We start from the raw sequence: 57,448 nt of genomic DNA, 5'->3' as shown, positions 1-57,448 counted from the left end.
CCCTTGGTCGGGAAATTGCTGTAGGGCGCCAAGCTGCCGTGGCTGTTGCCGACCAGCTTGGGCGTCGCGCCGGCGACGAAGTAGTTGGGCGCGTGCGGCTGGTGCAGGGCGATGGCGCTATCGTACAGCGTGGCGTCGACGAACTGGCCCTTGCCGGAGCGGTTGCGCTCGTAGAGCGCCATCATGATGCCGATGCAGGCGTTCATGCCGGTCGACAGATCGACCACCGGCACGCCGACACGCACCGGTCCGCTGTCGGGCGCGCCGTTGACCGACACCAGGCCGGCCGAGGCCTGAACCATGGCGTCGTAGCCGGGAAAGCCGCCGAGCGGTCCGTCGGAGCCGAAGCCCGACACGCGGGCATGGACCAGCCGCGGGAATTTCTTGGAAAGCGTGTCGGCATAGCCGATGCCCCATTTCTCCATCGTGCCGGTCTTGAAATTGTCGATCAGCACGTCGGCCTGCTCGAGCAGCTTCAGGAGCACGTCACGGCCTTCCGGCTGGGAGAGGTCGAGGGCGACAGTGCGCTTGTTGCGGTTGATGCCGGAGAAGTAGGCCGAGATGCCGTCGTCGTCGAAGGGAGGACCCCACAGCCGCGTCTCGTCGCCCTGCGGCGGCTCGATCTTGATCACCTCGGCGCCGTGGTCGGCGAGCATCTGGCCGCAATAGGGGCCGCCCAGCACACGCGACAAATCGACGACCTTCAGGCCTTCCAGGGCACCTGACATGAAATTCCTCTCCCGAACCACACGACAGGCTGCGGTTATAGACCAGGACCAGCGGCCTCGATACGGTCGGCCATGATCGAACGCGAGCTCGATATCGCCACGCGCGACGGTGCGATGAATTGCTGGTCGGCGCGGCCCGACAAAGGCGGCCGCCTGCCGGTGGTGCTGATGCTGATGGACGCGCCCGGCGTGCGCGAGGGCCTGCGCGAGATCGGCCGGCGCATCGCCCGGGCGGGCTACCTCGTGCTGCTGCCCAATTTCTATTACCGCACCGTGCGGGAATTCGTGCTCGGCCCGACGCGTGATCACCCTGATGCCGAAGCCAACCTGAAGAAGATGTTCGGTATGGTCGGCTCGATCTCCAACGACAAGGTCGCCGCCGACGTCGGCGCGGTGCTCGATGCGCTGCCGGCGCTGGCCGAAGCGCGGCCGGACAAGGTCGGCCTGGTCGGCTATTGCATGAGCGGCGCCTTCGTCACGGTGGCGGCGGCCAGGCATCCCGACCGCATCGCCTGCTTCGCGTCCTACTACGGCACGCGCCTGATCACGGCCGCGTCGGACTCGCCGCACCTCGGTCTGGGTGACATCACCGCCGAGGGGTACTACGCCTTCGCCGAGCACGACACCTACGTGCCGCTCGACCAGGTCGCCGCCTTCGAGAGGATGCTGGCCGCCGCGCCGTTTCCGTCACGTGCCGAGATCGAGCCCGGCACGCATCACGGCTACGCCTTCACCGACCGTGGCACCTACCATCGGGCGGCGGGCGAGAAGCACTTCGAGCGCATGCTGGCGCTGTATCGGCGCCATCTAGGGTGAGGGCGGATGGCGTTGGCTTCCCCTGTGCGAGGTCTCTCGCTAGGCTCGAACGGAAACCTCCTGTCGTCCTGAGCGTAGCGAAGGACCTCATCGCCGCCTGCTACCAGTGCACTTTGGAACTTCTGGCGATGAGATCCTTCGCTACGCTCAGGATGACATCAATGTTGTCGTCCCGAGAGAGGCGTTTGCGAAGCAAACGCCGTAAGCGAGGGACCTTTCTCTTCCTCACGACAAGGTCGAACACCATGCTGAGCGGCATTCACGGGCACCAGGACATCGAGCGCGTCGTCTACGGCAAGCCGGCGGGGCCGGCGTTGCGCGCCGAGGCCGAGCGGCTGGGCGCGTCGCGTGTCTTCATCACGACCTCGAAGTCGGTAGCGCAGAGCGCGTTGCTGGCCGACATCGTGCGCGCGCTCGGCGATCGCTATGCCGGCGTCTATGCCGGGATCACCGCGCATTCGCCGCGCGCCTGTGTGGTCGAGGGGACGGCGCTGGCCCGCGCGGCCAAGGCCGATCTGATGGTGGCGGTAGGCGGCGGCTCGGCGATCGACGCCACCAAGACGATACTGATCGCGTTGTGGCAGGGCGTGACCCGCATCGAAGACCTGGATCCCTATCGCGCCGGCCGGCCCAAGGAGGGCGCTGCGCCGCCATCCGAGGCGATCAAGCCGCCGGCCGATGCGATCCGCATGCTCGCCGTGCCGACCACCTTGTCGGCCGCGGAGTTCAACCCCTTCGCTGGCATCAGCGACACCCGCTACGGCATCAAGGAAAGCTTCGGCCATCGCCTGGTCGTGCCGCGCGTCATCGTGCTCGATCCGGCCGCGACCCTCGCCACACCGATGGACCTCATGCTGTCGACCGGGATCAAGGCGGTCGATCACGCCGTCGAGCGGCTGTGCGCGCAGCAGGCGCATCCCTTCGTGCTGGGCACGTCGACAGAGGCGTTGCGGCTCCTGACGCGCGCGCTCCCCGCGCACAGGCAGGCGCCGGACGACATGGCGACGCGGCTCGACCTGCAGTTCGGGATGTGGCTGTCGATCGGCGCTGGCACGTCGGGCGTCGGCACCGGCGCGAGCCACGGCATAGGCCATGTGCTGGGCGCGGCCTGCCACGTGCCGCACGGCCATACTTCGTGCGTGATGCTGCCGTCGGTGTTGCGTTGGAACCTGCCGGCGAATGCGGAGCGCCAGAAGCGGGTCAGCGAGGCATTCGGCAAGCCCGATGTGGCGGCGGCAGAACTCGTGGCCGCGCTGGTGAAGTCGCTTGGCCTGCCGGGCCGGCTCGCCGAGGTGGGTGTCGGCCGCGACCGCTTCCAGGAGATCGCCGAGAAGTCGATGCATGATCGCGCCGTGCTCAACAATCCGCGGCCGATCACGAGCCCGGCCGAGGTCAGGGAGATACTCGAGCTGGCGGCGTGATTGGATTTGATTTGGTCTGCAAACGATATAGTCTGGAGTGAGAACGAGTTGCAACTCGCTCTCATTAACAAGGACAACGAGGTCTGAAGGTCTTCGAGCCTCGGACCCTAGGGGAAGAAACGCGGAGGAGGGGACTTCATGATCGGACTCGGATTGCGTCTGCTCGCAGCCGTGGCGGCCGCGGCATCCGTGCTCGCTGGCACCGCCTCGGCACAGGACAAGGTCAAGATCGGCTACGCCATCTCCAAGACCGGTCCCAATGCCGGCGGTGCCAGCATCACCCAGATCCCGAACTACGAGATGTGGGTGAAGGACGTGATGGCCAAGGGCGGCCTGATGGTCGGTGGCAAGCGCGTGCCGATCGAGGTCATCGAATACGACGACCGCTCCAACTCCGAGGAGGCGGTGCGCGCGGTCGAGCGGCTGGTGACCCAGGACAAGGTCGACCTGCTGTTCCCGCCGTGGGGCACCGGCCTCAATCTGGCGGTCGGTCCAGTGTTCAACAAGTACGGCTATCCGCAACTCGCCTTCAGCGCCGTCACCGACCGCGCGCCCGATCTGGCCAAGCGCTGGCCCAACAGCTTCTGGCTGCTCGGCACCAGCAAGCAGTATGTCGACGCCCTGACCGGGCTGCTGAAGAAGCTGCGCGACGAAGGCAAGATCGGCCCGAACATCGCGATGATCAGCATCGCCGACGGCTTCGGCATCGATCTCTCGCAGGCTGCGCGCAAGGGCTTCACAGACGCCGGCTTCAAGCTCGCCTACGACAAGAGCTATCCGATCGGCACGCAGGACCTGTCGCCGCTGATCGGCGAAGCAGCGCGCTCCGGCGCCGACACCTTCGTCGCCTTCTCCTATCCGCCCGACACGCTGGCGCTGACCGAGCAGGCCAAGGTCGCCTCCTATGCGCCGAAGGTGATGTTCCTGGGGGTCGGCGTTGGCTTCCCGCTCTACCCGCAGCGCTTCGGCGCCAACGTCGAAGGAATCATGTCGCTCGGCGGCTGGTCGAAGGACAACGCCTCGACCCAGGCCTACGCCAAGAAGCACGAGGAGATGTTCAAGCGTGGTCCCGACCGCTGGGGCAGCCAGATCGGTTACGCCTCTTTGCAGATGCTCGAGCAGGCGATCGAGCGCGTCGGCAAGATCGACCGCGCCGCCATCGTCAAGGAGCTGCAGACCGGCACGTTCGACACCGTGCTGGGCAAGGTGAAGCTGGTCGACAACATGATGCAGGACAATTTCTGGCTGATCGGCCAGTGGCAGGACGGCTTCTTCGCCGGCGTGGCCCCGCAACGTGCCGGCGTGTCGCCGGTGGTCGTGCCGAAGCCCGCCTGGAAGCCTTGAGGGTGGGGCCACTCCCTTCATTCTCCTCCCCAGTGTCTGCGCTGGGGAGGTGTCGTCGTGTTACGGCGACGGAGGAGCCATGCGCCGGGCGCGCGCCACTCCGCGGCGCTCTTCTTCTTCTTCTTCTCGATCACACAGCCCATGAGCACATATGACGGGGCACCTCCCCAGCGAAGCTGGGGAGGAAGCCCGATGATCTAGGGCGCCATGCTCTTCGAGGTGACGCTGTCCGGCGTGACGCTGGGCGGCATGTATGCGCTGGTCGCGATGGGATTGACGCTGCAGTACGGCGTCGCCCGCATCATGAACCTGAGCTACGGCGAGCTGCTGATTGCCGCGGCCTTCGCTGCACTCTCCTTCTACACCGGCGTGGCGATCAGTCCCTTGATCGGGCTGATCGTGGTGCCGCCGCTCGCCTTCGCGCTGAGCTTCGCGATCTATCTCATCCTGCTGCAGCCGCTGGTGCGCCGCGCCCGGACGCGCGACGCGCTCGAGGTCGACAGCATTCTGGCGACCTTCGGTCTGCTGTTCGTCATCCAGGGCGTCATGCTCGCGATCTTCGGCGGCGCCTACTACAGCTACTCCTTCCTCGCCGTGCCGTTGCAGATCGCTGGCGCGACGGTGGCGGCCAATCGCCTGCTGGCGTTGGTCCTCGCCGTGGTCATCGGCGTCGGCCTCTATCTCGGCCTGACGCGCACGCGGATCGGCACGGCCGTGCGCGCCGTCGCGGTCGATCCGGTGGCGGCCGAGCTGGTCGCCATCGACGTGCGCACCGCCTCGGCGCTCGCGTTCGCGCTGGGCGGCGCGCTGGTCGCGGCGTCGGGCGTGCTGGTGTCGATGTTTCTCACCTTCAACGCCAATCTCGGCGTCGTGTTCACCCTGAAGGCGCTGGTCGTGGTGATCATGGGCGGGGTCGGCAACCTGCTGGGCGCGCTGGTCGCCGGCCTGCTGCTGGGCCTGGTCGAGAACTATGTCGCCGTGTTCGTCGATCCCGGCCTGACGCTCGCCGCCACCTACGCGATCTTCCTGATCGTGTTGCTGGTGCGGCCGCAGGGCATTCTCGGAAGAGCCAGTCGATGAGGCCAGCCAGTGAAGGCCTGCCGATGATGAGCAACCGATGACGGGACGCGACACGCTGATCGGTATCGTCTGCCTGGCCGGCGTCGTGCTGCTCGCCGGACTGCCGTTGGTCGTCGCCGATTACGGCCTGTCGCTCGCCGTCAACATCGTGAGCTACACGGTGCTGGCGACGGCGTGGAGCCTGTTCTCCGGGCCGACGCGCTACGTCTCGCTGGCTACCGTGGCGTTCTTCGGCATCGGCGCCTACACGACGGCGGTCTTCGTCGAGACGCTGGCGTGGCCTCTGGTGCTGCTGATCGCGATGGCCGTGGGCAGCGTCGTGGCGGCGATCGTCGGGCTCGCCACCCTGCGCTTGTCAGGCGTCTATTTCGTGATCTTCAGCTTCGGCCTGGCCGAGCTGGTCCGCCAGCTGGTGACCTGGTTCGAGGTCAACAAGACGCGCACACTCGGCCGCTACGTCTTTGCCGACATCACGGCGTCGCAGATCTACTGGCAGCTCCTGGCGCTCGCCGTGCTGGTCTTCGCGATCGGCTTCCTGATCGGCCGCTCACGGCTCGGGCTTGCCCTGCGTGCGATCGGCGACGACGAGACGGTGGCGCGCCATTCGGGCATCGACGTCACACGCGCCAAGGTCGCGCTGTTCGTGCTCAGCACGGTGTTCATGACCCTCACCGGCGCAATCATGGCGCCGCGCTGGACCTACATCGATCCCGCCATCGCCTTCAATCCCGTGGTGTCCTTCACCGTCCTGATCATGGCCCTGCTGGGCGGCGTGCACCGGCTCTATGGCCCGGTGCTGGGCGTGGTGCCGCTGGCCCTGCTGCTCGAGTACCTGCTGGCCCACTTCCCCAATCACTTCAGCATCATGGTCGGCGTCGTCTTCATGGTGATCGTCTACGTCATCCCGCGTGGCGTCGTCGGCCTGGTCGAGGATGCGGTGCGCCGGCAGGTTGCCACGAAGGCGTCGCCATGAGCGCGCTGCTCGAGGTCGACGGGTTGACGCGCCGGTTCGGCGGGCTGGTCGCCGTCGACTCGCTCGGCTTTGTGGTCGGTGAGCACGAGATCGTCGGGCTGCTCGGCCCCAACGGCTCGGGCAAGACCACGGTGCTCAATCTGCTGTCCGGCGTGCTGCGCCCGGACGCCGGCCGCATCAGCCTGCGCGGCCATCCGATTGGCGGCCAGCCAGCGTACCGCATCGCCCGTCTCGGCGTGGCGCGGACCTTCCAGCTGGTGCGGCCGCTCGCCTCGCTCACCTGCCACGACAATGTCCGGACGGGCCTGGCCTTCGGACGCCGCCGCGCCTGGGGCGTCGCTGCCGACGCCGAGGCGGATCGCCTGCTCGACCGAGTCGGGCTGGGCGGCGTACGCGAAGCGCTGCCCGGCGAGCTCACCTACATCGACCAGAAGCGCCTCGAGCTCGCCCGCGCGCTCGCGCTCCGCCCCGACCTGCTGCTGCTCGACGAATGGCTGGCCGGCCTCAACCCGACCGAGCTCGAGGCCGGTATCGCGCTCATCCGGTCGCTGAATGGGCAGGGCCTCACCATCCTGCTGGTAGAGCACGTGATGGATGCGATCCGCTCGCTCTGCCATCGCTGCGTGGTGATGAATGCGGGCCGGCTGATCGCCTCGGGGCTGCCGGCGGAGGTGCTGGCCGACCGTGAGGTCGTCCGCGCCTATCTGGGGGATGACGGCGATGCTTGAGGTCGCCGGTCTCTCGGTCCTGTACGGCAAGCACCGGGCGCTCGACCAGGCCGCGCTCACCGTTGGCGCCGGCGAGATCGTGGTCATCCTGGGCGCCAATGGCGCCGGCAAGTCGTCATTGCTGCGCGCGGTGGCGGGCCTGTTGCCGGCGGCTCCCGGGGCGCAGGTGACGCTCGCTGGACGTCGCCTGGTCGGGTTGCCTGCCCACGCCGTCGTCGAAGCCGGCCTGGCGCTGGTGCCGGAAGGCCGCGCGATCTTCGGCGATCTCACGGTGCGCGAGAACCTGCTGCTCGGCGCCTTCGCGCCGCGCGCGCGTGCCGGCGAAGAGCGCAATCGCGCCCGCGTGCTGGCGCTGTTCCCGCGGCTTGCCGAGCGCCTGGGACAGACCGCGCGCACCATGAGCGGCGGCGAGCAGCAGATGGTCGCGATCGGCCGGGCGCTGATGTCGGCACCCGACCTGCTGCTGCTCGACGAGCCGTCGCTCGGTCTCTCGCCGCTCCTGTGCAGCGAGCTGTTCCGCGCCCTCGAGCGGATTCGCGGCGACGGCATCTCGGTGCTGCTGGTCGAGCAGAACGCGCGCAGGAGCCTGGCGGTCGCCGACCGCGGCTACCTGATCGAGAACGGACGCATCGTCGGCAGCGGGCGCGCCGCCGACCTGGCCGGCGATCCGGCGGTGCAGCGCGCCTACCTTGGCGGGAGATGATCCATGGGCATGCTGGACGGCAGGATCTGCATCGTGACCGGCGCCGCCGGCAGCCTCGGTCGCGCCAGCGCCGCGCGCTTCGTTGCCGAGGGCGCCAAGGTCATGCTGGTCGATCGCGACCGGGCGCGGCTCGATGCGGTGCTCAAGTCGATGCCGGAGGGGCGGGCGACCGCCATGCTTGCCGACGTGACCGACGCCCGTGCGACCCAGGCCTATGTCGACGCCACGGTGGCGCGCTGGGGGCCGATCGACGTGCTGTTCAGCAATGCCGGGATCAGCGGCGTCATCAAGCCGGTGGCGGACTATCCCGAGGAGGTGTTCGACGCGGTGGTCGCGGTCAACCTCAAGGGCTCCTTCCTGGCCTGCAAGTACGGCCTCCCCAAGATGCGCGACGGCGGCAGCATCGTCATGACGTCGAGCGTGGTCGGCGTCACCAGCGACCCCGGCATCTCGGCCTATGCGGCGTCCAAGCACGGCCTGATCGGCCTGATGCGCACCGTCGCAAAGGAAGCAGCGCCGCGCGGCGTGCGGGTCAACGTCGTGGCGCCGGGACCGATCGACAACGAGTTCCAGCGCGACGTCGAACGCGGGCTCAGCGAAGCGCTCGGCACCGATGCCGGCAAGTTCCTCGACTCGGTGATTCCGCTCGGCCGTCACGCCAAGGCGGAGGAGGTCGCCGAGACAGTGCTGTTCCTCGCCTCGGACAAGAGCTGCTTCACCACCGGGAGCGTGCTGATGGCCGACGGCGGCATGCACGTTTGACCAGCGTAGCGCGGAGCTTAGGCGAGACTCATGGCCGGGAGCGCGCCACTCCGTGGCGCTCATGGGATGCGTGATCGACAAGAAGAGCGCCATGGAGTGGCGCGCTCGCGGCGCACCTTCACAGGAGGACAGGATGGAGTTCTGGCGCGATCTCAAGCCGAACCGTTGATCGCCTTTCGACCCCATGAAGTCTTCTCATGAGGCAAGGCTGGCGATCGACCTTATCTTTGCCGTCGACCGACCCCGGAGGAAACCCATGCCGTCCGTCCAGCACGCTTCGTCCGCCGTCCACCAGCCGCCGCTCGCTGCCTGGGTCGAAGCCAGCGTTCCCTACCTGGCCGATCTCAGCGTCAAGCCGGTGACCTACAATCCGCCGATCGGCACCGGCGTGGCGCGGCGCCTCGGCAATTATCGCGACTTCAAGGTGCGCATCCACAATGCCCGGCCGATCGCCAAGGACCTGTCGCTGGATCGCCAGGCCTTCGTGCTGACGCAACATGAGACGGCAGTGCGCGACTTCTACGACCGCGACGAGATCCGCCGCGTCTACGACCCCGAGGTCGAGGCCCTGGTCAAGCGCGAGACCGGCGCGTCGAAGGTCGTGGTGTTCGATCACACGATCCGCGCCGCCGATCGCGGCGTCGAGCGCGGTCATCGCGCGCCGGTGCGCAGCGTGCACAACGACTACACCGAGAAGTCCGGCCCGCAGCGTGTCCGTGATCTGCTGCCGCCCGACGAGGCCGAGGCGCGCCTGAAGAAGCGCTTCGCCGAATACAACGTGTGGCGCAACGTCTCGCACGATCCGGTCGAGATGTCCCCGCTGGGCTTCGTCGATTCAGAGAGCATCGCACCACGCGACCTGGCGGTGTGCGACCTGGTCTACGAGGATCGGGTGGGCGAGATCTATATCGGCGTCTACAACGCCGATCATCGCTGGTGCTATTTCCCGCGCATGACCCGCGAGGAGGTCGTGCTCATCAAGTGCTACGACTCGCTGAAGGACGGCCGCGCCCGCTTCTCGCTGCACTCGGCGTTCGACGATCCGTCCTCGCCGCCGAACCCCAAGCCGCGCGAAAGCATCGAGACGCGGACGCTGGCGTTTTTCGATTGAGAAACTGCCGGCCTGCGGCCGGCTCCAACGAAAGGTCCCTCGCTGCGCTCGGGATGACACCATTGCTGGTGCAACGCGCACACTGTCATCGCGAGCGCAGCGAGGGACCTTTCATCATGTCGGGGAACCTACGCCCTGGAGATCGCCTCGAGGTGTTCCACCAGCTCCTCGGGATTGCTGTAGAACGGCGAATGGCCGCATTCCATGGTGATGACCTTGCAGGGCGTCAACTTCACCATCTGGCGCTGCAGGTCGATCTTGAGCGAGTTGTCGAACGTGCACTCGATGTACCACCGTGGCACCGAGCCGAAGCGCTCTTCCGTGAGGGTCACCGGCGTGGTCGAGATGGCGAGAGGCTGGGGGCGTAACCGCTCCATGGCGCGGTAGCGATCCTCGGGCGAGACGTCGGCGTAGAACAGGCCCGGCATCTTGTCGCGCGCGAAGGTGTAGGTGAGCCCGTCTGGGCTGACCTGGCGGGACAGGCGCCACATCGCCGTGGGATCGAGACTGCTCATGTCGCGTCCGGTCTTGCCCGACTGGGGCAGGATCGCGCACAGATAGACCAGCGCCTTGAGCTTTCGTCGCCGCGCTTCGGCGAGCGCGCTGATGGTGATGCCGCCCAGCGAATGGCCGACCAGCACGACCGGCTCGTCCATCTTGTCGAGCAGTCGCGACAGCTTCTCGACATTGTCGGCGAGTGTGACGTTGGCGGGGGGCGTGTCGTCCTTGCCCATTCCCGGCAGATCAGGGGCGCAGACCCGATGGCCGTCGGCTTCCAGAAGCGGCTTGACCTTCTCCCAGCACCAGCCGCCGTGGCTGGCGCCGTGGACCAGCATGAACGTCGCCACCGGCTCAGCTCCGCCCGACCAGCGTGCGCGCGCCGGGCGCGGGCACGAAGAAGTCGGGCATCAGGGGCGTGCCGGGCGAGACGGCGTACCTGTCGAGGTCGGTGACGCCCTCCGCCGCCAGGACCTCGTCGTCGATGAAGAAGTTTCCCGTGCAGGTGCTCGCTGCCCGGTTGAAGATGGCATGGGCGGCGTCGGCCATGATGTCCGGCTTGCGGCAGCGCTTCATGCCTTCGTCGCCACCGAGAATGTTCTGGATCGCTGCCGTGGCGATGCCGGTGCGCGGCCACAGGCAGTTGAAGGCGATGCCCTTGCCCTTGAACTCGGCCGCCATCGCCCACGCATAGATTGACATGCCGTACTTGGCGAGCGTGTAGGCCGAGTGATTGGCGAACCATTTGACGTCGAAATCGAGCGGCGGGGAGAGGTTGAGCACGTGTGGGTTCGCGGCCTTCTCGAGATGCGGGATGCACTTCTGGGAAACAAGAAACGTGCCGCGGGCGTTGATCTGGTGCATGAGGTCGTAGCGCTTCATCGGCGTCGCCAGCGTACCCGTCAGGCTGATCGCGCTGGCGTTGTTCACCACGATGTCGATGCCGCCGAATCGCGCAACCGTCTCGGCGACGGATTTCTCGACGCTCTGCTCGTTGCGGATATCGCACGCCAGCGGCAACGCCTTGCCGCCCGCCTTCTCGATCTCCTCGGCAGCCGTGAAGATCGTGCCGGGCAGCCGCGGATCGGGCTTCACCGTCTTGGCGGCAACCGCGACGTTGGCGCCGTCGCGCGCCGCGCGCAGAGCGATCGCGAGACCGATGCCTCGGCTGGCGCCGGTGACGAACAGGGTCTTGTTACGCAGGCTCATGGCGCCCCCAAGAACAACTCGGGCTCTATAGCCGGCCCGGCAAGGGGCGGCTAGTCTCCGCATACCGCAGGGAGAGACCATGAATCCGTGCTTCGAAACGGCCACACGCCTGTCACGCGCCATCCGGGCCGGGCGGCTCAGCTCGGTCGAGGCGACCCAGGCGCATCTGGAGCGTATCGCAAACCTCAACGGATCCCTGAACGCTCTGGTGGTGGTCGATGGCGATCGTGCCCTGAAAGCCGCGCAGGCTGCCGATCGTGCGCGCGCCAATGGCAAGGGGGGCAAGCTCGGCGCCCTGCATGGCGTGCCGATCACCATCAAGGAAGCCTTCGACGTCGCCGGCCTCGCCACCACCTCGAGCCACCCGCCGCTCAAGGACAACATCGCCCGCGAGGATGCGAGCCTGGTTGCCCGATTGCGCGCCGCCGGTGCCGTCATTCTGGGCAAGACCAATGTGCCCGAGCTGTGCGCCGACTTTCAGACCGAGAGCCCATTGTTTGGCACGACGAAGAATCCGTGGGACCCTCGCCGTACCGCCGGAGGCTCGACCGGCGGCGGCGGCGTTGCCGTCGCGGCACGCCTGACGCCGCTCGAGCTCGGCAGCGACATCGGCGGATCGGTGCGCAACCCGGCGCACTACAACGGCATCTTCTCCCTGAAGCCGACCGAGTCGCTGGTGCCGGCGCACGGTCACGTGCCCGATCTGCCCGGCAAGCCGCGGACCACGCGCGCCATGGGTGTGTTCGGGCCGCTCGCCCGTTCGGTCGACGATCTCGAGCTGGCCTTGCGCATCATCGCCGGCCCCGACGGCCGCGAGGCGGAGGCGCCGCCGATGCCGCTCGGCAAAGCGAGCACGCGGACCCCGAAGGACTTGCGCATTGCCGTGCTGGAGAGCAATCCCCTGGTGAAGGTGTCGGCCGACACCGCCGCCGTCCTGCAGGCGACCGTGAAGCTGCTGACGAAGGCCGGCGCCAAGGCCAAGCGCGCCGAGCCCAAGGGATTGGATTGGCAGCAGGCCTGGGACGATTGGTGCGACCTGTTCTTCTATCAGGCGCGGGCGCTGTCGCCGTTGTCGGAGCGCGAGGCGGATTTCGGCAGGCAAGGCTCGTCGAACCCGTCGGCGCGCTCGGCGGCGCGCACGGCGGGGCTCGACCTTGCCGCGTACTTCACCGTCCTCGACCGCCGCGACCGCCTGCTGCGCCAGTGCGAGACGTTCCTCGAGGAGTTCGACGCCTGGCTGATGCCGGTGATGCCCGACGCCGCCTTCATCCGCCAGAGCCAGAAGGAGCCGCTCGAGATCGATGGCGTCGGCCATCCCTACTTTTTCGCCGGCACGTCCTACAACTTCCTCGCCAACCTCACCGGGCAGCCGTCGGTCGTGCTGCCCTGCGGCTTCTCGCGCGCGGGCTTGCCGATCGGGCTGCAGCTCACCGGCCGCAAGTGGCGCGACATCGATCTGCTGAGCGTAGCCCGGGCGGTCGAGAAGCTGTTGCCGCCGTGTCCGATGCCGCCCGCTTACGCCTGACCTGGATCGTCACTCGACCTTGACGTTCGCCTTCTCGATGATCGGCCGCCACTTGTCGAACTCGCCGCGCTGGTAGGCGTCGAAGGCGGCAGGCTGCATCTGCTCCGGCGTCGGGATGTCCTGGCCGAGATCCTCGAGCTTGCGCCGGATCTCCGGATCCTTGAGCGCCGCCACGGCAGCGGCATTGAGCTTCGCGATGATCTCCGGCGGCGTTCCCTTGGGGGCCCACAGGCCATGCCAGATCGCGACCTCGATGCCGGGATAGCCTGCCTCGGCCGTGGTCGGCACGTCCGGCGCGGCCGCCGGGCGTTCCTTGGCGGTCACCGCATAGACCTTGAGCTTGCCCGCGCGCACGTGCGGCAGCGAGTTCGAGGACTGGTCGATCATGATCTGGATCTGGTTGGCGATCAGGTCCTGCACCGCCGGGCCGGTGCCGCGATAGGGCACCAGCTGGTAGTTCGTGCCGGTGGCGGCGTGAAAGGCCATGACGCCGATATGCGAGCCCGAGCCCATGCCGGCGGTTCCGCCCGAGATCTTGTCGGCATTGGCCTTGAGGTAGGCGACCAGCTCCTTGAGATCCTTGGCCGGCACCTGGTTGGACGTCACCACCAGCAGCGGGTTCGAGGGCAGGCGGGCGATCGGCACCAGATCGTCCAGCAGATCGTAGTTCAGCTTCTTGTAGATCAGCCCGTTCACCACATTGGTGCCGAGATGGCCGATGCCGATCGTGTAGCCGTCGGGCGCCGAGCGCGCCAGCTTGCCCATCGCGATCGTGCCGGCCGCGCCCGTGACGTTGTCGATGATGAATTGCTGGCCGAGCTCCTTGCCCATGCGCTCGCCGACGATGCGCGCCATCAGGTCGGTCGGCCCGCCCGCCGCGAACGGGACGATCAGGGTGATCGGCTTGCTGGGATAGGCCTGTGCGAAGGCCGGACTGGCCAGGGCTATCGCTAGCAAAGACAAAACTGACCTGCGCAGCATGACGCCTCCCGATACCGCGTTCTTCAACCACTGTTCTGTTCAAGCCGATACGACCCGACGTCGCTCATCGCAATTCGACATGCAACCGCTTGCCGACGGCAGACGCTGCGCGGCGCAGAGTCAATAGGGTTACCGACGGATTGCGCGGATCGAGTAAGCGGTCGATCTGGCGACGGCTCGTCCCCATACGAGACGCCATCACGCTTTTCGTGATCTTGCGTTGCCGCATCGCCAGCGCGATCTGGTCGGCGATTATCTCCTTCAAGGCTCCTGCCTCGGCTTCCTCGAGAAGGCCTTCCTCATCCAGGAAATCGTCGAATGTTTCGGCGGACACATGGCGGGATGCCACCGACTTCTTCTTGCCTTTCATCCTCCACCTTTTGAATGTCCTTGCCGATGCGTCGACGATCGCCGATGGCGAGAGACATGATCCAATCGCGAACTGGTCTGACGCCCGCAGCCGTGGCGTAGAAGCGCGCCTGAACCTTCTTCGGCCGAACAGGCATCGGCAGCTATGTGCCAAATTTGGCACATAGCGTCAAGCAGTCACCGCCAGCGCAGCACCGAGCGCTCGACCATGCCGAGGCCCCACGAGATCAGCAGGCCCAGGATCGACAGCATGACGACGCCGGCCAGCAGCTGGTCGGTCTGCATCAGGTTGCCGGCCGTGAGGACGAAGGCGCCGATGCCGTGCTGGGCGCCGATCATCTCGGCGGCGACCACCAGGAGCAGGGCGACCGAGGCTGAGATGCGGAAGCCGGCGAGGATGCCGGGCATGGCGCCGGGCAGCAGGATCTTGGCGACGATGTCGGTCGCCGGCAGGCCGAAGCTCTGGCCCATGCGGATCAGGTTGCGCGGCACCGAATCGCACGCGCTGTAGGCCGAGATCACGGTCGGGAAGAAGACGCCGAGCGCGATGGTGGCGACCTTCGACGGCTCGCCGATGCCGAACCACAGGATGAGCAGCGGCAGCAGGGCGATCTTCGGGATGGGGAAGAGGGCCGACACGATCGGCAGCCCGCCGGCCCGCGCCGCCGAGAAGATGCCCATGGCGAGCCCGACGGCGAGGCCGGCGCCGGTGCCGATGATCCAGCCCGGCACGATGCGCTTCAGCGACGCCATCACGTGTTCCATCAACGTGCCGTCGAGCCACAGCGCGACCAGGGCGCGCATGACGGTGAGCGGACTGGGCATGAACAGCGACGGCAGGACCCCGGCGCTCGATGCCGCCTGCCAGGCGGCGATGACGACGACGAACACGACCCACGGCAGCACGCGGCGCGGCGTGGGGTTGAAGCCGCCGCCGCGGAACGGGACGGGGCGACGCGCGGAGGGGGACTGTCGGGGCGGGTCCATCTAGTTCGGCTGCTCGAAGTACGTGCGGCCTGCCGCGCGCCCTGCAACCAGGTCGACAAGGGCGAGGCCATCGCCCGCGTAGATGTTCGACTTGTCCGGCGACAGGATCAGCATGGCCCTGTCGTGGTGGAAGAAGGCAGCCTGAATCCGGTCCGACCGGCTTGTCCGCAGCGGCCCGGCCAAGACCTTGCCGTTCCAATCGAGGTGACGGACCGACAGTTCGTCATCCTCGACGACGATGAAGCTTTCGCCGTCGGGCGCCACGACGATCAGGCCGACCCCGCCGAACTCCGCCGCCTTGACCGGTGGACCCGCGAAAGTGCCATCAGGGGAAAGACGCACGATCGTTCCGTCGGCCAATCCGGCCGCGAACCCGCCCCGGGGTAAGGGCGCCACGGCCCATGATTGTGCGGACAGGGCGACACGCCGCACGCTCCGGTCGGCCGTCCGGATGAGCCAGATCGCGGCTCTCTCGTCAACGAGTGCCATCGCATCGCCCTCCGGCGCCATGGCAAAACCGGCGGGACGGGCGGGCCGCTGCCCGTCGACCTCGAGGGCATAAGTCGTGAGGTCGCCGCCGTCGCGCGACCAGGTCAGCACGCTGGGGCCGCGTCCCACGGCAGCAATGAGCTTTCCGGTCGCGGCCATCGCCACGAACTGTCTTTGTGATTGGTCGAAGGGGATCGTGGCGCGCCAGGTGCGCGCTTCCGGCCGGATCAGCGTGTAAAGCTCGGTCCTTCCAAGCGCCGATACGACGTCGCCGTCGGCGGATATGGCGATGCTGCCCCCGGGGCCTCCGGTGCCGGACTGGATGCGGAGCACGAAGGCGCCCTCTTTCGTGAACAGGTCGATCCAACCGCCGCGCACGGCCAGTGCAATCGCTTCGTTGTCGGCGCCGGCGGCAGCGCTGTTGATCGTATAGTTCTCGAAGCCGGCCGGCGCGACTAGTTGCTTGCCGGTGTCGGACCACAGCGCAATGCCCTTGTCGTCAAGGGTCATGAGCCGGCGTCCGTCCGACAGGGCCATGAATTGGGTTGCGTTGATTTCAACATTGGCGAAGGGCTTCGACGCGAGGCTGGCCATGCGGACCACGACCGGCTCCGTCATCCCTGCAAGGATCGCCGCGTTGCCGCCGTCGATGAACGTGACATCGGTCGCCGGCAGGTCCTCACCCACCGAAATGTCGGCAGGCTGCAAGCGGTGACCGGCCGCATCGAAGATCGTGGTAAACATCGGCCCACCGCCCCAGCTCACCGCGAAGCGGTCGCCGCGCGGCGACCAGCGCAGCTGAAATAGACCCTCCTCCTCGCGCGAGACCGGCTCCAGGGTGCGGTTCAGGGTCTTGAGGTCGACCACGCGCTGGATCGCGCCGTCGCTCGTGCGATAGACCATCACCCAGTCGTCCGTCATCGTCACGAGACCGCCGTCTGGCCGAAAGGCGTAGGTGTAGGGCCGGTTGGCCGACACGCCGAAGGTTGCCCGCGGCACCAGACGCATCGACGGCCCGGCCCGCTCGACGGCGAACAGGCTGATCCAGCCGCGCTCGCTGCTGGCGGCAACCCGGTCGCCCTTGGGTGACACGGCTAATTGCGCGACGGCGCCGATCGGGCTGGGTATCGGCTCGCCGACCGGCCGCCCGGCGGCATCGAGCAGGACCAAATGCCGCGTGCGTTCGAAGAAGCCGCCCGGGACGGCGGCATAGACGACGAAGGCTCCCTTGGGCGCGACGGCGAAGGCTTCGACACCGGGGGGCCCGAAGGGGGAGAAGGCAACTTTTCCCGCGGCCTGGTCGAAGTGCGCCCGCAGCAGCCGTTGCTCGACACGCCCACTGTAGACGGCGATGCAATCGTCGTCGGCCGCCACGGCGATCGACGCGGCAGACTGCGCCCATGCGCTCGCCGTGATCGCCAGGGCGCCGAAGAGTGCCGACAGCAGGCAGGTGAGTAATCGCATGCGAGACGGTCCCGTTCCCAAGGCCTCTTCTACATCGGGCGGCCGATGCTCTGCACCTAGCGGTCGGCCGTCGCCGCCCCGTCGCGGATCAGCAATCAACTGTCGAGGCCTCGTGAGATTGGCCCTGCCCAAATGCCACCTCACATCTGATATGATACCACCTTTGCATCGGTTACGGTCAAAAGATTGCTCCCAACTTAAGTCGGAATGCGACATGACAAGTAAACTTGGGTTCCGCGTACGCTTTAGGTTTCGGGTAAATGTGAAGCTTAACATAAAAACTAACTCGCACCGCTTCAATATTGGAATGCAGGAGTTAACGTTATCGGCTCAGCACCCCGATGCGATGATCAAGGACACCGAATGGCTGGTTATGAATGCGGTTGGCTTTGGGACGGAAGACGAAGCGCGTAATTTTGCATTCATGCTCAAGAGCTCCGCAGCATTAGCCGCCGTGAGTTCACGATGGGGTATCGACTGCGGCGTCGATGCACCGACAGCTAGCTTGAGTGATACGATAAAGGACGCTATCCACAAGGCAGATGGTACCCTGATTAGAGACAACGTCCATGGTATCGACATATTCCCCAATGACCCGAATGTTAGGATGTTCGGCATCCAAGCAACTGGAGTAGTTCACAAGGAACCAGAGCCCTTCTTGTCTAACTTGGAACGATTTATCAACAACAAGGGGAGAGTGTCGGATGTTACTCGCGATGCGATTCTCCTTCTCAACTTTGCCCTAATGCGAGCTGAGCCAGTTGCCCAGATAGTGTTCTCAATATCGGCAGTAGAGATGATCGGACAAAAGGCTTGGAGTGAGAATCAGAAGACGTTGTTGCAAGTGCTGGCACGAAATGCATTGGAAAGCCCGATCGGAACCGAGGATGAGCGCCACGAAGTCGCTTTGGCAATTGAAAAGAGCATTCATAGAGTGTCGCTAACGCAAGGAGTCAGTGCCTTGTTGGCATCGCTGGACCTTGGACATTTGAAGCGAAAATGGCAGAAACTATACGCGAAACGTAGTACACTAATTCATGGCTTGGCGCCTCGCGCAGGAGTGGATTATAACCCATTGGCATTTGAAGCTGTTAGTTTGTGTGGACACATCCTGTTGAAGCTCATTTCAAGAGAAGTACCTGGTGCTGATCGAGACGTTCTTACGTTCTACTCAATCTGAGCCAACGCGACGTTCGCTCAGTTATCCCTGCCCACTGGCTAAGTATCTATGAGTTTCCGGTCGGGATCGCGCGGAAACTAAGAACGAAAGCTTTGCACCTCGCGGTCGGCCGTCGCCGCCTCGTCGCGGATCAGCGACCACAGGCGCTTGTGCACATCGACCAGCAGGCCGGCATGCTCGGGGCGCGCACGCTCGGCGACCGGGACGTCGATGCCGATCACCTCGCGGATGCGGCCGGGCCGGCGCGACAGCACGACCACGCGGTCGGCAAGGCGGGCCGCCTCCTCGAGGTTGTGCGTCACGTACACCCGCGTGCTCTTCTCGCGCGCCCAGATCGCCAGCAGGTCCTCCATCAGGAGCTCGCGGGTCTGGGCATCGAGCGCGGACAGCGGCTCGTCGAGCAGCAGGACGGCCGGCCGCACCACCAGCGCCCGGGCGATGCCGACGCGCTGACGCATGCCGCCAGACAGCTGTTTGGGATAGGCGCTGGCGAAGTCGCCGAGGCCGGTGAGGGCGAGTGCCGCCGCCACCCGCTCGCGCCGCTCGGCGGCGCCGAGCGCGCGATGCTCCAGCGCCAGCGAGACATTGTCGGCCACGCTGCGCCACGGCAGCAGGGCGAAATCCTGGAAGACGTAGGTGAAGGGATTGAGCGACTCCTTCGGCGGTGGGCCGGACAGGGTGACCCGGCCGGCCGTCGGTTGCAGCAACCCGCCGATGATGCCGAGCAGGGTCGACTTGCCGCAGCCGGACGGGCCGATCAGGGCGACGGTCTCGCCGTCGGCAATGTCGAGCTCGATGCTGTCGAGCGCCTCGACCGAGCCGTAGCGGTGCGAGACCTTTTCAAGGTGCAGCGGCATCGGCCGCCAGGGTGACCAGGACCGTGCGGTTGGCCACCTGCTGGCCTTCGCGCACGGTAATCGACTCGATCCGGGCGTCGAGCCCGGCCTTGAGCTGATGCTGGATCTTCATCGCCTCCAGCACGATCAGCGTCTGGCCACGGCTGACGCTGTCGCCCGCCGCGACCTTGATGGCGACGATGCGGCCATCCATCGGCGCGCGCAGCTTGCCGTCGCTGCCGGCCGCCGCCGCCGCGGGCGGCGCGTAGGTCTTGTCGGTGAAGCGCACGGTGAGCGCCTCGTGATCGACGATGATGTCGTCGCCCTCGATGTGGAATGGCGCCGCGTCGCCGATGGCCTCGGCCTCGGCCGCCGTCATCAGCAGCGTTTGCTCCTCGTTGTCGGCGACGAGACGGATCGGCGTCGGCTCGGGATTGGAGTTGCGCCAGCCGCGCAGCGCCGCCGGATAGCGTTCGGCCGATTGCCGCCACAGCAATGCCGCCGCGCGCTGCCAATGAACGTCGCTCGCCTTCGGCGGCGCCAGCGCATCGCCGGAGAAATGCTTGTCGATGAAGGCGGTGGTGGCCTGGCCGGCGGTGAACTCGGGATGCTCGAGCAGGCGGATCAGGAAGTGCCGGTTGGTGGTCGATCCCAGCACGACGGTCTGGCGCAGCGCCCGCACCAGGCGCACACGCGCCTCCTCGCGCGTCGCGCCGTGCGCGATCACCTTGGCGATCATCGAATCGTAGTAGGGCGAGATCACGAGCCCGTCCTTCATGCCATGATCGACCCGGATGCCGGGGCCCGTCGGCGGTCGCCACACGGCAATGCGTCCGGTCTGCGGCAGGAAGCCCGCGTAGGCATCCTCGGCGTAGAGACGCACCTCGATGGCGTGGCCGGAGAACGCGATTTGCTCCTGTGTGAGCGGCAGCGCCTCGCCTGATGCGACCTTGAGCTGCCAGGCCACCAGATCCTGTCCGGTGATCATCTCGGTCACCGGATGCTCGACCTGCAGGCGCGTGTTCATCTCGAGGAAGTAGAAGGCGCCGTCGGCGGCGAGCAGGAACTCGACCGTGCCGGCGCCGCGATAGCCGATGGCGCGTGCCGCGGCGACCGCCGCCGCCCCCATGCGATGGCGCAGGCCCGTATCGGCCGCCGGCGAGGGCGCTTCCTCGATCACCTTCTGGTGGCGGCGCTGCACCGAGCAGTCCCGCTCGCCAAGGTGGATGACATTGCCATGGTTGTCGGCGAAGACCTGGATCTCGACATGGCGGGCATCGACGACCGCCTTCTCTAGGATCAGCTCGCCCGAGCCGAAGGCGCTCTCGGCCTCCGTGCGCGCGGTGCGGATCGCCTCGAGCAGGTCGGCCTCGCGCTCGACCAGGCGCATGCCGCGGCCGCCGCCGCCAGCCGCCGCCTTCACCATCACCGGCAAGCCGATCCTGCGCGCTTCCGTCTCGAGGTTGGCATCGCTCTGGTCGGCCCCTTGGTAACCCGGCACGCAGGGCACGCCGGCGTCGATCATGCGCCGCTTGGCCGCCGCCTTGTTGCCCATGGCGGCGATCGCGGCGGGCGGCGGGCCGATGAACACCAACCCGGCTGTCTCGCAGGCCGCGGCAAAGGCCTCGTTCTCCGACAGGAACCCGTAACCCGGATGCACCGCGTCGGCGCCCGACCGGCGCGCGGCATCGAGGATGCGCTCGATATTGAGATAGCTCTCGCCGACCGGCGAGGGGCCAATGTGCCGGGCCTCGTCGGCGTAGCCGACGTGCGGCGCCAGGCGGTCGGCGTCGGAGTAGACCGCGACAGTGCGATAGCCCATCGCCTTGGCCGTGCGCATCACGCGCCAGGCAATCTCGCCACGATTGGCGACAAGGATCTTGCTGAGCTTCATTTCAGGGGACGTCCGTCCTTGGTGTAGTAGCCCCAGCCGCTGGCGTCCTCGCGCACCATCATGTCGATATCGGAATAGTGGCCGACTTCCTCGACGGTGCGGGTGCCGACCTCGAGGACGCGGGTGGCCCTGTCGGAACGATTGACGAGATGATGGCCGTTCGCCTTGCCGGCAGGGAAGCCGGCGGTCATCCCGGCCGTCAGGACGGTTTCGCCATCGTCCGTCACCAGCACCACCTCGCCCTCGAGCACGTAGACCAGCTCGTCCTGGCGTTCATGCCAGTGGCGTTGCGAGGACCAGGTGCCCGGCGGCAGCTCGAGCTGATTGACGCCGAATTGCGACAGGCCGAACACGTTGCCCAGCGCCTGTCGACGACGCTGGCGGCACGGCACGTCGTGCGGGGCGGGGTAGTCCGTTCCGACACGCACCGGCAGGTCGGTCACGCGTACGGCGATGGGTGGCGTTGCCATGCTGCCTCCTTTCAAGGGTGCTGGGGGCGCGTTTCATTTCTCCTCCCCAGCTTCGCTGGGGAGGTGTCCGCGTCTTCGCGGACGGAGGGGTCATGAGCAGCGGGACTGTGGCCCTTGACCCCTCCGTCGCCGTAAGACGGCGACACCTCCCCAGCGAAGCTGGGGAGGAGAAGCGAAAGAAGACGGCGACACCTCCCCAGCGAAGCTGGGGAGGAGAAGCGAAAGTCGGCGTCTGTGAGTGGCGCGCCCCCAGCAATGAGCTCCCTCCGCAAGTTCACTCCGTCGCCCATCGCGGCGGGCGCTTTTCGGCGAAGGCACGCAGGCCTTCCGCCGCTTCGGGGCTGCGCCGCGCTTCGGCGAACTTGTCGGCGGCGAAGTCGAGCACGGAAGACAGCGGCTCGCTGCCGACCTTCATCACCACTGCCTTGGTCAGCGCATTGGCCAGCGGCGCGCAGCGGTCGATCTGCTTCAGGACCTCCTCCAGCTTGGCGTCGAGCGCCGCCGAGTCCTTGACGAGATGATGGACGATGCCGAGGCGCAGCGCCTCGGGTCCTTTGAAGCGCGATGCGGTCAGGGCGAGATGCCGGGTCTGCGGCACGCCGATGCGGGCGGCGACGAAGGGCGCGATCTGCGCCGGCACGATGCCGATGGCCGTTTCGCTCATGGCGAAGCCCGCATCCTCGGTGCAGATCGCCACGTCGGAGACGCAGAGCAGGCCGAAGCCGCCGGCGATGGCGTAACCTTCGACCGCCGCGACCACGACCTGCGGCGTGGTGTTGACCATCTCGAGAAAGGTCCCGTACTCGCGGTTGCTGACGGCGATCGGATCCTTCTCGCCGGACTTGGGCGTGTCGCGAAAGCTCTGCTCCATGTTCTTGAGATCGGCGCCGGCGCAGAAGGTGCCGCCAGCGCCGCGCAGCACGACGACCTTGATGTCACGCCGGTCGCGCAGGACCTCGAACACCGCCCTGAGCTCGCCGACCAAGGTCGGGTTCAGGGCATTCTTGACCTCGGGCCGGTTCAGCGTGACGTGCAGGCGCGAGCGCTCGCGATGCAGCAGCAGGGTTTGGTACTTGGCGGCGAAATCAGTCATTTGAAACTCCGAGGACGCGTCGTCGGCCGATCTGAGCAAAGGTCCCTCGCTGCGCTCGGGATGACAGCAATGCTGATTGGCGCGACAACAATGCTGTCATCCCGAGCGCAGCGAGGGGGGACCTTTCCTTCTTTGGGTGCGCCATTCATCGATTCTCCAGCCGGGGCAGGGTGCCCATCAGCTTCGAGATGATCTGCAGCATGACCTCGTCAGCGCCACCGCCGATCGAGGCGAGGCGCGAATCGCGGAAGGCGCGGGCGGTCGGCGATTCCCAGAGGTAACCGGCGCCGCCCCAGTATTGCAGGCAGCCGTCGGTCACCAGGCGCAACGCGCGGCCGGCCTTGAGCTTGGCCATCGAGGCCAGCATGGTGACGTCGGTGCCGTCGAGATACTCCTCGCAGGCGCGATAGCAGAGCGAGCGCACCAGCTCGACCTCGGTGCTGAGCTCGGCCAGCTTGAAATGGATCACCTGGTTGTCGAGCAGCGGCCGGCCGAACACCTTGCGCTCGCGCGTGTACTCGATCGTCTGCTGGATCAGCCGCTCCATGCCGACGACGGCGCTGATGGCGCCCCACAGCCGCTCCTCCTGGAACTGCTGCATCTGGTAGACGAAGCCCATGCCCTCCTGGCCGATCAGGTTGCGCACCGGCACCTTGACCTCGTCGAAGAAGATCTGCGCGGTGTCGGAGCTGCGCATGCCGAGCTTGTCGAGCTTTTTCACCACCTGCACGCCCCTGGTCTTCATGGGCAGGCAGATCAGCGACTTGTTGCGATGGGCCGCGCCCTCGCCGGTGTTGGCGAGCAGGCACATCCAGTCGGCCTGGGCGCCGTTGGTCGTCCACATCTTGCCGCCGTTGATGACGTAGTCGCCGCCGACGCGGCGCGCCGTGGTCTTGAGCGAGGCGACGTCGGAGCCGGCGCCGACCTCGGAGACGCCGAGGCAGGCGACGTAGTCGCCGCCGATCGAGGGCGCGAGAAACTCCTGGCGCAGCGCGTCGCTGCCGTAACGCGCCAGGGCGGGCGTCGCCATGTCGGTCTGCACGCCGATCGCCATCGGCACCGAGCCGCAATTGATGTGGCCCAGCTCCTCCGCCATCACCATGGCATAGGAATAGTCGAGCCCCATGCCGCCGAACTGGGCGGGCTTGTTGATGCCGAGCAGGCCGGCATCGCCCAGCTTCTTGAACACCTCGTGGGCCGGGAAGATGCCGTCCTCTTCCCACTTGTCGACATGCGGGTTGATGTCCCGATCGATGATGGCGCGCAGCGTGCGGCGGATCTCGGCGTGTTCAGGGGTGAATTGCATTGCGTTCCTCTTGGGCGGAAGCGCGCCAGCCAAAGTCATTCTCCTCCCCAGCTTTGCTGGGGAGGTGTCGCGTCATACGCGACGGAGGGGTCATGGGCCATGATTCGAGGTTCATGCTTCGTGACTCATGACCCCTCCGTCCGCGAAGACGCGGACACCTCCCCAGCGAAGACGCTGAGGAGGAGGATGATGTTGGGTGGCGATGACTCATCGGTTACCCAGCCTCGGCAGCGTCCCCATCAGCTTGGAGATGATCTGCAGCATGACCTCGTCGGCGCCGCCGCCAATGGAGCCGAGGCGGCCGTCGCGGTAGCTGCGCGCCACGGGATTGTCCCAGAGGTAGCCGGCGCCGCCCCAGTATTGCAGGCAGGCGTCGGAGACCTCGCGACGCAGGCGGCCGGCCTTGAGCTTGGCCATCGAGGCCAGCATGGTGACGTCGGTGCCGGCGAGGTATTCCTCGCAGGCCCGGTAGACGAGGGAGCGCAGGGCCTCGACCTCGCTCTTGAGCTCGGCCAGGCGGAAATGGATCACCTGGTTGTCGAGCAGCGGGCGGCCGAACACCTTGCGCTCGCGCGTGTACTCGATGGTGGCGTTGATGATGCGGTCGCAGCCCATCAGGGTGCCGGCGCCGGCCCACAGCCGCTCTTCCTGGAATTGCTGCATCTGGTAGATGAAGCCCGAGCCCGGCTCGCCGATCGTGTAGCGCACCGGCACCTTCACCTCGTCGAAGAAGGTCTGCACGGTGTCGGACGCGCGCATGCCGAGCTTGTCGAGCTTCTTGACGATCTGCACGCCCTTGGTCTTCATCGGCACGACGATCAGCGACTTGTTCTTGTGCACCTGGCCGTCGCCGGTGTTGGCGAGCAGGCACATCCAGTCGGCCTGCGCGCCGTTGGTCGTCCACATCTTGCCACCGTTGATCACCCAGTCGCCGCCGACCCGGCGGGCGTTGGTCTTGATCGAGGCGACGTCGGAGCCGGCACCGGTTTCCGACACGCCGAGGCAGGCGACATAGTCGCCGCTGATCGACGGTGCCAGGAATTCCTGCCGCAACTCGTCGCTGCCGTAGCGGGCGAGCGCCGGTGTCGCCATCGAGATCTGCACGCCGGTCGCCATCGGGATCGAGCCGCCATTCACCAGCCCGAGCGATTCCGAGCAGATCATGGCGTAAGAGAAATCCAGCCCCGAGCCGCCGAACTCGACCGGCTTGTCGACGCCCAGCAGGCCGGCATCGCCCATCTTCTTGAACAGGTCGTGGGCGGGGAAGGCGCCTTCCTTCTCCCACTCGTCGGCGTAGGGATTGACCTCGCGGTCAATCAGCGTCTTCCAGGTCTGGCGCAAGGCCTCGTGCTCGGGGGTGAATTTCATATCCTACATCCTTGCGACGCCGAAGGTGATGGGATTGAGCGGCCGAACCGTCGATTCGCGGGCGATCGACAGGGTGAAGGCCAGGATCCGGCGCGTGTCGCGCGGATCGATGATGCCGTCGTCCCACAGATGGGCGGTGCCGTAGAGCGCCGTCGATTCGCGGTCGAACTGGTCGACGATCGACTTGTACATCTTGTCGATCTCGGCGCGCGGAGGCTCCTTGCCTTCGCGCAGGAACTTCTGCTCGGTGACGGTCTTCATCACGCCGGCCGCCTGCTCGCCGCCCATCACCGCGGTGCGGCTGTTGGGCCAGGCGAAGATGAAGCGCGGATCGTAGGCGCGGCCGCACATGCCGTAGTTGCCGGCGCCGAAGCTGCCGCCGATCACGATGGTGATCTGCGGCACGGTGGCGTTGGCCACCGCCTGAATCATCTTCGAGCCGTGCTTGACGATGCCGCCGCGCTCGGCCTCGGTGCCGACCATGTAGCCGGTGGTGTTCTGCAGGTAGACGATCGGCGTGCCCTGCTGGCAGCACAGCTGGATGAACTGCGCCGCCTTGACGGAGCCCTTGGTGGTGATCGGGCCGTTGTTGCCGATGAAGGCCACCGGCTCGCCCTCGATCTCGGCCCAGCCGCAGATCGTCTGCTGATCGAAGAGCCCCTTGAACTCGAGGAAGTCGGAGCCGTCGACCAGGCGGGCGATCACCTCGCGCACGTCGTAGGGATCCTTGTGCGAGGGCGGCACCACGCCGCACAGCTCGTCGATGTCGTGCAGCGGCTCCTTGTACGAGCGCACGGGACGCGGCGGCAGGCGGTCGTTCCAGTGCCACTTGGCGATGATGTCGCGCGCCATGCGGATGCCGTCGGCATCGTTCTCGGCCATCCATTCGGCGACGCCCGACACGGTGGCGTGCATCTCGGCACCGCCCAGCTCCTCGTCGGTCGCGATCTCCCCGGTGGCGGCCTTGAGGAGGGGTGGACCGGCCAAAAACACCTTGGCCTGGTTGCGCACCATGATGACGTAGTCGCTGAGGCCGGGCAGGTAGGCGCCGCCCGCCGTCGACGAGCCGTGCACCACCGTGACTTGCGGAATGCCGCGCGCCGACATGCGCGCCTGGTTGGCGAAGCCGCGGCCGCCCGGCACGAAGATCTCGGCCTGGTACAGGAGATTGGCGCCGCCCGATTCGACCAGGTTCACGACCGGCAGCTTGTTCTCCATCACGACCTGCTGGATGCGCTGGCCCTTGCGCTGGCCGGAGGGCGCGACGGTGCCGCCCTTGATGGCGCTGTTCGATGCGGTGACGACGCAGCGCACGCCCTGGACATAGCCGATGCCGGCGACCGAGCCGCCGCCGGCGCTCGAGCCGTCCCGGTCGTCGTGCATGCGATAGCCGGCGAGCGGCATCAGCTCGAGGAAGGGCGCGCCGCGGTCGAGCAGGAGCGCGATGCGCTCGCGCGGCATCAGCTGCTTGCGTTTGCGGAAACGGTCGCGCGATTTCTCCGACGTCGCCTGCACGCTCGCCTCGGCCTCGCGGAACTCGGCGATGGCCGCCAGCATGCGCTCGCGGTTGCGGCGATAGTCGTCGCTCGCGGCGTCGACCTGGGACTCGATCACCGGCATCGATTCAGCCCCCCAGTACCTTGGGTGTGCGGGCGAGGTGGAAGCCGTTGAAGGGCTGCGAGCGGTCGGTCTGCGGCAGGTCCATCGAGCGGTTGCCGAGCGGCACGCCGCCATCGATGCGAATCTCGGTGCCGGTGATGTAGGCCGACGCGTCGCTCAGCAGGAAGCAGACGACCGACGAGACCTCGCTCTCGGTGCCCAGCCGGCCGAGCGGGCAGTAGTTCTTGAGCTTGGGGATGTTCTCCTTGAACTCGCCCTGGTAGGTGTCCATGCCCGACGAAGCGATCCAGCCTGGCGACACCGCGTTGACGCGCACGCCGGACTGCGCCCATTCGTAGGCGAGCGTCATGGTGAGGTTGACCATGCCGGCGCGTGCCGCGCCGGTATGAGCCATGCTCGGGAAGCCATTGCGCATGTCGGCGGCCATGTTGACGATCGACCCGCCGTGCTGCTGCATCGACTGGGTGTAGACCTCGCGGCTGACGATGAAGCCGCCGGTGAGGTTGTTGCGCACCACGACGTCGAAGCCCTTGGCACTCATCGCCGCGGCCGGGGCGGGGAACTGGCCGCCGGCATTGTTGAACAGCCCGTGGATGCGGCCGTTGCGTGCGACGATGTTGGCGATCGCCTCCTTGACCTGCGCCTCCTCGCGAATGTCGAAGGCGTGCGTCTCGCACGAGCCGCCGGACGCCTCGATCTCGCCCTTCACGGTGACGAGCTTGTCGGGCTTGCGGCCGGCGATCACGACGTGGGCGCCGAGGGCCGCGATCTCGTGGGCCGTGCAGCGGCCGATGCCGCTGCCGCCGCCCGTGACGATGACGGTCTGGCCTTCAAACAGTCCTGGCTTGAAGACCGAGCGATACATCATGGTTCCTCCGACGCCCAATGGCCGCGTTTCTGAACGACCGTTCATCGCCCTGTAGTTGACGTTTACGTAAAGGTCAAGTAAGCCCCCTCGTCGATTGGCCGACAGGAGAGGAACTCGCCATGACCTTGCAGGAAATCACCGCGAAAATGAAGGAAGGGGCTTCGAAGAAATCCTCCTTCGGCAACACCGTGAAATTCTCGACCGACCAGGGCGTCGTCTACATCGACGGCAACGCCAATCCGCCGTCGGTCAGCAACGACGACAAGGCGGCCGACTGCACGCTCAAGATGGATTTCAGCGACTTCGCCGACCTGATCGGCGGCAAGCTCGACGGAATGACTGCGTTCATGACCGGCAAGCTCAAGATCGAAGGCGACATGGGCGTCGCCATGAAGCTGCAGAGCATCCTGCGCTAGCATCGGCTCGTCGCATTCCCGCTACATGCCGCGCGCCTGGTGTCATAGGGCGCACGGGACCGGTTGCGAATTCGGCGAGCACCGCGAAGGAGACTCATGGCTGGGGCCGCGCCACTCCAGTGGCGCTCTTCCTGGCGATGAAACATCCCACGAGCGCCATCGGTGAGCGGAGGTTACTCCGCCAGTAGTGGCGCGATCGCATGACGTGCTCTTTCGACAAGCTCAAGTCTTGCGCCTACGAGTGGCGCGTTCCCAATCATGACGACCTCACAAGCCCGGACGGCGTCTGACCAACCCTCTCCGTCATCATCGCGCTGCGTGGAGATTCAAGGGGTGATTCTTGCGTCAGTTGCGTCAGTGCGTCAGCACCCCTTTGAAATCAACGACTTGCCGCCACTTCCTCGCAATCCCCTTTGCGTCAGCTTGCGTCAGTTTCGTCAGCCGCTGCAGGGTGAAGACAAAATCGACAACCACGTTGATCCCTCTGCTTCAAGGTAGCTCACGGGACGAGCCCTGCAAGTCCTCCAAACCCTGAGACAGTCCATCTCAGCTACGCCGCCGCCACGGCAGCCAGAGGCCTGTGCAATTGATCGCACGTCGTCGCCCGGCGAAGGCTGGGGGCGTCCGCGTTGGTGACTGTCATGGCTGGGGGCGCGCCACTCCAGTGGCAAGTCATTCGTGTGATCGACAATGATCGCGCCACTGGAGTGGCGCGCGCCCAGCGCATCACTTCATAGGGTGGAGTAACCTCCGCCGGCGTGGTGCTCATGCTCATCTCCTCCCAGCTTCGCTGGGGGGGTGTCGCCGTCTTACGGCGACGGAGGGGTCATAGCTGGGAGCGCGCCACTCCTGTGGCGCTCATTGGATGTATGATCAGCAAGAAGAGCGCCACAGGAGTGGTGCGCTCCCAGCGTAGACTCATGACCCCTCCGCCCCGTATGACGGGGCACCTCCCCAGCAAAGCTGGGGAGGAGAATGAGCGCCATTTCGGCCATGGCCTGGGCGATGCTGTCCGGCGTCGCGGTCGCGTAGTCCATGCGCCGGCCTGCGCTGTACTGGTCCAGTCGATGGGCGACGTGGACGTTCTGCTCGAAATGATTCTGCAGAGGAAAGTACAGGAAGGGCGTTGCCGCGGCGGCGAGCTCCATGCAGGTCGTGAGCCCGCCCTGCATCAGGGCGAGATCGCAGGCCGCGAGATGGCGGTCGAGGTCGGGCACGAAGGCGCGCAGCTCGACGCCCTGTGGTGCGCTGAGGCTCGCCGGATCGATACGCGGCCCCGTGACGACGATCATGCGCAGCCCGCGCATGCGTCTTGCCGCCATCGGCCAGCTCCGCAGGATGCGCCGGAGCAGGGGCGCGCCGACACCCGAGCCGCCCACTGTCGCGATGCAGACAAGCTCGTCCGCGCGATAGCCGAGACGCCGGCGCACCTCTTCGCGGGGACCGAACGATTGTGGATGCTCGCCGAGGATATAGCCCGAGAAGTCGTAGTGCTTCGGAATCCAGTCGCGCATCTCGGGCAGATCGCGGCCGAACGACATCGGCACGATGTCCTGCGGCCGGCCGACGAAGACCGCACGGCCGCGGACCTCGGGATGGCGCCCGACATGGCCCAGCATCTCGGAATTGTAGTCCGCCGTCAGCAGGGCCTCGCGCGCGCCGCCCGACGGCATGGGCACGAAGCCGACGAAATCCGTCAGCCAGGCGAGCTGCGCCTTCTTGAGCTCGGGATGCTCGTGCCAGAAATGGTCGATCTCCCAGGCCTCGTCGGCGACGACGAGATCGTAGGCGCCGGTCTCGACCGCCTCCTGGAAGACCATGAAGTTGGCGATCAGGATCTCGTCCATGCGCCGGATCGCCTGGAAGGCATTGAGATCGTGCTCGCCCGCCTCCGCCTCGATATGACGGGATTCGCTGACCAGCCGCGCACTCGCCGGATGCACCGGTTCCCTGGCCGACTTCAGCAGCCGCGTCACCCGATCCTGCGCCAGCCAGTCGATGTCGATCCCAGGATGGAGCCGCCTCAGCTCCCGCGCCACGGCGATGTCCCGGCGTCCATGACCCAACCCGATCGGCGAGGAGAGGTAGAGGACGCGCTTCTGCCGGGGCGACTTGCGGCGTGGCCGCAGGGGTGAGGGGATGTCGAGGCGCCGGTCGAGGAAATCGACGATCAGCGCGTTGCACTTGGCGGGATAGCGGCCGAGCGGATTGTGGCCGCCGCCGGGAATGGTGACAAACTCGGCCTTCGCCAGCTCGGCGACCAGCGCGCCGCGCGCGTGCGGCTGGATCCTGTCCTGGTCGCCGTGGAGGACCAGCATCGGGCAGGCGATATGCTTGTACATCTCCTTGCCGACGTCGAAGGCAGGCGGAATGGCGCGCGCCTCGACGCTCAGCGCCAGCACCGGCCCGCTGGTCTCGGCCGCCCAGCCGAGCCCGTCCTCGATGTGCTTGGTCGAGTGCGGTTCGGAGAAGATGTGGCGGACGAAGTGATCGGCGAAGTCGGGATAGTTGGCGAGCCAGTAGTCGCGATTGTATTTGTCCCAGCCTTCGAACGTGTCGCGCCGTGCGCGGAAGTGATCCGGCATCATGTAGGCGTTGGCAGGCCCGACCGCAGCAGATGTTCCGGCGATGATTGCGGCCCTCACGCGTTCCGGATGGTGCGCTGCGACGATGCAGCTGAGATGGCCGCCGAAGGAGAGGCCGACAAGAATGGCCTTGCCTGCCTGTGTCGCGTCCATGACCGCCAGCAGATCGGCGACATGGCTGTCGAGCGAGTACGCCGCTGCCTCCTCGGGCCGGCCGGATTTTCCGTTGCCGCGCGGGTCGTAGGTGATGCAGCGGAAACGCTCGCTGAACCAAGGAAGCTGGGCCTTGTAAACGCGCGAGTGGACGATGCTCCACGGCGGCACGAACACCATCGTGTCCGGTGCATCGCCGTAGATCTCGTAGTGAAGGCCAACGCCATTGCGATCGACGGTTCCTTCCTGCAAGGGAAGTCGCGCGCGCATCGGCTCACCTCCTTCCCGATCGGCTCTCCAGCAGGCGAATGACGTCGCCGAAGCGGCGAAGGGCGGTGCGCAGCGGCACGCCCTTTTTCTCGAAGCCCAGCAGGAACAGCGACTCCGCGCCGATGAAGGCGCTCGATGCGAAAGCGCCGACCTCCTCGGGCGTGAACCCGCCAAGGCTTCCCAGTTCTTTCTCGGCGTCCCTGGCGACGGCGATGATCAGCTCGCACCAGGCACCGACGCCGGCCCGGACGAGCTTGGCAACGGCCGGATCCGACCAGCTGGCGCTGATCAGTTCCTGCAGGACCCGCACATAGCCCGAGCCGATGTCCTCGTCGAGATAGTCGCAGGCACGGTCCCAGCGTTGCGACAGGCCGAGGCTGCGGTCTGCGAACATGGCATTCTGGCGGTCGAGGAGCTGGGCATTGAGATACTCGAACAGGGCCAGCAGCAGGCCCTGCTTGGAACCGAAATGATAGTGGATCTGGCTCAGCGGTACGCCGGCCTCCGCCGCCACGTCGCGGGTCGAGAGGCCGGCATAGCCGTTGCGCCGCAAGACTGCCTTGGCTGCCTCGAGAAGCGACTCGGCGGTCTCGATCTTCCTAGTCGTTGCCGCGCGCGCCATCGATTTCCCTTGCTGTAGCTCTGGTGTTTCCGCCGCCACCGGCACCTCGGCCGGGCAAAGGCAGGAGCATGCCGACCCGGTCACGATAGCGCCGATACTGGTCGCCGAACAAACCGACCAGGTCACGCTCCTCGAGCTGGATGCCGATCAGGATGTAGCCCGTCGTCGCCACGGCGAACAGCAGATGACCGGCGGTCATGGTCGGCGTTGCCCAGAAGGCAAGCAGGAAGCCGAGATAGAGCAAGACCAGGGCGAGGCTGGCGAGCAGGACAGGAAGGTGGCGAGGAACAGCATGTAGACGAGCGTGCCGTAAAGCAGCGAGACGATACCGCCCATGGAAGTCTCCTTGGTTTCACGTCCTCAAATTGATAGTTCGGTCGACCGACCGAATATATCCTAAAGTCGGTCATCTGACCGAGTCAACCTGGGGTCATCGATGGGCTTCCTCGACGAGGCGACCATTCTCTGGCGCACGCCTTGTTTTGCGTGCAGGGTCGTTGTCGCAAGACCTCACGGCAATTGCCCAGGAGCAAGGCTTCCATGCGTACTCGTTTCCTCTCCCTCGTCGCGGTTCTCGGCCTGACCGCCGGTGCAGCACAGGCTGCCGACAAGTTCGAATGTCCAGCCGTCGGCGGGCAGGATGCGCCGCAGCTCTCGGCCGACCTGGCAAAGGCCCTGCCGACGGGCGGAGCGCTGGACAAGCTGGAGGCCCTTCAGAATGCAGTCGACCTTCTTCGCACCAACGGCGTTCAGGCCTCGAGCACCGTGAACTATCTGATGGCCAGCTATTGCCCCTGGCTCGCCGGCAACAGCCAGCTCTCGGCTGCCGACAAGACGAAGCAGATGCGCCGATTCGCCAACAGGGTGACGGGCCTCGTCTATTCGAATCAGGATGCAGAGGAGATCGTCTTCAGCGTGCCGCTCAACCCGATGGAGGCGGCGGATCTGGAGGCCCGGGCCCGTGAGGCAAAGATGACACCGGGTGATTGGATTGCCCGATCGCTGCGGTCGACGCTGAAGACGCCCTGACCCGATGGCGTCAACAAGTCGAAACCTCGTCCTGGGAGCCTGTGACTTTTTCGACGCCTGTCGACTGCGGGATGAAGAAAGAAAGGTCCCTCGTTGCGCTCGGGATGACAGCGAGGGGTTTTGCTGCAAAGGTGATGTCATCCCGAGCGTAGCGAGGGACCTGTCCTCACAGACGCCGCACGCTCGCGGAGCTCGTCGAAAAAGTCACGCTCCAGGCGCGTTCGTGCGTTGACGCCGAGCCTTGCCCGGCTCCGTGCCCGCTCACAGGTCGATCTGGTAGAAGAGCGGATTGTCGACGACCCCGCGAGCTGCCGATGACGCGGAGAGCTGGCGATCGGCCCGCACGACGCGACCCTTTGTCTTCTCGTCGAGGCGCTTCAACAGCTTGGGCCACGGCAGCGTCCCCCACCCGACCTTCTTCGCCATCTTGTCGTCCGTGGGCACGAAGGCCAGCTCGAGCGCGTCCATGAGCTCGAGGCCGAGGGTGCTGAGCGTTGCGTTGTGGCTCGCATGGTGGCCGACCTTGTAGAGGATCGTTCGCTTCAACAGGTCGGGTCCCGTGACATGGCGGCCGTGGACGTCCTTCCATTCGACCTTCTGCCACGATTGCCAGTTGCCGACCTGGGCGTCGGCCGCGAACAGGAGAACGGGACCGCCGACATCAGCTGGCCCAAGCTCCAAGGCGAGCACGAGGCTCGTGTTGTTGGTGTCTTCGTCGAGCTTCAGGCCGAGCGATGTCGCCGCTCCCAGCCAGTCGTCGTCGATACGGCGCCAGGCCTGGGTCGTGTCGACCCTTCCTGCCGGGTCGGGAGCGCGGTCGGCCCAGTAGGTCTGCTGGAAGAACTCGACGGCCTTCGTTCCCGCGAGCGGGATCGCGAACCGGCTGTCGAACGGCGCGTTGCCCTGGTTCTCGAACGCGAGCTCGATCACGTCGAGCGCCGCTCCGTAGGCGCCGAAGGAGTAGACTTCGTTCGCGTCCTTGCCCGTGCGCGGGGCGCTGCGCTGGATCGCCGCCTTGTCGCGCGGCGGGCCGAGCACGAAAATCCGCGCATTCATTCCGTCGAGCTCGATCGGAGCCTCGCCCGGTTCGCGGTACTTCACCTTCGCTTCCCCGCCGGCGAGGTCCTTCAGCACCTTCCCGGCCTTGGCGAGCTTGGCGCCCGTGGTGTCGCCGAAGAACCCGAGCAGCCCGGTCAGCGCATTGTCGGCGCCGCTGCGGCCGGCGAGATGGAACCGCGCCTCGGCCTGGGCCAGCGCCTTGATGGCGCGATCACGCTTGTCCTTCAGGGTCTTTGCGAAGGCGTCGCCGGCTTTCTCGGTCCACGCCACCCACACCTCGCCGACCGCGAAGGTGCGGAACAGGGCCTCGGCCTGGCTGAAGCCCGAAATGTGGTCCCAGTGCTCGTGGGTCGCGACCACGACATCGATCTTGCCCTCCGTCTCCTTGTGCAAGTGGTCGACGACCCGGTTGATCAGATCGCCGCCGCCGGCCTGCGACTGGTGGACGCCGCAATCGATCAGGATCCGGAACTTCGAGCCGTCGGGCCGGGCGAGGCTCACGAGGAAGCAGTCGCCGACCCCCAGCCGATACATGCGCACGCTGACCCCGAAGCTGCCCGCGGGCGGCGTCGCGCGGCCCGGCTGCGGCACCGCCGTCGCTGCTCTCCCGACGGATTTGCTTTTTGCCGCAGCCTTCTTCCTTGCGGTTGTCCTGGTGCGCGCCTTGACGCCGGGCTTCCTGCTCATCGCGACCCCCTAGTGCCGATGGACCATGGCGAACGGCTCCGATCGACCGGCCTCCGCGAAGTAGTTGCGTAGCGCCGACCCCTCCGTCATCGACAACTGGAACTCCATCTGCTCTCCCACGCTTCTCTTGTTGCCGACACGCTTGCGGATCACGTACCGGATCAGTCCGGTCCGTCGGTCGCAGATGACCGTGCAACCGCCACGGAATGACATGCCGTCGGCGTCGTGCGGGTTCCAGCGTTGCGTCATCTCGATGATGATGTCGTCGAGGATCTGGTCGTCGGGGCCGACCCGCCGAACCGGTCGAACCGAATGCATCTCGATCGGCGATATGGAGCCTTTCACGCCATCGAGGACGATGACCTTGCCCCGGTTGAGCTTCAGGAGGCCGAGCTGGGCGAAGGTGTGCGCGTCGGTGGGACCGAGAACGAGGGCCCTGTAGAGAGCCGCGGCATTGCTTTGCGACGCCACGTACGCCGCGTAGCGATCGGCATCGTACTCCCAGACGAGGGGGACGTTCTTGAGGACGCCAGCCAGAGCGTCGATTTGCACGTCCGGTCTTTGCCAGGCCAGCCCGTCCACCGAGAGGTTGGTGACGCCGGCAGGGAAGATGCCCCGCGCGCGGAAGGCGGAAATGAAGGCGACGCGGTAACCGTGCGGGTCGTACGGAACGAGGTCGCGATCGGCAGTGACCAGCGCCCGGAGATACTCGCCGAAGGCGAGGTCGACCGGCGGGCAGTAGTCGAGCGCCCTGATGCAGATGTTCAGGACGCGGCCTGCGATCTTCGCGGCTTCGCTTGCCAGCCGCTCGACCAGGTCGTGCGGAATGCGGCCCTCCGGCAGGATGCCCGTGCCCTGCGAGGCGAGCCGGAACAGATCCTCGGTCTTGCGCCGGTAGATCTGCAGGAACGCGTCGAACACGGCGGCGACCAGGACCGCGCCCCGGTCATGCGCCTCGGTCGCGTTGGCATAGTCGGTTTGCGCCGGCTTGATCGGCTCCCAGGCGCCGGACTCCTCGTTGCGCTTCACGATGAAGCTCCGCAAGGCGCCTCGATTGCCGATCCCCTCGCCGAACTGGCCGGCCAGCCCGCCAAGCAGCTCGGCCAGGGAAAGATCGCCACGACGCTTGGCGATCTCGCTGCGCAGCGCTTCGGGGAGCGTGAAGTGCTGGAACAGGGCCACGATGTCGGCGAACGCCTCGTGGAACGCCAGCATGTCGAGGCTCGACTGATCCTTGTACCTGGGATGGAGCCCGTCCAGCAGGGCATGGGTGGTCTCGTGCGCGACAATGTCGTGCGACAGGCAGGTGAAGATGAGTCCGCCCGGCAGGTTGCTGCCGACGTCGCTTGCCGGCGCGTTGAAGTAGCCGAACAGCAGCGCCATCTTCGACGGGCTGTAGTAGGCGTTGCGCTCGCGCAACGCGTGAGGATAGATCCGCAATCGGCGCACGAATCGCGAGCCGAATACTCCGTCTATCGTGTCGAGCCGTTGTGCCCATTGGGCGCGCCGCCCGAGAGCCGTCTCGAACCGCTCCACCGTTTTCATCGCGACGGCGTAGACCATCTGCTGGTGGAACTGCGGATTGCCCTCGGTCGGGGTCAGGCCCTGGCGGGCGAGGATGGCGGGATTGTCGAGATCGATCGGCGCATAGGCGCAGTCGCTCGCCGGATCGACGTCGACCACCTCGAAATACTCGCCGACCGGTCCCGCCTTGAGATTTTGCTCCCACGGAACCTTGATGACCGCCTCGTTGATGTCGACCGTCTCGAGCCGGGTGGCGACCAGCGGGTCGAACGCATAGACCCTGAGCGCACGATACGGCGGCGGCGGGATGACGGGGTTGAGCGCGCTCGGAACCGCTACCGCCGCCGCCGAGGGGGCAGATGACGGAGATAGCGGGGCCCGCGAAACCTGTGGCGGGCCGGCCAACTGGCCGCCTTTTCCCAGTGTTCCATACAGCGCACGCTTCAGGGCGACCGACGCCGCCGGATGGTCTGCCAGCACCTCGAGCAATCGCCTCGCCTCGTCCGACCGGACGACCGACGGATCGTTCGGGTCGAGCCCGTCGATGATTTCCTCGGCCTCTTGCGACCTCTGGCTGAGTTGCAGCGCCTCGAGCTCGAGCATGCGCTGATGGGGCGACCGATCGGCCGCGGCGCCCAGCCCGAACAGCACCTTGAGCAGGCCGAAGCTCGCGCTGTCTTGCGGCTCCTTCGCAAGCCGCGTGGCGCCGAGCGGCTTCACCGACAGCGCAGCGTTCGCCTGCAGGATGCCGCGGCCCAGCCGCCGCGCCTCGCTGCCGGCAGGGCGTGCCGAATCGAAGAGCGCCTTGCGGGTCGCCTCCACGCGCATCCAGCCCTCGGGGTAGCTGTCGAGGGCGTTGAGGTTCCTTTGCATCCAGAGCGCGGCGGCCGCCGCGATCTGCGGCGTCGCCGCGGACGTGCCACCGCCGTCAAGATCGACGATTTCGGGGCAGCCGAACTTCGCCCATGGGACGTTCGGGGTGAAGGCCGACATCGAGGTCCGTTCCTTGGCAGCCGGTCCGTAGCACCCTGCCATCCTCGCCCGGGGCAGATCGGCGTAGGGCCGGCCGTCTTCCATCACGCCGCAGGCCGCGACGACGCGATTGAACCGCGCGGGATAGACCGTATGGCGCGTCGGCAGGCCGCCGAAATTGTTCCCGGCCGCCGTCACGACGAAGATCCCGCGCTCGTAAAGCGCGTTGATCGCGTCAGCCCAGGCGGCGGACGCGATTCCACCCATGCTCATGGTCACGACATGGACCCGGTTTGCCGGCTGGCTCCACAGCCCGTGCACGTAGTCGAACGCCTGGGCGATCGCGCTGTTGCGGAACAGCACGACCCAGTTGGCGACCCGGATGGGGACGACCTCGCAGAGCGGCGCCCCGCCGAGAATGTGCCCTTCCTTGTTGAACGTGTTGCCGGCGAGCAGCCCGATCGTGCCGGCGCCGTGGCCGAACATCGGATTGATCAGCGCCGTGGGCTGGTCGGTCGCGTCGCCCGGACGGTTGGCGTCGACGAAATTGCGCTGCAGATCGAGCCGCAGGTTGACGGGCCGGGTCGAGTGGTTGGGATCGAAGCCGGTGTCGAGATGCGCGATGCGGATTGTCGTCGCGGCGTTCGGCGCCCCGACCGTGTAGCCGGCATCGCCGAGCTGAGAGTGATGGGTATCCCGGAACCACAGCGGATGGGACCCTACGGCATAGGTGTCGCCGTCCTGCGGTTCGGCAGGTCCGCATTCGCCAGCCATGCCGAGAGTCTGGCGTGCGGCCGTCGACCACGGCCATTGCTGCTCGAGGTCGGGCTCGGCGAAGTCCACGCCGCCCGCAAGGCCGAGCCCCTGCTGGACGGCGAGATGGCACGCGTCCCATGGCGAGACCGGCCCGGGCCGCGCCGTCGCGAGGTGCCACGAGGTCCCCGCGCGCATGCCGAGCCCGCGCGATCCCCTGATGCTCGAGAACAGCGGCGTCAGCGCGAGGGGAAGGCTTCGGCTGTCGAGCGCGAGCGATGCCGTCCGCGATCCGGGTGACGCACGCAACAATAGCCTGAGCTCACCCTCCGCCATCGCTTCTCCCTGTCAGCGCCGATGCCGGCTTCTGCCAGATTACGCCTCTGCTGCCGTGGCTACAATCGACCATCGTATTAGGTGCGGAGGCATCCACCTGACGTGTCATATACCGAAAGCTGATCCGAAAACCGCACTGCACGTGCTACGCATTGGCCGGCCAACTGTCGTGCCGCAGATGCACTGCCGGCTCGCTGGCCCTCTCCGCTTGGGCAAGTAAGGTTCAATGGCCAGACATCGAACCCTCCGATCCCGCGATCGCCGATGATCCCGAGCCAGGCGGCCGCCCGATGGCAGTAGAAGGAGAGGCCTTTTCTTCGGCAGCTGCGCTAAGATCGAAACATGACCGATCCGACCGCGGCGCCCCACCTCGACTTCGACAGCGCGCAGCTCGCCCGCGCCTACGAACGCGAGAGTGCGACGCGGCAGTTCGAATCTGGCAGGCGCCTGGTCGCCGACCTCGCCATCGCCCCGGGCGAGTGCGTGCTCGACGTCGGCTGTGGCACCGGCCGGCTGGCCGAGCATATCGCCGGCATCGTCGGTCCGTCAGGCCGCGTGCTCGGCATCGATCCGCTGCCGGAGCGCATTGCGATCGCCGAGGCCAGGGCGCGCGCCAGTCTCGCCTTCGAGGTCGGCGATGCGCGCGAGCTCGATGGGTCGGCGACGGCGAGCGTCGACGTCGTGGTGCTGAACGCCGTGTTTCATTGGCTGCCCGAGAAGGCGGGACCGCTTGCAAATATTTTCCGCATCCTGCGGCCCTGCGGCCGGCTCGGCATGACGACATGGCCGCCCGGTCGGCGCACGGCGCTGCAGGAGGTGAGACTGCAGGTCCTGGGCGAGCCGCCCTTCGCCCACCATGCCCGGCCGCCCGACGGCGTGCTGTTCCGCGTCGACGCCGACCGCATGCGCGCCCTGCTCGAAGGCGCGGGCTTCGCCGACATCAGGATCGAGCTGCGCCCGGTCGAGCAGGTATTCGCCGACGCCGAGGCTGCCATCCGCTATTCCGAGGCGAGCTCGTTCGGCAACTTCGTGGGCCATCTGCCGGCCGAGCTGCGTGCCCGGGCGCGCGACGAGATCCGCCGCCGGTTGCAGGACAAGGTCGGCGATCAGCCGGTCGTGCGGCGCGAGCGGCGCATGGTCGTGATCGCCCGCAAGCCCGCCTGAGAGGCGCGACGCTCAGCCTTTCCTGACCTTGTGATAGTGGCGCCTGGCCTTCGCCCGGTTGCCGCACGACTGCATCGAGCACCAGCGCCGCTTCCCGGCGCGGCTGTCGTCGAGGAAGATCCAGCCGCACTCGGGATTGGCGCAACGCCGCACGCGGTCGAGGCGCGCCCCGGCCAGCAGATCGCCGGCTGACCACAGGATCGGCGCCAGCAACGCCAGAGCCGTGCCGGCCTTGGCGTCGACGTCCCAGCCATAGGCCCCCCGCTCGCGCCGGAGCGTCGTGCGGGCGGGCGCCGCCGCGAGCGCCTGGTTGAGCATCTCGAGGTCGCGCGCGCCCGGCGTCTTGTCCTGCGCCTCGGCGTCGAACAGGCGATGCAGCGTCTCGCGCAGCTCGAGCGCGCGCTCGAACTCGCGTCGCACCGGCGGCCGCGCCGGACGCTGACCGCCGAGATTGGCCAGCCAGCCGGCGAAATCCTCCGGCGTGTTCAAGGTCTCCGTCGGCTCGGCCTGGCCACGCCAATAGCGCGTGTTGACGAAATCCAGGCAGAGGTCGGCGCGCAGCATCTTCCGCACTTAAGGGCCGGCTGCCCGGTTGACAAGGTTGGCCGATATCAATAACCGTATAACCGGTTTAACAGTTAAGCAGGAGGATGTGATGTTCGACCATGTTTCGATCGGCGTCGCCGACGTCGCCCGGTCGCGGAAGTTCTACGACGCGGCGTTCAAGCCGCTGGGCTACGCGCGGCTGAGCGACGGCGACACCTCGCTGGGTTACGGTGACAAGGTGGTCGGGCTGTGGATCGGCGCCGCCTCGAAGCCGGTGAAGGCCGACATGGAGTCGGGTCTCCATTTCTGCTTCGCGGCCAAGGACCGCGCCGCGGTCGATGCCTTCCATGCCGCAGCGCTCGAGGCCGGCGGCAAGGACAATGGCAAGCCCGGCGTGCGCGCCGATTACGGGCCGAAGTATTACGCGGCCTTCGTGATTGATCCCGATGGCTATCGCATCGAAGCCTACTGCGGAAAGTGATCTTGCCAGCCTGGTCACGGCCGCTGATCCTGCGGCCATGACCTCGCTTACCGTTGCCGCAGCGACGGCGGCCGAGGAGGCCGCCGTCATCGACGCCTTGATGCTTGACCGAAGGCAGCGGCGGGCAATTCTCTTGCCGGGACCGCACCACTGCGATGGCGCTCTTCTTGTCGATCACTCACCCCATGAGCGCCATCGCAGTGGCGCGGTCCCAGCCATGAGCGTTGCTCAGGCTGCGACAGGCAGCCTGCGCCGGCTACTTCGCGAATTCGATTCCGAGCTCAGGGAACGCCCGCAACATCCGCGTTATCGCTTCGTTCTGCAACGTGGCAGGATTGCCCGGGTGGGCGACCAGCTTGAAGTGGACCACGAGGGCATTGTCGGCGACCTCGGCGATGCCTTGCATCTTGAGCGGCTCGAGCACTTGTTCCTCGAGCTCGGGGACAGCCATGATGTCGGCGCTGACCTTCTGCGTTGCCGCACGCAGCTTGTCGAGGTCGACATCGCGCGCGAAGCGCAGGGGAAAATCGACCGCGGCCCAGTCGCGGCTGAAGTTCGTGACATGGCCGAGCTCGCCGAACGGAATGGTGTGGATCTGGCCGTTCTGGTTGCGCAGACGGACCGAGCGCAAGGTGAAGCTCTCGACCTTTCCCTTGGCCTTCTCGCAATCGATGAACTCGCCCACGCGGAAGGCGTCATCGGTCAGGTAGAAGATGCCGGAGACGATGTCCTTCACCAGGGTCTGGCTGCCGAACGACAGGGCGAGGCCCAGGACCGACGCGCCGGCCAGCAGCGGCGTCACGTTCACACCGATATTCTCGAGCGCAATCAGCGTTGCCAGGACGATGAGCACGATGGCCACCGTGACCCGCAACAGGGGGATCAGGGTACCGAGGCGGGAGGCCCTGGCGGCGGCGTCTCCGGCCATGTAGCGCTGCCTGTATGACTCCGTGGCATAGTCGAACAGCTCCCATAGCACGTAGGCCGTGAACAAGGTGATGCCCGCGGTCATCGCCTCGCGTGCCGTGCGGTCCCACTCGCTGGCATCGACCAGGCCCAGCACGTTCACGACCCAGCTTTCGGCGATCGTGACGAAGACGCCTATCAGCACGGCGACGCGGATGCAGCGTGCCGTAACGTCGGCCAGGGTCGGTTTCGTGCCGGCCGGCGTGAAGCCCGCCAGCTGCGAATCGAGCCGGCGGACGATCGCGTGCAGGATGGTCTCGAACAGCAGCAGGGCAAAGAGGAGATTGACCGTGAGCAACAGGGCCACGGCCACATTGCGATGGCCCGTGACGAGGCCGTAGAACTGTGTCGCGATGAGCGCGATAATGAACGTTGCGGCGAGCCCGACCCAATGGCTGCTGAGGAAAGCGCCCAGCCGCGACACCCGACCGAGCCCGCTGAACCACTGCAGGGCGGCTTTTCTGGACGTGACGATCAGCCAGACCAGCACCGCTCCGGCGAGAGGACCGAGGAAGAGGCGGGCCGCCGCCATGGCATCATCCGGCGTGCCGATGGCGATCAAGGCCCGCTCGCATTGGCGCAGGCAGATGATCACGATCAGGACCGTGAGCACGCGCCGGTAGAGGAGGCGTGCCTCGTTGTCGTCGATGCCGCAGAGCCGGGCTGCCGGAAGCTCCGGCCGGACAATGAGGCGCAGGATGAAGGCATAGACCCGCCAGATCACCAGGGCGGTAACCGCCATGTAGGCCAGGCGTTGCTGCAGCATGGCAAACGGGAACAGGAAGCCGATGATGGACTGAGCCACCAGCCGCAAGGCGACGAGGGGCAGCAGGTCGAGCAGCGTCAGCAGCCCGAGGGATGAGAGCGAGCGCACGCCCCTTTCGGGAGCGACCCTCTCTGCCAGGCGGAGCTTCACGCGGTGCAGGGCGGCGCGCACCAACGCTTCGGCGGCGAGGGCAGCCGCGGCCGTCATCAGAAGGATGAAGAAAAAACTTCCGGTGCTGCGTCCGCCGACCTTGCTCTCGTCCAGTGCCCGGGGCAGGTCGGCCAGGGCGGACATGAGCGCCGGGGTTGAGGAGAGAATCCTTAAGAGCTGCGTGCCGAACACGTCGAGCGGATCGGCCGCCTCCTTGTTGTCGGCTTTGGCAGCGCTGGTGACCGCAGGCTTTGCCGACGTGCCCTGCGCCTTCAGCTCCTCGGCGACGGCCTTCTTCACGGCCTCGACCAGCGCATCGAACTGCGCCTGCGGCAGCGGCTGCGGCTGAGCCGGCGGCGGCGACTGGGCAAAGCCGCGGCAGGCCATGCCGATCAGCAAGATCACGGCAATCGCCGCTGTCCGAAACGTCACCATCTGCTCCCCGCCAGCATCCCCCCGCGGCCTGCCGCGGCCCACCACGACCCGCGGACCGACCGAACCGGAAGTCTACTGTAGGGGCCTTGCCAATTCGAGGTGGGAGGCAGCGGGCCCCGCAGGCGCCGGCTGCCCGAGTGGCATCATGCGCTGGGACCGCGCCACTCCCGTGGCGCTCTTCCTGTTGATCACGCATCCCATGAGCGTCACGGGAGTGGCGCGGTCCCAGCCCTGAGCGCAGCGCACGCAGTGCCTGACCGATCTAGCCGCCGGTGATCTCCTTCAGCAGTCCGAAGAAGCCGCGCTTGCGCGCCGACGAGATCGTCCAGTCGACGGGCAGCGACTGGAAACCGTCCTCGAAGCGTTCGCGGATGCGTCGATAGTCGAAGAAGCCCCAGCTGGCGCCGCTCTCGACCGCGGCGACGAAGTGATTGTCGGGCTTGTCGAACTCGAAATGGTCGTCCTCGTTGTAGACGATCGGCTGCCCGCGATAGCCCGATCCGGCCTGCCAGCTCTTGACCTGCAGGCGGATGCCGTGCGGGCTCGGCTGCATCGGCCCGTCGGGTCCAAAGATGCCGTTGCCGTGCGGCAGCAGGAAATCGGCCGCGGCGAGGATCGCGGCCGATGGCGCGTCGCGCGCGATCAGGCTGGTGCTGACCAGCAGGTTGCCCTGGCTGCGCTGCTGGGCCAGCGTGATCAGCTCATGGCAGCGGCCGGCGGCGATGATGTCGTGCGCCCATACGCCCCTGAGATCGACCTCGTTGCCGATCTCGAGCAGGACGTTGGTGGCGCCGCGCGCCAGCAGCCAATCGACCGTGTTGGTGACCGCCGCCTTGACAGTCGCTTCGCTGGCGAAGGTGCCGCTCTGCTTGCCGTAGAACAGGCCCAGGATCACGACCATGCCGAGGCGATCGCAGGCCTCGATCACCGAGGCGAGACGCGCTGCCCAGGCGGGCTTGATCGCGCCGTCGGGCGTGAAACCGCAGATCTTCCATGGCTGGTGCCAGGAATAGCCCTGCGGGCTGCCGCCCGACAGGTTGAGGCACACCGCGAGCAGGCCATGCGCGCGGTAGGCGGGCAGGGCGGCGACGAACTCGCGCGTGCTGCGCTCGGCGTCCCAGTCGCCGTCGGCATAGGCCCAGGCGCCGCGCGTCGACGGGTTCTCGTCGTCGGCGATGGCGTTGGCCATGCGGCTGTTGAACAGCATGCCCTCGATGCGATGACCTTTCCAGCTGCGGCCTGCGTAGGTCGGCACGCCATTCAGCGTGAAGCCGCCGTTGGCGATGGCGACGATGGTCATGATGGCGCAGCCTCATGATCATTCTCCTCCCCAACGAAGTTGGGGAGGTGTCGCCGTCTTACGGCGACGGAGGGGTCATGGGCCATGAGACTCATGATAGGTGAGATATGTGACCGATGTGGCTCATGACCCCTCCGTCGCGTATGACGCGACACCTCCCCAGCAAAGCTGGGGAGGAGAACAAGAGTTAGAATCCGACCGCGGCGCCGTCGCGCCGGCTTTCGGAGGCGCCGAGATAGGGGCCGCCCTCGGGGAAGCGCCAGATGATCTGGCTCGAGCCGAAATCGAAGCTCGGCGACTTGGTGCGCGTCACCTTGTGGCCGCGCGCCTCGAGCCCTTCGAGCGTGGCCGACGGCATGTGCTCCTCGGCCCAGATCGACTTGTCGGTTTCGTGCACGCGCCAGCGCGGGCCGTCGATCGCGGCCTGCGGGTTCTGGCCGTAATCGACGATGCGCGAGAACACCTGCATGTGGCCCTGCGGCTGCATGGCGCCGCCCATCAGGCCGAAGGTCGCCACCGGCCTGCCGTCCTTGGTGATGAAGGCGGGGATGATGGTGTGGAACGGCCGCTTCCTCGGCCCGACATGGTTGGGATGGCCCGGCGTGGTGACGAACCCGGTGGCGCGATTCTGCAAGGCAATGCCGGTGCCCGGCACGACGATGCCGGAGCCGAAGCCGGTGTAGTTCGACTGGATCAGCGACACCATCATGCCCGACGCGTCGGCGGTGCCGAGATAGATCGTGCTGCCGTGCTTGGGGACCCCGGGACCGAATTCCTTGGCTTTCTTCGGATCGATCAGCCTGGCTCGGCTCTTGAGGTAGTGCTTGTCGAGCAGCTCGGCCGGCGTCACGTCCATGTGCCGCGGGTCGGCGACGTAGCGCCAGATGTCGGCGAAGGCGAGCTTCATCGCCTCGATCTTGAGATGCGCCACCTCCGGCCCGTCGCAATCGTGGCCGGCGAGATCGAAATTCTCGAGAATGCCGAGCGCCATGCAGGCGGCGATGCCCTGGCCCGACGGCGGGATCTCGTGCAGCGTCGTGCCGCGATAGGTGAGGCCGATGGGGTCGACCCAGTCGGGCTTGTGGTCGGCGAGATCCTCCTTGCGCAGCGCGCCGCCGGTCTCGCGCGCATAGCGGTCCATCGCCTCGGCAAGCTCGCCGTGATAGAACGCCGCGCCTTTGCTTTCGGCGATCTTGGCGAGCGTCCTGGCCTGGTCGGGAAATTTCCAGATCTCGCCCGCCTTGGGGGCGCGGCCGCTGGGCAGGAATGCCTTGACCCAGCTCTCCTGGCCCTTCAGCCGATCGATCCCGCGATCCCACTGGCGCGACACCATGTAGGACACGCGAAAGCCGTCATGGGCGTACTTGATCGCCGGCTCGAACAGGTCGGCGAAGGGCAGCTTGCCGTAACGTCCGTGCAGCTCCATCCACAGCGAGACCGCGCCCGGCGTCGACACGCTCTTCCAGCCGACCGAAGGCATGGCCGAGTTGCAGGCATACTGGTCGGGCGTCATCAGCGCCGGCGAATGGCCCGAGGCGTTGAGGCCGACGAGCTTGCTGCCGTCCCACAGGATGCAGAAGGCGTCGGCGCCGATGCCGTTGTTGGTCGGCTCGACCACGGTGATGGCGATGGCGGCGGCGACCGCGGCGTCGACGGCGTTGCCGCCGCGCGCCAGCATGCGCAGCCCGGCCGTGGCGGCGAGGTGCTGTGAGGAGGCGACGACGTTCTCGGCGAAGATCGGCAGTTTCTTGGACGCGTAGGGAAAATCGTACGAAAAGGTCGGCACCTGGAGATCCTTTCTACTTCCTCTTTGCGGCCGCGATGGCCTCGATGCGGGCGAGAAGGCGCGGCGCCTGCAGAAACTCGCGATGCTCGGCATCGCTCTTGCCGAACAGCCGCGACATGTCGAACATGCCGGCGCCGGCAATCTCCCCCATCCGTCCCGACAGCGACACGCGTTCACCGAGACGAAGGGTTTTTAGCGCCGCGATAGCCGGATCGGAAAGGCCCGGCGGCGGCGGTTCGCGCGATCGTGTCGAGAAGAAGTCGGCAATCGAGCCGGCGAAGGCGAGCGTCCGGTCGTTGAAGGCGTAGAGCGAAACTTGGCGGCCGATCTGGATCGTGACGGCGACAGCCTGGGCATTGCCCTCGATCCTGCCCAGCACGCCACACCAGTCGGAGAACGCGCCGACCTGCTCCGACAGCGCAACGCACTGCTTGTCCGCTTCCTCGATCTGCAGCGGATTGTTCGACGCCAGCGCCGGCTTGGTCACGCCGCGCACGGCATCGAGAAACGCCTTCTGTGCCGGATTGCGCTCCTCGCACGGCTGGTCGAGGCAGCCGCCGGTGAAGAGGAGGGACGCAGGGGCGAGGACGAGCGCGGTGCGGCGGCTCAGGGTCTGTGACGGAATGCGTGCGCCGGTTCTGACGACACCTCTGTCATCCTGAGCGCAGCGAGGGACCTTTATTGGAGCCTCAAGGGTTCCTCGCTGCGCTCGGGATGACAGCCATGCCGTATCGATCGCTGTGCCCAATGTCCTTGTTTCTTCCGGACCGCGGGCGTCCCGCCTACCCATGAGCCCCGAGCGGGCGGGACGCCCGCGGCCCGGAAGAACATAAATCATGCCGCCTTGGCCTGGGCCTTGGCGCGCTCTTCCTCCTTGAGCTCCTTCTTGGAGAGCTTGCCGACCGGCGTCTTGGGCAACTCCGCCCGCACCTCGAGGGCGACCGGCATCTCGTGCTTGCCGATCTTGCCGTCGAGATGCTTCTTCAGCTCGTCGAAGGTGAGCGAGGCGCCGGGCTTCAGCTTGACGAACACCTTGGGCGCCTCCTGGCGATAGGGATCGGGGATGCCGATCACGATGCATTCGTCGACCGCCGGGTGCTCGTAGACCGCCTCCTCGATCATGCGCGGATAGACGTTGTAGCCTGATGAGATGATCAGGTCCTTCGAACGGTCGACCAGGAACAGCCAGCCGTCGGCGTCCATGTAGCCCATGTCGCCGGTGCGCAGGCCCTTCCAGTTGCTCGCCGGATGGCTGAACAGGACCTTGTCGGTCTCCTCCTGCTTCTTCCAGTAGCCCTTCATGACCTGCGGGCCGATGATGCAGACCTCGCCGACATTCTCCTTGCCGGCCGGCAGCACCTTGTCGCCGTTCTCCATGTCGCGGATCTCGATGATCGTGCCGGGCATCGGCACGCCGCACGATCCGACGCGGCGCACGCTCTTGTCGACCGGGCAGATCGCGCCGGTCGGCGACGTCTCGGTGAGACCGTAGCCTTCGATCAGGGTGGCGCCGGTCAGCTTCTCGAAGCTCTGCTGCACCTCGACCGGCAGCGGCGCGCCGCCCGACATGCAGATCTTGAGCGACTTCAGGTCGAGCCCCTGCGCCTTGGGATGCTTGTTGATGGCGGTGTAGAGCGTCGGCACGCCGGGCAGGAAGGTCGGCTTCTTCTTCGCCAGATCGCTGACGATCATGTCGATGTCGGGCCGCGGGTAGAGGATGAGCTGGTTGCCGTTGCGCACCGCCCCCAGCATGATTCCCGACAGCGCGTAGATGTGGAACAGCGGCAGCACGCAGACCACCTTCTCGGTCCCCGGCGTGGTGTAGGGCGTGGTCCAGGCCTGGCCCTGCGACATGGCGGCGATGATGCAGCCGTGCGTCAGCATCGCGGCCTTGGGCAGGCCGGTGGTGCCGCCGGTGTATTGCAGCAGCGCCACCTCGTCCCACAGGTTCTCGCCGACCGGATGGGCCCGGTAGTTGCCGTCGTTGGCCAGCAGGTCCTTGAACGACATGTGCCAGTCGTCGCGCGGCCAGGGCGACAGCTCCTTCTTCTTGGCGATCGGGTAGAGCCAGCTCTTGGGCCACGGCAGGTAGTCGGCGATCGAGCCCACGATCAGCTTCTTGAGCCGCGTCTTGCCGCGCATCCCTGCCATCTTGGGGTAGAGCGCGGCGACGTCGAGCGTCACCAGGATGTCGGTCTCCGAATCGCCGATCTTGAACTCGAGCTCGCGGGCGGCGTCGAGCGGGCTGTAGTTGACGACGCGACCACCCGCCTTGAGCACGCCGAAGAAGGCGATGAGGTAGTGCGGCGTGTTGGGGAGGTAGAGCCCGACATTGACGCCCGGCTTGACGCCGAGCTTCTGGAAGCCGGCCGCGGCCTTGTCCGATGCTTCCTTGTAGTCGCGGAAGCTCATCACCTTGTCGAGGAAGTCGGTGAACGGCCGGTCGCCGAACTGGGCGCAGCTTTCCTCGAAGATCTGGTGCAGTGGCTTCCTCGGGATCTCGAGCTCCCACTTCACGCCCGGTGGATAGCTCTTTTCCCACGGATAGTTGGCCATTCTTCTGGTCCCTCCCTCTTACGACTATTGAGGGTGGCCGGCGGGCGGTCAAGGCGACGGCGGGATTCGATATTCGTACTCGTACAGCGTGCGGAAACCCTGCGCGCCATAGAGCGGCAATGCGGCGTCGTTGGTCGTGACGACCTGCAGCCAGGCGAAGCGGGCGCCGTGCTGCCATGCCCAGGCGTACAGGCTCTCGGTGACGCGGCGGGCCAGCCCGCGGCGGCGCGCGTGCGGCATCACCAGGACATCGAACAGCCCCATGTGATCGCCCTCGACCGCGCCGATGGCCATGGCCATCGGCTGGCCGTCCTCGACGACGAAGGCGAAGCCGACCGGCGCGACGATCGCCGACAGCATGCGCTGCATGACCGGACGGTGCTCGGGCCGTACTGGGCTGTACCGGCTGAAGGCCTCGATCCAGGCCGGTGAAGGGTGCGCCAGGATCTGGACCTGCCGATCGGCTGCTGCCAGACCGGGTCGCAGCGGGCAGCGCTGGACCAGGCTGCGCTCGATGGCCCGGTAGCGCCGGTCAGACAGAAGCGCGCCTGCCTCCGGCGGCGCGAGCGGCGTGAGACGCCAGACAATGCCTAGACCGCGCTCCCGATAGGGGGCTTCGAGCCTAGAGGCGATTTCTTCGGAGAAGTCCGACGTTTCTCCCAAGGCATTGATTGAATTGGCTCTTTTCGTGTATCCGCCGGAAAAGCGAAGGCGCCAGCCGGCGCGGTCGAGGGTTTCCAGGGCCGGCCAGCCGCGCCAGGCAAGGGCTTCGAGCCGGCGGATTTCCGCGAAGTCGATTGACCGTGACAACATGCGCCCAGTGTGATAATTAAAAGCCAATTAATAACAAGTGTTTATTTCCCCTCCTGTAAGTTATGCATGAATTTCGGCTCCCCTCCGTCGATGTTCGTGTTTGCTGGCAGCCGCTGTCAACGCGCTCCTCCCGCGCCCCAAGCAAGTGGCTGCCAGCATTCCTTCTCATCGCCCTTCTTCCGCTGCTGCTGTCGGCTTGCGGTAGCGCCGAGCGGCATGGCTATGCCGACAGGCCGCCGTCCGACCGCGTCGCCTACACGGCGTGGCGGGAGTGGACCAAATTCGGTCGCTCGACGATCGTTTATGGCGGCCATGGCAATGGCTACCTGAACCGCGCCGGGGTCACCGAGCGCAATGAGCCGCTGGCCAGCAAGATCGGCGACTACTGGGGAATCTGCGGACACCCTGATTGGAACGGCCGCACCTCGAGCAAGCCGTGGTCGGGTGCGTTCGTGACCTGGGTGATGAGCCAGTCGGGCGTGAGCGCCGCCGAGTTCCCGCGTGACGGCCGGCACGGCGGCTATCTCGCGGCGCTGTATGATCGTGGCCAGCGCGGTGGCCGCGCCCCGTTCGTGCTGCACACGCCGAACGAATATTCCCCCAAACCTGGCGATCTCGTGTGCACCGGCACGGCGGGCACGACCTGGCGCAACGCCGACCCGCGTGCCGCCAAACGGCGCATCGACTCGACGGCGAGCCATTGCGACGTCGTCACCGACGTGCGCGGCGGCTACGCCCACGCGATCGGCGGCAACGTGAAGAACAGCGTGACCATGAGCCTCTATCCCGTCGATTCGCGGGGCCGTCTGGCGCCGGTCTCCGGGAAGACCTGGATGATGGTGGTCGAGAAGCGGGTGTAGCCTCTCTCATGGAGCCTGATCGGCTCACGTTGAGTTAAGCCCTACGCCTTTTCTGTCATCCTGAGCGAAGCGAAGGAGCTCATCGCCAGAAGTTTCAGAGCGCACTTGTGGCTGACGGCGATGAGGTCCTTCGCTTGCGGCGCGGTAAACCGCGCCTTGCCCAGGACGACTCAAGAAGAAGTCACTAACGGTCGAAGACGATGACTTGCGTCACGCTCTCCGCACGGCAAGCGCGCATCCGATGCCCAGGGCGGCGACGGCGAGCAGCGGCGTCGCCGCGCTGGTCCAGCCGAATTGCTCGACCCACAGCGCGAGCACGGGTGGCCCGGCGAGCGATCCCAGGCTGCCCGTCTGCGCCACCAGCCCGTTGATCGGGCCGATGACGCGCGGCTCGGGGGCAACCAGCGGCACGGACGCGAACACCGCTGCCGGCACCAGGCCGCCGACGGCAAACGACAAGGCGAAGCAGGCGATGGCCGCGTGTACCGGAACATGGATGAAGAGGCCAAGCGCGGCCAGCGCGGTCGAGGCGGCGGTGCCAGCGACGATCAGGCGGCCGGGCGAGGTGCCCCTTTGCATCGTCCAGCCGGTCGCCAGACTGCCGAGGATGCCGAGCGACGTGGCGATGGCGACGAACTGACCGGCCTCGGAGGTCGGCAGGCCACGCATATCGACGAGGTATGCCGGCAACAGCCCGGCGAGCGCGAGGAAGAGAAGCGCGAAACAGAAGAAGGCGAGGGCGAGCGGTGCCGCCCTGATCGGGACGCTGGCGGGTGATGCCGGACGGGTGCCGCTACTCGCCGGTGCCGAGGCTTGGCGCGGCATGAGTGCCGTGACGCCCAACCCGCCGGCCAGCAGCACCGCGTCGGCGAGGAAGATCGTGCGCCAGCCGACGCGGTCGGCCAGTACGGCCGTCGCCAGGCCGGCCAGCGCGATGCCGGTGGGGACGAAGGTGCCCCAGACCGAAAGCGCGAGCGACTGATGGCGCGGTGCGGACGCCGCGGCCATCAGCGAGGGGGCTGCGACCACGACCAGCAGATAGCCGGCACCTGCGAGGCAGCGCGCTGCGAGCAGCACGGTTCCGTCGCTTGCGAGCCCGCACATCACTGCCGCGATGCCCATGACGGCAAGGCCCAGGCGCAAGGCGCGGACATGGCCGATCCGCTCGCTCCAGCCGCCGGCCGGCAGGCCGAGCACAGCGCCTACCAGCGTGATCGCCGACACGGCGATTCCGGCGCCGGTCAGCGACAGCTCGAGATCGCGCTGCAAGGCGGTGACCAGAGGCGGCACGACGCCGAGCTGCCCCGCCGCCACGACGCCAATCGCGTAAAGCAGGCCGATCTGTCGCCACGACGTGGTCATGGCGCGGACCGTAACGAGGGATGGGCCCGAGGCCTACGGATAAAGTATGCGGATTCGGAGTCTTCCGGACCGCGAGCGAGACGCTTGCGGTCCGGAAAAGGATGAACCCGCTCGGTGCTGCTCAGCAGCCCGACGTCGATGTCACGAGCCGGGCGAAGATGCCGTGGTCGTTCACGGCGTCAGGGCTCCTGCATGAAGGCGGCGACGCGCTCGGCGATCATGATGGTGGGCGCGTTGGTGTTGCCGCCGACCAGCGTGGGCATGATCGAGGCGTCGACGACGCGCAGACCCTGCAGGCCGCGCACGCGGCAGCGATGATCGACGACCGCCATAGGGTCGTTGTCGGGGCCCATCTTGCAGGTGCCGACCGGATGGTAGATCGTCTCGCTCTTGGCGCGGATCCATTGCTCGATCTCGGCGTCGGTCCTGACCGTCGAGCCGGGCTGGAACTCGTCGGCGCGATAGGGATCGAGACCCGCCTGGGCGAAGATCTCGCGCCCCATCTTCACGCCGGCGATCAGCGTGTCGAGGTCGCGCCGCTCGGCCAGGTAGTTGGCATCGATCAGCGGAGGCTCCTTGGGATCGCTGCTGCGCAGCCGGATCGTGCCGGTGCTCTCGGGCCGCAGCGTGCAGACATGCAGGCTGTAGCCGTTCCTCTTCATCATCGTGCGGCCGTGATCGACCACAAGAGCGGGCAGGAAGTGGAGCTGGATGTCGGGCGCGCTGAGGCCCGGCCGCGTGCTGAGGAAGCCGCCCGATTCGGCGATCGGGGAGGTGCCGGGGCCCTTCTTGTCCTTCCAGTAGCGGTACAACGACAGCAGCTTGTTGGCGGTGTCGTAGGTGTCGCGTGTCTTGCAGAACTGCAACAGCGAGGCGTCGAGATGGTCCTGCAGATTGCCGCCGACGCCCGGAAGGTCGTGCAACGGCTTGATGCCGACGGACTTCAGGTGGTCGGCCGGGCCGATGCCCGACACCATCAGGAGCTGCGGCGAGTTGACGGCGCCGCCCGCCAGGACGATCTCGCCCCTGCAGAGCGCGACCTCGTCACGGCCGTTGACGACGTAGCGCACCGCCATGGCGCGCGTGCCGTCGAGGATGATGCGCTCGACCAGCGCATTGGTGATGACGTGGACATTGCCTTTGTTGCGTTCGACGGCGGGCCGCAGGTAGGCGCTGGCGGTGCTCCAGCGCTCGTGGTTCTTCTGCGTCACCTGGTAGTAGCCGACGCCTTCCTGGGTGGCGCCGTTGAAGTCGGGAGTGCGCTTGTGGCCGGCCTGTTCGCAGGCCTGGAGGAACGCCTCGTTGATCTTCAGGGGATCGGCCTGGTTGGCGACGTTGAGCGGGCCGCCGACGCCATGGAAATCGTCGGCGCCGCGTTCGTTGTTCTCCGCCTTCTTGAAGAACGGCAGCACGTCGTCGTAGCCCCAGCCGAAATTGTCGAGCTGGCGCCAGTGATCGTAGTCGGACGCATGGCCGCGGACGTAGAGCATGGCGTTGATCGACGACGAACCGCCCAGCGTCTTGCCGCGCGGCCAGTACATGCGCCGATCGTTGCAATGCCTCTGCGGCGTCGTCTCGTAGCGCCAGTTGTAGGGCGACTTCTCGCCGAGCGCGGCGAAGCCCGCCGGCATTTTGAGCTTGAAGGAGCTGTCGGGCGGGCCGGCCTCGATGACCAGGATGAGCAGTGATTGGTCTTCGGCCAGCCGGTTGGCGATCGTGCAGCCGGCCGAACCGGCGCCGATGATGATGTAGTCGTACGGCCAGGACATTCGTCGCTCTTTCCTAGGGCAGTCTGTTCTCGATGACGGTGAAGACGGGTCGGCCGGAAATGGGCGACAAAAAGCCATTGGCGTCCAGTGGAAAGACGCTGCGGCTCACCGAATCGCCGACATTGCCGCCGATCGCGGCAACCGCGCCAGGCAGCACCTCGACCACGATGTCGCAATGGCCGGCGCCGCGGTTGAGATTGTCCAGGGTCGTGCCGCTGCCGGCACGTGACGCACAGATCAGATCGCCGACCTGCGGCGCCCGCTCGTCCGGCCGGCGCGGCATCAGGGCGGCGCCCGGCTGCTGCGCCCTGAGGACCAGGCGCTCGACATAGATCGTGTGCCGCTGATCGGGGCAGAACAGGTCGCGCGGCACGCCGGCGCTCTGGATCGCCCACGAGACGAAGGCCGCCGACCAGGCGACGTCGTCGGCGCCGCTCAGCTCGGGGTGGCCGACGCTGGCCCAGTATTGCTGGATGCGGTCGGGGGCGTCTTTCTCCTTCACCCCAAGCTGCACGATGCGCGGCGGGGCATCGGATGCGTAGACGACGACCTGCCGGCCGTAGCGCGCCCATTCGCCGACCGCGAGCAGCACCATCGACACCTTGGCGGAGGCCGTGGGTGGCGGCGCCTCGGGCTTCCAGGAGGAGGTCGGGCAGGGCTTGAGGGCCGGCAGGTCGGCGGCGCTTTTGGCGGGCGCTGGCAGCGGGGCCGTCGTGCAGGCCGATAGCGCAAGAATCAGCAGGAAGAGCACCGCCGGCAGATTCAGTAAGTGTGAAAAGAATGGACGCATTGTGCCGGGTGATCCGCCGGCGAAAGGTCCCTCGCTGCGCTCGGGATGACAACTTGTCTTTGAGAGGGAAGCGGCCAACAGGAAGCACGCTCATCGCTGGGACCGCGCCATTCCGATGGCGCTCTTCTTGTCGATCACGCATCCTATGAGCGCCATCGGAATGGTGCGGTCCCAGCAATGAGTCGCGGCTCAACGGTCGACGACGATCACACCCTGCGGTTTGAGCAGCAGCGCCACCTTGTCGCCGGCCGCGAGCGGCCGCTCGACTCGCGGGCAGGTGGCGAACAGGGAACCCGCAGCCGTGTCGATCGAGTATTCCATGTGCGTGCCGAGATAGCTCGCCTTGGCGATCGCGCCGGTCAGCGTGCCCGCCGGACCCGGCGCGCGCTCGACGCTGATGGCTTCGGGGCGGATCGCCACCGTCGCCTCGCCGTCGCGGGCGTCGCTGTCGGCGATGTCGATCTCGCAGTCGCCCAGCCGGACGCGCGCCCGGGCTGCATCGAGACGGCGGACCACGCCGCGCGCCGGCGTCGACTCGCCCATGAAGCGGGCGAGGAAGGGCGTCGCCGGCCGCTCGTAGAGCTGGCGCGGGCTGCCCTGCTGCTCGATGCGGCCGGCGTTCATCACGATGATGCGGTCGGACACCGCCATCGCCTCCTGCTGGTCGTGCGTGACGTAGACGACGGTGAGGCCGAGCGTGCGCTGCAGGTCGCGGATCTCCTCGCGCATCTGGCGGCGCAGCCGGGCATCGAGGTTGCTCAAGGGCTCGTCGAACAGCAGGACCGAGGGCTTCAGCACCAGGGCGCGCGCGACCGCGACCCGCTGCTGCTGGCCGCCCGACAGCTCCGCCGGCTGGCGATGGCCGAGCTCTTCCAGCCCGACCTGGCGCAGGCCCTCGCGCGCCCGGTCGTTTGCCTCGGCCTTGCCGACGCCCGATCGGCGCAGGCCGTAGCACACGTTCTCGAGCACGCTCATGTGCGGGAACAGGGCATAGGACTGGAACACCATGCTGACGTCGCGCTCGGTGGCGCTGAGGCTGGTGACGTCGCGTCTGGCGATCAGCACGCGGCCTTCGGTCGGCAGCTCGAGGCCGGCGATCATGCGCAGCGTCGTGGTCTTGCCGCAGCCCGACGGGCCCAGCAGCGTGACCAAGGTGCCGGTCTCGACGGTGAAGCTCACGTCGGACACGACCGTCACCGCGCCGTAGCGCTTGACGATGCTGCGGAACTCGACGCTCACGCCCGGCCTCCCTGCATCTGTGCGGCGCGGCGGCCGAGGCGTCGTTCGCCGACGACCGCCTGGATCAGCAGGATCGCCAGCAGCATGAGCACGATCAGGGCGCAGCTGTAGGCGATGGCGAGACCGTAGTCGCCGTTGATGACCCGCAGGATGATGTAGGTGGTGGCGAGCTCGTACTCGGCCGTTACCAGGAACACCACCGCGCTCACCGTCGTCACCGCGCGCACGAAACCGTAGATCAGGGATCCCACGATGGCGGGCCGCAGCAGCGGCAGCACGACATGGACCAGGGTCGCCAGCGAATGGCCGCGCAAGGTGAGCGAGGCCTCGTCGAGGCTGCGGTCGATCTGGCTCATCGCCGCCATGCCGGCGCGCACGCCGACCGGCATGTTCCGGAACACGAAGCACAGCACGATGATCAACGCGGTGCCGGTGATCTCGATCGGCGGCACGTTGAAGGCGAAGACGTAGGCGACGCCGATCACCGTGCCCGGCACGGCGAAGGACAGCATGGTGGCGAATTCCAGGGCGGTGCGGCCGGCGAAGCGCTGGCGCACCAGCAGCCAGGCGGCGATCAGGCCGAGCGCCGCCGTCAGCGGCGCGGCGATGGCGGCGAGCTGGACGGTCGTCCAGAACGAGTTCCACGCCGCGCCCGACCAGATCAGGCCATCGGCGGTGCGCTCGATGGCGAAGGCCTTGGCGTAGTGGTCCAGCGTCGGCGTGTAGTCGCGTCCCCAGACCTTGACCAGGCCGCCCATGAAAGCGAAGCCGTAGAGCAGGACGGTGAGGGCGGCCCACGGCAGCGCGATCCATTGGGCGAGGCGGCGCGCCCGGTCCGGCAGCGGCGTCGGCAGGCCTGAGTCGCCCTTGCCGGAGATGGTGGCGTAGGAACGCGTGCCGACGACCCAGCGCTGCAGGAAGAAGGCGGACAGCGCGAAGACGAGCAGCAGCAGGGCGAGGGACGCGGCGCGGCCGTAATCGAGCTGCGCGCCGACGACGGCGAAGTAGATCTCGGTCGACAGCACGCCGTAATCGCCGCCCAGCACGATGGGGTTGCCGAAATCGGCGATGCTTTCGATGAAGCCGACGAGGAAGGCGTTGGCGAGTCCCGGCCGCATCAGCGGCAGCGACACCGTGGCGAAGGTGGCCCAACGGTCGGCGCGCAGCGTCTGGGACGCTTCCTCCAGGGTCGGGCTGACGCCTTCGACGACGCCGATCAGGACGAGGAAGGCGACCGGCGTGAAGGCAAAGAGCTGGGCCAGGAACACGCCCTGGAAGCCGTAGATCCAGCGCGTCGGCGGCACGCCCATCGACCATTCGAGCAGCTGGTTGACCAGGCCGGAGCGGCCGAACACGAGGATCAGCGCCAGCCCGATGACGAACGGCGGCGTGATGATGGGCAGCACCGTGAGCACGCGCAGCGTCCGCTTCCAGGCGAAGCCGGTGCGGGTGACGATCAGGGCGAAGGCGAGCCCCAGCGCGGTCGTCCCGGCGCCGCAGGCGAGGGCCAGGAACAGCGTGTTCCAGGCGACGCCGCAGCGGCCGCCGCCGGCCAGGCAGCGCAGGCTCCAGATTTTCTCGGTGGCGAGGCGCTCGACCAGCAGGGCCGAGGTGAAGACGCCGTCGCCGTCCTGAAAGGCCTGCACCAGGATGCGCAGGATCGGCCAGGCGGTGAACAGCACGATCGACGCGGCCACCGTCGTGACGGCGCCGGCGATGAAGGCGTCGCCGCCGAACGCGCCGCGCAACGCCAGCGCGATGGCGAACAGCGCCAACAGGGCGATCAGCACCAGCGTGCCGCCGGCGCCGACGCCGACCTGCCGGGCGTCGAGCTCGCCGAACAGGTCGACGAGCCAGCCCGCCGTCCAGCCGCGCAGCCCGATGCTCAACGATCCGGCGGCAAACAGGACGACGCCGGCGCCACTGACGATCAGGAGAAGCGTTCCGCGGCGCTCGCGCGGCAGCGGGGCCAGGCAAACCACCGTACAGGCGACGAGCGCGGCCAGCACCGGCGCCAGCCACCATTTGCCGTGGCTTACGAATTGGGCGAGGCCCGATGCGTAGTCTTCCGACGACCACAGCCCTGACAGCCAGACACCGGAGACGAGGCCTTCCTGCAGCGCGTACCAGGGCAGCAGCACGGCAGCGAGAAGCCCGGCGAGCGACCACGCCAGAGGCGCGCGCTGATCTTTTGGACCGCGGGCGTCCCGCCCGCTCATGTATCTGAGCGGGCGGG

At 66.9% G+C, this 57,448-nt stretch carries 47 protein-coding genes and 1 pseudogene (1 of these 48 cut by a window edge); 16 read left to right on the top strand and 32 right to left on the bottom strand.

The annotated features are described in order from the left end of the window. Positions 1 to 728, bottom strand: partial view of a CaiB/BaiF CoA transferase family protein gene (locus ACILR9_RS29765; RefSeq protein ID WP_395713606.1) — the 5' portion only. Its footprint begins 469 nt before the window's first position; only the first 728 of its 1,197 coding nucleotides appear in the window; its start codon is at positions 726 to 728; its stop codon lies beyond the left edge, outside the window. 72 nt (positions 729 to 800) lie between these two features. On the opposite strand from ACILR9_RS29765, the gene ACILR9_RS29760 reads away from it, so the two are divergent. The 9 genes from ACILR9_RS29760 (at position 801) to ACILR9_RS29720 (ending at position 9,666) form a co-directional block, all read left to right on the top strand. After that, positions 801 to 1,544, top strand: a complete 744-nt coding sequence (locus ACILR9_RS29760; protein ID WP_395713605.1) for a dienelactone hydrolase family protein — start codon at positions 801 to 803, stop codon at positions 1,542 to 1,544. 245 nt (positions 1,545 to 1,789) lie between these two features. Next, entirely contained in the window at positions 1,790 to 2,965 is a 1,176-nt protein-coding gene (locus tag ACILR9_RS29755; protein ID WP_395713604.1) for an iron-containing alcohol dehydrogenase, read from the top strand. Positions 2,966 to 3,103: 138 nt separating this feature from the next. Next, a complete protein-coding gene (locus ACILR9_RS29750) occupies positions 3,104 to 4,309 on the top strand; it encodes an amino acid ABC transporter substrate-binding protein (protein WP_395713603.1) in 1,206 nt (401 codons plus the stop codon). A gap of 207 nt (positions 4,310 to 4,516) precedes the next feature. Beyond that, positions 4,517 to 5,389, top strand: a complete 873-nt coding sequence (locus ACILR9_RS29745) for a branched-chain amino acid ABC transporter permease (protein WP_395713602.1) — start codon at positions 4,517 to 4,519, stop codon at positions 5,387 to 5,389. Between the two features lie 37 nt (positions 5,390 to 5,426). Further along, positions 5,427 to 6,362, top strand: a complete 936-nt coding sequence (locus ACILR9_RS29740; protein ID WP_395713601.1) for a branched-chain amino acid ABC transporter permease — start codon at positions 5,427 to 5,429, stop codon at positions 6,360 to 6,362. Further along, the gene (locus tag ACILR9_RS29735) at positions 6,359 to 7,090 is read left to right on the top strand and encodes an ABC transporter ATP-binding protein (RefSeq protein WP_395713600.1); all 732 of its coding nucleotides are present in this window, start codon (positions 6,359 to 6,361) and stop codon (positions 7,088 to 7,090) included. The genes ACILR9_RS29740 and ACILR9_RS29735 overlap by 4 nt, the downstream gene beginning before the upstream one ends. Continuing rightward, positions 7,083 to 7,793 carry an ABC transporter ATP-binding protein gene (locus ACILR9_RS29730; protein ID WP_395713599.1) on the top strand — a complete coding sequence of 237 codons (711 nt, stop codon included), beginning with the start codon at positions 7,083 to 7,085 and terminating at the stop codon, positions 7,791 to 7,793. Before ACILR9_RS29735 ends, ACILR9_RS29730 begins: the two co-directional genes overlap by 8 nt. A 3-nt stretch (positions 7,794 to 7,796) precedes the next feature. Beyond that, positions 7,797 to 8,555 (top strand): SDR family NAD(P)-dependent oxidoreductase, encoded by a 759-nt coding sequence (locus tag ACILR9_RS29725; protein ID WP_395713598.1) that lies wholly within the window; start codon positions 7,797 to 7,799, stop codon positions 8,553 to 8,555. A 256-nt stretch (positions 8,556 to 8,811) separates the two neighbouring features. After that, positions 8,812 to 9,666, top strand: coding sequence for a CmcJ/NvfI family oxidoreductase (locus ACILR9_RS29720; protein WP_395713597.1), 855 nt, complete (start codon positions 8,812 to 8,814; stop codon positions 9,664 to 9,666). A 128-nt stretch (positions 9,667 to 9,794) separates the two neighbouring features. On the opposite strand, the gene ACILR9_RS29715 is transcribed toward ACILR9_RS29720, so the two are convergent. Next, a complete protein-coding gene (locus tag ACILR9_RS29715) occupies positions 9,795 to 10,514 on the bottom strand; it encodes an alpha/beta fold hydrolase (protein ID WP_395713596.1) in 720 nt (239 codons plus the stop codon). Positions 10,515 to 10,518: 4 nt separating this feature from the next. Beyond that, positions 10,519 to 11,373, bottom strand: coding sequence for an SDR family oxidoreductase (locus ACILR9_RS29710; protein WP_395713595.1), 855 nt, complete (start codon positions 11,371 to 11,373; stop codon positions 10,519 to 10,521). A gap of 79 nt (positions 11,374 to 11,452) precedes the next feature. On the opposite strand from ACILR9_RS29710, the gene ACILR9_RS29705 reads away from it, so the two are divergent. Beyond that, on the top strand, positions 11,453 to 12,898 hold the full coding sequence (locus tag ACILR9_RS29705; protein ID WP_395713594.1) for an amidase: 1,446 nt from the start codon (positions 11,453 to 11,455) through the stop codon (positions 12,896 to 12,898). Positions 12,899 to 12,907: 9 nt separating this feature from the next. Here the strand turns inward: ACILR9_RS29705 and ACILR9_RS29700 are convergent, their stop codons facing one another. The 4 genes from ACILR9_RS29700 to ACILR9_RS29685 all read right to left on the bottom strand — a co-directional run bounded on the left by ACILR9_RS29700 (position 12,908) and on the right by ACILR9_RS29685 (position 17,209). Continuing rightward, positions 12,908 to 13,876: a Bug family tripartite tricarboxylate transporter substrate binding protein gene (locus ACILR9_RS29700; protein WP_395713611.1), complete on the bottom strand. Its 969-nt coding sequence runs from the start codon at positions 13,874 to 13,876 to the stop codon at positions 12,908 to 12,910. A 67-nt stretch (positions 13,877 to 13,943) separates the two neighbouring features. Beyond that, the gene (locus ACILR9_RS29695; RefSeq protein WP_395713593.1) at positions 13,944 to 14,249 is read right to left on the bottom strand and encodes a helix-turn-helix domain-containing protein; all 306 of its coding nucleotides are present in this window, start codon (positions 14,247 to 14,249) and stop codon (positions 13,944 to 13,946) included. Positions 14,250 to 14,425: 176 nt separating this feature from the next. Further along, entirely contained in the window at positions 14,426 to 15,235 is an 810-nt protein-coding gene (locus ACILR9_RS29690; RefSeq protein ID WP_395713592.1) for an ABC transporter permease, read from the bottom strand. Then, positions 15,236 to 17,209 (bottom strand): WD40 repeat domain-containing protein, encoded by a 1,974-nt coding sequence (locus tag ACILR9_RS29685; protein WP_395713591.1) that lies wholly within the window; start codon positions 17,207 to 17,209, stop codon positions 15,236 to 15,238. It abuts the gene before it with no gap. A 193-nt stretch (positions 17,210 to 17,402) separates the two neighbouring features. Between ACILR9_RS29685 and ACILR9_RS29680 the strand changes: the two genes are divergently transcribed. Further along, positions 17,403 to 18,368 (top strand): hypothetical protein, encoded by a 966-nt coding sequence (locus tag ACILR9_RS29680; RefSeq protein WP_395713590.1) that lies wholly within the window; start codon positions 17,403 to 17,405, stop codon positions 18,366 to 18,368. Between the two features lie 77 nt (positions 18,369 to 18,445). Here ACILR9_RS29680 and ACILR9_RS29675 read toward each other — a convergent pair whose 3' ends face one another. The 8 genes from ACILR9_RS29675 to ACILR9_RS29640 all read right to left on the bottom strand — a co-directional run bounded on the left by ACILR9_RS29675 (position 18,446) and on the right by ACILR9_RS29640 (position 27,823). Then, positions 18,446 to 19,225, bottom strand: coding sequence for an ABC transporter ATP-binding protein (locus tag ACILR9_RS29675; RefSeq protein WP_395713589.1), 780 nt, complete (start codon positions 19,223 to 19,225; stop codon positions 18,446 to 18,448). Beyond that, on the bottom strand, positions 19,209 to 21,098 hold the full coding sequence (locus ACILR9_RS29670; protein ID WP_395713588.1) for an acetyl/propionyl/methylcrotonyl-CoA carboxylase subunit alpha: 1,890 nt from the start codon (positions 21,096 to 21,098) through the stop codon (positions 19,209 to 19,211). Before ACILR9_RS29670 ends, ACILR9_RS29675 begins: the two co-directional genes overlap by 17 nt. Then, complete coding sequence (locus ACILR9_RS29665; RefSeq protein ID WP_395713587.1) at positions 21,095 to 21,568, bottom strand: cupin domain-containing protein; 474 nt, start codon at positions 21,566 to 21,568, stop codon at positions 21,095 to 21,097. The genes ACILR9_RS29670 and ACILR9_RS29665 overlap by 4 nt, the downstream gene beginning before the upstream one ends. 274 nt (positions 21,569 to 21,842) lie before the next feature. Further along, positions 21,843 to 22,661, bottom strand: coding sequence for an enoyl-CoA hydratase/isomerase family protein (locus ACILR9_RS29660; protein ID WP_395713586.1), 819 nt, complete (start codon positions 22,659 to 22,661; stop codon positions 21,843 to 21,845). Positions 22,662 to 22,806: 145 nt separating this feature from the next. Next, positions 22,807 to 23,967, bottom strand: a complete 1,161-nt coding sequence (locus ACILR9_RS29655; RefSeq protein ID WP_395713585.1) for an acyl-CoA dehydrogenase family protein — start codon at positions 23,965 to 23,967, stop codon at positions 22,807 to 22,809. A 207-nt stretch (positions 23,968 to 24,174) separates the two neighbouring features. Further along, entirely contained in the window at positions 24,175 to 25,335 is a 1,161-nt protein-coding gene (locus ACILR9_RS29650; protein WP_395713584.1) for an acyl-CoA dehydrogenase family protein, read from the bottom strand. A 3-nt stretch (positions 25,336 to 25,338) separates the two neighbouring features. Beyond that, entirely contained in the window at positions 25,339 to 26,955 is a 1,617-nt protein-coding gene (locus tag ACILR9_RS29645; RefSeq protein ID WP_395713583.1) for an acyl-CoA carboxylase subunit beta, read from the bottom strand. 4 nt (positions 26,956 to 26,959) lie between these two features. Then, positions 26,960 to 27,823: an SDR family oxidoreductase gene (locus ACILR9_RS29640; protein ID WP_395713582.1), complete on the bottom strand. Its 864-nt coding sequence runs from the start codon at positions 27,821 to 27,823 to the stop codon at positions 26,960 to 26,962. A gap of 119 nt (positions 27,824 to 27,942) precedes the next feature. Here ACILR9_RS29640 and ACILR9_RS29635 point away from each other — a divergent pair, with 119 nt between their 5' ends. Then, positions 27,943 to 28,239: an SCP2 sterol-binding domain-containing protein gene (locus tag ACILR9_RS29635; RefSeq protein WP_395713581.1), complete on the top strand. Its 297-nt coding sequence runs from the start codon at positions 27,943 to 27,945 to the stop codon at positions 28,237 to 28,239. Between the two features lie 809 nt (positions 28,240 to 29,048). Here ACILR9_RS29635 and ACILR9_RS29630 read toward each other — a convergent pair. The 3 genes and pseudogenes from ACILR9_RS29630 to ACILR9_RS29620 form a co-directional block, all read right to left on the bottom strand. Beyond that, positions 29,049 to 31,247 carry an alpha/beta fold hydrolase gene (locus ACILR9_RS29630; RefSeq protein WP_395713580.1) on the bottom strand — a complete coding sequence of 733 codons (2,199 nt, stop codon included), beginning with the start codon at positions 31,245 to 31,247 and terminating at the stop codon, positions 29,049 to 29,051. A 4-nt stretch (positions 31,248 to 31,251) separates the two neighbouring features. Then, positions 31,252 to 31,869 (bottom strand): TetR/AcrR family transcriptional regulator, encoded by a 618-nt coding sequence (locus ACILR9_RS29625; RefSeq protein WP_395713579.1) that lies wholly within the window; start codon positions 31,867 to 31,869, stop codon positions 31,252 to 31,254. Then, positions 31,847 to 32,110, bottom strand: a pseudogene (locus tag ACILR9_RS29620) (methyltransferase family protein); the annotation flags it as partial. The pseudogene ACILR9_RS29620 and the gene ACILR9_RS29625, both read right to left, overlap by 23 nt. Positions 32,111 to 32,409: 299 nt before the next feature. Here ACILR9_RS29620 and ACILR9_RS29615 point away from each other — a divergent pair. Beyond that, complete coding sequence (locus ACILR9_RS29615) at positions 32,410 to 32,898, top strand: hypothetical protein (RefSeq protein WP_395713578.1); 489 nt, start codon at positions 32,410 to 32,412, stop codon at positions 32,896 to 32,898. A gap of 261 nt (positions 32,899 to 33,159) precedes the next feature. On the opposite strand, the gene ACILR9_RS29610 is transcribed toward ACILR9_RS29615, so the two are convergent. Both ACILR9_RS29610 and ACILR9_RS29605 read right to left on the bottom strand, forming a co-directional pair. Continuing rightward, complete coding sequence (locus ACILR9_RS29610; RefSeq protein WP_395713577.1) at positions 33,160 to 34,644, bottom strand: MBL fold metallo-hydrolase; 1,485 nt, start codon at positions 34,642 to 34,644, stop codon at positions 33,160 to 33,162. Between the two features lie 9 nt (positions 34,645 to 34,653). Then, on the bottom strand, positions 34,654 to 38,229 hold the full coding sequence (locus ACILR9_RS29605; RefSeq protein ID WP_395713576.1) for a S8 family serine peptidase: 3,576 nt from the start codon (positions 38,227 to 38,229) through the stop codon (positions 34,654 to 34,656). Positions 38,230 to 38,571: 342 nt separating this feature from the next. Between ACILR9_RS29605 and ACILR9_RS29600 the strand changes: the two genes are divergently transcribed. Next, on the top strand, positions 38,572 to 39,393 hold the full coding sequence (locus ACILR9_RS29600) for a class I SAM-dependent methyltransferase (protein ID WP_395713575.1): 822 nt from the start codon (positions 38,572 to 38,574) through the stop codon (positions 39,391 to 39,393). Between the two features lie 12 nt (positions 39,394 to 39,405). Here ACILR9_RS29600 and ACILR9_RS29595 read toward each other — a convergent pair whose 3' ends face one another. Then, on the bottom strand, positions 39,406 to 39,957 hold the full coding sequence (locus ACILR9_RS29595; RefSeq protein WP_395713574.1) for a CGNR zinc finger domain-containing protein: 552 nt from the start codon (positions 39,955 to 39,957) through the stop codon (positions 39,406 to 39,408). A gap of 91 nt (positions 39,958 to 40,048) precedes the next feature. Between ACILR9_RS29595 and ACILR9_RS29590 the strand changes: the two genes are divergently transcribed. Continuing rightward, positions 40,049 to 40,420 (top strand): VOC family protein, encoded by a 372-nt coding sequence (locus ACILR9_RS29590; protein WP_395713573.1) that lies wholly within the window; start codon positions 40,049 to 40,051, stop codon positions 40,418 to 40,420. A 256-nt stretch (positions 40,421 to 40,676) separates the two neighbouring features. Here ACILR9_RS29590 and ACILR9_RS29585 read toward each other — a convergent pair whose 3' ends face one another. The 6 genes from ACILR9_RS29585 to ACILR9_RS29560 all read right to left on the bottom strand — a co-directional run bounded on the left by ACILR9_RS29585 (position 40,677) and on the right by ACILR9_RS29560 (position 49,192). Next, complete coding sequence (locus tag ACILR9_RS29585) at positions 40,677 to 42,734, bottom strand: mechanosensitive ion channel family protein (RefSeq protein ID WP_395713572.1); 2,058 nt, start codon at positions 42,732 to 42,734, stop codon at positions 40,677 to 40,679. Between the two features lie 265 nt (positions 42,735 to 42,999). Next, a complete protein-coding gene (locus ACILR9_RS29580; protein ID WP_395713571.1) occupies positions 43,000 to 44,037 on the bottom strand; it encodes a hypothetical protein in 1,038 nt (345 codons plus the stop codon). 187 nt (positions 44,038 to 44,224) lie between these two features. Continuing rightward, positions 44,225 to 45,823: a gamma-glutamyltransferase family protein gene (locus ACILR9_RS29575; protein WP_395713570.1), complete on the bottom strand. Its 1,599-nt coding sequence runs from the start codon at positions 45,821 to 45,823 to the stop codon at positions 44,225 to 44,227. A 13-nt stretch (positions 45,824 to 45,836) separates the two neighbouring features. Continuing rightward, the gene (locus tag ACILR9_RS29570; protein ID WP_395713569.1) at positions 45,837 to 46,571 is read right to left on the bottom strand and encodes a hypothetical protein; all 735 of its coding nucleotides are present in this window, start codon (positions 46,569 to 46,571) and stop codon (positions 45,837 to 45,839) included. A gap of 86 nt (positions 46,572 to 46,657) precedes the next feature. Next, positions 46,658 to 48,379 (bottom strand): long-chain fatty acid--CoA ligase, encoded by a 1,722-nt coding sequence (locus tag ACILR9_RS29565; protein ID WP_395713568.1) that lies wholly within the window; start codon positions 48,377 to 48,379, stop codon positions 46,658 to 46,660. Positions 48,380 to 48,427: 48 nt separating this feature from the next. Further along, the gene (locus ACILR9_RS29560) at positions 48,428 to 49,192 is read right to left on the bottom strand and encodes a GNAT family N-acetyltransferase (protein WP_395713567.1); all 765 of its coding nucleotides are present in this window, start codon (positions 49,190 to 49,192) and stop codon (positions 48,428 to 48,430) included. 62 nt (positions 49,193 to 49,254) lie between these two features. Here ACILR9_RS29560 and ACILR9_RS29555 point away from each other — a divergent pair, with 62 nt between their 5' ends. Continuing rightward, a complete protein-coding gene (locus ACILR9_RS29555) occupies positions 49,255 to 50,052 on the top strand; it encodes a DUF2272 domain-containing protein (RefSeq protein WP_395713566.1) in 798 nt (265 codons plus the stop codon). Between the two features lie 210 nt (positions 50,053 to 50,262). Here the strand turns inward: ACILR9_RS29555 and ACILR9_RS29550 are convergent, their stop codons facing one another. The 5 genes from ACILR9_RS29550 to ACILR9_RS29530 all read right to left on the bottom strand — a co-directional run bounded on the left by ACILR9_RS29550 (position 50,263) and on the right by ACILR9_RS29530 (position 57,431). Next, a complete protein-coding gene (locus ACILR9_RS29550; RefSeq protein WP_395713565.1) occupies positions 50,263 to 51,414 on the bottom strand; it encodes an MFS transporter in 1,152 nt (383 codons plus the stop codon). A gap of 179 nt (positions 51,415 to 51,593) precedes the next feature. Next, complete coding sequence (locus tag ACILR9_RS29545; RefSeq protein WP_395713564.1) at positions 51,594 to 53,183, bottom strand: GMC family oxidoreductase; 1,590 nt, start codon at positions 53,181 to 53,183, stop codon at positions 51,594 to 51,596. Positions 53,184 to 53,196: 13 nt separating this feature from the next. Then, positions 53,197 to 53,934 carry a DUF2272 domain-containing protein gene (locus ACILR9_RS29540; protein WP_395713563.1) on the bottom strand — a complete coding sequence of 246 codons (738 nt, stop codon included), beginning with the start codon at positions 53,932 to 53,934 and terminating at the stop codon, positions 53,197 to 53,199. Positions 53,935 to 54,162: 228 nt separating this feature from the next. Next, a complete protein-coding gene (locus ACILR9_RS29535) occupies positions 54,163 to 55,212 on the bottom strand; it encodes an ABC transporter ATP-binding protein (RefSeq protein WP_395713562.1) in 1,050 nt (349 codons plus the stop codon). Then, positions 55,209 to 57,431 carry an ABC transporter permease gene (locus ACILR9_RS29530; protein WP_407075365.1) on the bottom strand — a complete coding sequence of 741 codons (2,223 nt, stop codon included), beginning with the start codon at positions 57,429 to 57,431 and terminating at the stop codon, positions 55,209 to 55,211. The genes ACILR9_RS29535 and ACILR9_RS29530 overlap by 4 nt, the downstream gene beginning before the upstream one ends. Positions 57,432 to 57,448 lie beyond the last annotated feature (17 nt).

Source organism: Reyranella sp., assembly GCF_044224635.1.
In the GTDB taxonomy this organism is placed as follows: Bacteria; Pseudomonadota; Alphaproteobacteria; order Reyranellales; family Reyranellaceae; genus Reyranella.
This window is presented reverse-complemented; position numbering and strand designations above follow the sequence as displayed.

Bases quoted from the DNA above. Each gene is read 5' to 3' on its own strand.
- ACILR9_RS29665 (WP_395713587.1), bottom strand. From the start codon at position 21,568: ATGGCAACGCCACCCATCGCCGTACGCGTGACCGACCTGCCGGTGCGT.
- ACILR9_RS29660 (WP_395713586.1), bottom strand. From the start codon at position 22,661: ATGACTGATTTCGCCGCCAAGTACCAAACCCTGCTGCTGCATCGCGAG.
- ACILR9_RS29550 (WP_395713565.1), bottom strand. From the start codon at position 51,414: ATGACCACGTCGTGGCGACAGATCGGCCTGCTTTACGCGATTGGCGTC.
- ACILR9_RS29560 (WP_395713567.1), bottom strand. From the start codon at position 49,192: ATGTTGTCACGGTCAATCGACTTCGCGGAAATCCGCCGGCTCGAAGCC.
- ACILR9_RS29755 (WP_395713604.1), top strand. From the start codon at position 1,790: ATGCTGAGCGGCATTCACGGGCACCAGGACATCGAGCGCGTCGTCTAC.
- ACILR9_RS29635 (WP_395713581.1), top strand. From the start codon at position 27,943: ATGACCTTGCAGGAAATCACCGCGAAAATGAAGGAAGGGGCTTCGAAG.
- ACILR9_RS29680 (WP_395713590.1), top strand. From the start codon at position 17,403: ATGACAAGTAAACTTGGGTTCCGCGTACGCTTTAGGTTTCGGGTAAAT.
- ACILR9_RS29675 (WP_395713589.1), bottom strand. From the start codon at position 19,225: ATGCCGCTGCACCTTGAAAAGGTCTCGCACCGCTACGGCTCGGTCGAG.
- ACILR9_RS29625 (WP_395713579.1), bottom strand. From the start codon at position 31,869: ATGGCGCGCGCGGCAACGACTAGGAAGATCGAGACCGCCGAGTCGCTT.
- ACILR9_RS29735 (WP_395713600.1), top strand. From the start codon at position 6,359: ATGAGCGCGCTGCTCGAGGTCGACGGGTTGACGCGCCGGTTCGGCGGG.
- ACILR9_RS29605 (WP_395713576.1), bottom strand. From the start codon at position 38,229: ATGGCGGAGGGTGAGCTCAGGCTATTGTTGCGTGCGTCACCCGGATCG.
- ACILR9_RS29580 (WP_395713571.1), bottom strand. From the start codon at position 44,037: ATGACCATCGTCGCCATCGCCAACGGCGGCTTCACGCTGAATGGCGTG.
- ACILR9_RS29650 (WP_395713584.1), bottom strand. From the start codon at position 25,335: ATGAAATTCACCCCCGAGCACGAGGCCTTGCGCCAGACCTGGAAGACG.
- ACILR9_RS29555 (WP_395713566.1), top strand. From the start codon at position 49,255: ATGCATGAATTTCGGCTCCCCTCCGTCGATGTTCGTGTTTGCTGGCAG.
- ACILR9_RS29640 (WP_395713582.1), bottom strand. From the start codon at position 27,823: ATGATGTATCGCTCGGTCTTCAAGCCAGGACTGTTTGAAGGCCAGACC.
- ACILR9_RS29760 (WP_395713605.1), top strand. From the start codon at position 801: ATGATCGAACGCGAGCTCGATATCGCCACGCGCGACGGTGCGATGAAT.
- ACILR9_RS29740 (WP_395713601.1), top strand. From the start codon at position 5,427: ATGACGGGACGCGACACGCTGATCGGTATCGTCTGCCTGGCCGGCGTC.
- ACILR9_RS29590 (WP_395713573.1), top strand. From the start codon at position 40,049: ATGTTCGACCATGTTTCGATCGGCGTCGCCGACGTCGCCCGGTCGCGG.
- ACILR9_RS29690 (WP_395713592.1), bottom strand. From the start codon at position 15,235: ATGGACCCGCCCCGACAGTCCCCCTCCGCGCGTCGCCCCGTCCCGTTC.
- ACILR9_RS29720 (WP_395713597.1), top strand. From the start codon at position 8,812: ATGCCGTCCGTCCAGCACGCTTCGTCCGCCGTCCACCAGCCGCCGCTC.
- ACILR9_RS29600 (WP_395713575.1), top strand. From the start codon at position 38,572: ATGACCGATCCGACCGCGGCGCCCCACCTCGACTTCGACAGCGCGCAG.
- ACILR9_RS29630 (WP_395713580.1), bottom strand. From the start codon at position 31,247: ATGCGCGCGCGACTTCCCTTGCAGGAAGGAACCGTCGATCGCAATGGC.
- ACILR9_RS29645 (WP_395713583.1), bottom strand. From the start codon at position 26,955: ATGCCGGTGATCGAGTCCCAGGTCGACGCCGCGAGCGACGACTATCGC.
- ACILR9_RS29730 (WP_395713599.1), top strand. From the start codon at position 7,083: ATGCTTGAGGTCGCCGGTCTCTCGGTCCTGTACGGCAAGCACCGGGCG.
- ACILR9_RS29655 (WP_395713585.1), bottom strand. From the start codon at position 23,967: ATGCAATTCACCCCTGAACACGCCGAGATCCGCCGCACGCTGCGCGCC.
- ACILR9_RS29750 (WP_395713603.1), top strand. From the start codon at position 3,104: ATGATCGGACTCGGATTGCGTCTGCTCGCAGCCGTGGCGGCCGCGGCA.
- ACILR9_RS29610 (WP_395713577.1), bottom strand. From the start codon at position 34,644: ATGAGCAGGAAGCCCGGCGTCAAGGCGCGCACCAGGACAACCGCAAGG.
- ACILR9_RS29530 (WP_407075365.1), bottom strand. From the start codon at position 57,431: ATGAGCGGGCGGGACGCCCGCGGTCCAAAAGATCAGCGCGCGCCTCTG.
- ACILR9_RS29725 (WP_395713598.1), top strand. From the start codon at position 7,797: ATGGGCATGCTGGACGGCAGGATCTGCATCGTGACCGGCGCCGCCGGC.
- ACILR9_RS29595 (WP_395713574.1), bottom strand. From the start codon at position 39,957: ATGCTGCGCGCCGACCTCTGCCTGGATTTCGTCAACACGCGCTATTGG.
- ACILR9_RS29545 (WP_395713564.1), bottom strand. From the start codon at position 53,183: ATGTCCTGGCCGTACGACTACATCATCATCGGCGCCGGTTCGGCCGGC.
- ACILR9_RS29745 (WP_395713602.1), top strand. From the start codon at position 4,517: ATGCTCTTCGAGGTGACGCTGTCCGGCGTGACGCTGGGCGGCATGTAT.
- ACILR9_RS29615 (WP_395713578.1), top strand. From the start codon at position 32,410: ATGCGTACTCGTTTCCTCTCCCTCGTCGCGGTTCTCGGCCTGACCGCC.
- ACILR9_RS29705 (WP_395713594.1), top strand. From the start codon at position 11,453: ATGAATCCGTGCTTCGAAACGGCCACACGCCTGTCACGCGCCATCCGG.
- ACILR9_RS29565 (WP_395713568.1), bottom strand. From the start codon at position 48,379: ATGGCCAACTATCCGTGGGAAAAGAGCTATCCACCGGGCGTGAAGTGG.
- ACILR9_RS29670 (WP_395713588.1), bottom strand. From the start codon at position 21,098: ATGAAGCTCAGCAAGATCCTTGTCGCCAATCGTGGCGAGATTGCCTGG.
- ACILR9_RS29695 (WP_395713593.1), bottom strand. From the start codon at position 14,249: ATGAAAGGCAAGAAGAAGTCGGTGGCATCCCGCCATGTGTCCGCCGAA.
- ACILR9_RS29710 (WP_395713595.1), bottom strand. From the start codon at position 11,373: ATGAGCCTGCGTAACAAGACCCTGTTCGTCACCGGCGCCAGCCGAGGC.